Below are 56,281 nucleotides of genomic sequence, written 5' to 3'. Positions count from 1 at the left end.
TCTCCCGAGCAAGAACGTCAGGGAGGCGATCACCGTTCCTTCACGGTTCGTTGGGTGGCGGCCTCAGCGGGGAACGGCGACCAGCTTGCCATCACGCCAGACGCCCTGGGCCGACTTTCCAGCGGGCAGGCTGCCTGAAAGGTTTCGAACGGCGGTCGGCCGCGACGCCGTCTGACTGGTCTGCGCCTTCTTCGTGGGCGTCGTGATGATGCTGGAGCTCGTGGTGTTGGCCTGATCCTTGACCCCTTGCGCAACGGCAGGCGAAGCCAGGAACGTCAACACCGAGAGGACTGCTAGAAGGCCGCGCATGGTCGAACACCAGAAAGAGGAGCTCCGCGAAATGTCACAGGTTTTCCCCTAAAAGCAAGCATCTTCGAAAGATCGAGAGGGGCTTTGGCAGATCCGGCAATCAGCGGGACAGCGGCCTCGGGCGCGACGTCCAAGGCGGAAAAACCTAGCGAAATGGCGTCATCCGGGCTACTTGATCGGCCTTGATGACCGACTCCGGTGAAACTGCGGCAAACGCCCCCTCGACGCAACAGATTAAAGCCGGCTTTATCCGTCTCCTGTCGAGCCGAATCCGCGCCGTATCCGACGATCCCCCGCAGATGCGGGAGATCGTCTATGAGCTGGCGCGCGTCAAGCTTCTGGAGCAATTCACGCACGCCGAGGCGCGGGAATCCCGCGAGCTTCAGCAAGTCCTCGAAAGCGCCATCAAGGAGGTCGAGCGTTCCTTCGCGCGGAGCGCCGCGTCGGAACCGCAAGATGCTGCGGCGGCAACCGCCGTTCCGGTGCCCCCACCGGTCCCTGCCCCCGCTCCCGCACTCGTTCCGTCGCCGCACGCTGCGACGCCGACGGTGAAGGACACGGGAGCATCGCGCCGTCCCGTGACATCGCCGCAATCCCCCGATCAACCCAAACGCGGCAACGCCTTCACCCTTCTGGTTCGATTGGCGGTCATTCTCCTGCTCATTGGCGGAGGCGCGAGCGTGGCTGTCTATTGGCCTCGGCTGAGGTCGCAACTGACCGCATTGTCGCAGATGGCGCCGCCGCCCGAGCGAGCACCGAACAGTCCGGCATCTCAGCCGAGCGCCAGCCCGCCTCCAGCGGTCGGCGAGGCTGTTGAACGGCCGCCGGATAGCCAGAAAGAGCCGGCGCAAGCCGCACAACCCTCGATGCCTCTACCGACGACGTTCGGAGTCTACGCCTTGAGCGAGGGCCAGCTTTATGAGCTGAAGTCGGTGCCGGGCAAGATTCCGGACCGCCGCGTCGCGATCTCGGCGGCCATCACCACGCCGAGCGCGACCACGTTGATGGACGGCGACGTCAAGTTCATCGTGTTCAGGCCCGACGGAGGCGTCGATGCAAGCGGGACCGAAGTTCGGGTCGTCGCGAAAGTCTCGCGAGCCATGGGCGTCGATGCCAGCGGGAAGGCCTCCATGGTCAGCGCCGGCGATTCCTGGGTGATCCGCAGCATGTCCTACCCCTACAAGGTAGGTCCGGTCGACGACCAGCCGAGGATGCTGTTGCTGCAACCGGAGCAGGACGGCTTTACGCTCGCTCCCGGCCGCTACGTCGTGGTGATCAAGGGCATGGGCTACGACTTCACGGTGGCCGGAACGGTCACCGATCCCAATCAATGCGTCGAACGCATCAATGCGGCGAACGGCGCGTTCTACTCGCCCTGTCCGCCGCCGCGACGCTAGCCAAGCTCCGATTCCTCATTTTGACGGCTTGCTGTCCTTGGGCGCCTCTGCCGGCGCATCATCAACCTTGCCGTTGTTGGCGACGCATTTCTCGAAGTATTCGCGCCGATCCTTGGCCGTTCCCTTGGCGCTCCCGGCCGCGGGATTGCCAATCTGCTTCGGCGGAAAGGCCTTAGCGACCGCCGCATCGCATGCGCGCGCCACTTCGGCGGTAATGGCCGACGCCGTCGCCGGCGCAGCCAGTGTCAACACGCATGCCAATCCAACCAATCTTCGCATATTTCTGACCGGCACCCTTGTTGCTCCTTCAAACCGTGAACGCTTGCCGGAACCATAGCAAAAAGGATCGAGGCGCCAAACCGCAAAGCGGCGCCGAATTGTCACGCCGTCCGCCCTGTGAGCGGCTGGGGTATGGCATATGACTTTTGACTGCGGCCTGAGCACACGCCTCGTCCTTCGAGACGGCGCTTACGCGCCTCCTCAGGATGAGGCTAAGCGGCATCCGTGCTTGTCGGACCGGCGCAACGCACTCGGTCCTCATCCTGAGGGGCCGCCGTAGGGCGGGCGTCTCGAAGGATGGCCGCAGCGCGCGCCGCTCGCAATACTAGCTGTTGAGCTGCGGTGGCTTGAAATCGGGAAAGCGCGTGAGCATTGCGGTCTTGACGAACTTCAAGTGCGCGATGCTAATCGCCAATTCCTTGAGCCGGCGCTGGCCATTGGAGATGTCGGCCGCAAAGAGATCCTGATGATGATTGTCGAGCGGCTCACGCTCGAGATACTCGTCGGTGCCGTTTCCGAAGGTGACGGATGCACGCGCAAGCGCGTCATCGACACGCCGGTTGAGGCCGGCCTGCTCCCTCTCCGCCTCCTGCAATGCCGTTTCGATCGCCGCCAGGACGGCACCGATCCGCACGCGGTCGGTCTCCGCGTCACGCTCGACGGAGCGGGCCTTGAAACCTTTGTCCTCGCGGCGCGAGCCGAGAAGATTGTGTGCGCGCGCTCTCAGGAACAGCTGAAACATTTGGGCCATCCCCACTTTCGAGATCTAGGCGGCTACCATCGGTCAGACATAGTTAACAAAGCCTAAATCCTGCGTCCGCTCCGCCTGGCTTCGTGCGATCCACGCCCGCCAGGCTCCTTCGTGCTTGGAATAGAGCTCGAACCACCGAACGTCGTCACCCGCACCCGCTCGCTTGCCCATGCCGGTTTCGGCCACAACCTGCATCGTCTCCGTCGGCGCAAGATCCAGCGCTTCGAACTCCGCCGTCTCCTCCAGCGAAAGGCCGATCAGAACGCGATGCCCTTGCGCGTCAACGAAATACCTGCTGGGTGCGTTGTGCCGTTGATCAATCATTTGAACGACCCTCGTTCATGATCCAGGGACCTGGAAGATCTTTCAGATGCCGGCCATAGCTACAAACAAACGCAATCAAAATGAGGGCGCAGATCGTCACGCCCAGCAACGCAATGAGAAACGCCATCTATACCAACCTGCGCGCCCGGAAATGAAAATAAAGGCGGCCAAACGTTCGCCATCAATTGTTTCGTCTTAGGCTGCCTTTCCGAAGCGCTCAAGGACGGTGCCCCGTTAACCTAACCGCACATGGTTATTTCGATTTCGCCACTGTCGAGTTGGGCGCGTCGTCTACGATAGTGGCGACTGGGTTCGACTGGTCTCCATCGAGGCCGGGGTATAGGGCGCGTAAAGACGATATCGCTCCGATCGCCTCCGCGAGCGCCATGCCCTTACACCATAGCCGCAGCCAAAGCCCGCTGCGAAAATCGAAATCAAGACCAAAACAGCCAACATTTGGAATGTCCCACGTTTGCCGGAACGTTCCTCCCGCGCTCATTTCATCTTTTCGTTGCGCCGACTTCAAGATCGGCAGCGCCGAAACTTTTGTCAGACGAAGATGAAGTTTGTGCAACGTGGTGCTTGACGATTGGTCGGCACGTGAGGGCCCGAGGCGCGGTGAAGAGGCTCCAGTTCTCTTTACCAGAACTCGACACGCCGACACCATGAACCCTCGTTCACCGTGGTTACACGGTACCTCGCGCGCCGATTTTATCGCGGTAAGGTTGAGCGGTTAGCTTAATCCGCGTTGTTTGTTGCGAAGTCTCACCGATCGCATATCCATCTTCGCACCGGGCTCCCCCAAGCCTGGCCCCACCCAAGCAAAGCCGTCGAGCGAACATGGGTCGCTTGGCGGCTTTGTCATTGTGTCGACAGAGGATCATTTCGGTTATGGCGCGCAAGCCCTGGTCGTTCAAGGAAGACCGCCGGCTCATGGAGTTGGCCAAGTCTTCGGCTTCGCTGGAAGAGGCGGCAAAACTTCTCGGCCGCTCGCAGGATGCGATCAAGCGCATGGCTTTGCGGCTTGGTCTTTCGTTGAAGTCGAAGACGGGAAAGAAGACGTAAGGTTCGGCAATGCGCCGGTGCTCGCTTTGAGCCTCGCAGGACGGCTTCCCGCGTTGCGGTGAATGACGAACGCCTCACTGATGAGACCAGCAGGTCACCCCGAGAGGCTGCCGCAACACTCTTTCCAAGAGCCTCGAACGGCCGCATTGCAGCGGACCGTCCGGCCCTTCAACCTAGTTGTGCGTCTTCTTCTGGGAACCCATCCCGGGACTGGTTCCGTAGTTCGGCGTCCCCGTTCCCTTGAACGCTCCCCCCATGGTGTCCGACCCGGAATTCGTAGCCGTGCCGCTGCGGGTCGCAGAGGTGGGCTGAGTGCCTGATGGCCTGTCCTTGGTCCCCTGGGCGGAAGCCGCGGAGCTACCGAGGGCGAACGCGAGGACAACGAGGGTTACCGTTCTGGTCATATCGCTCAACTTTCCATGCTCGAGGCCGCAAGACCAATCGTCAGGCAACCGCTGGGATCAGGGCCTTCGGGGCCGGTCCGGCCGTTAAACCCTATCTTAGCCCTCGCTGGCTAGGATCAATTCCCAAGGTAATCCAAAGATAATTCCCAAAGATCAGTCCCTAGCCTCTCCTGAATTCCGCCCGGACCGGATGAGACAGCAGCGACCGAACCTTCCGTTTGTGGCGCTCGTGCTTGCGAGCATGATGGCATTTGGGCTGGCGGGCCATTTTGCGGCAGAGGCCGTCATTCGCCACCAGCAGGTGCACCAACTGAACGAGCTGACCGAGGTCGTTCTGCGCCGCTCCGAATTGGCTGTCGATTTCGCCGCGGCCAGCCTCGACGAACTCGCCAAGCGCGATCTCGCCAGCTGCGCGCCGGCAGCACTGCAAGCCATCCGGCTCCATGTTTACCAGCGCTCGGCGATCAAGGACGTGCGTCTCGTCAATCCGGACGGATCGGTGATCTGCTCGGCCTATTCCGAGACGCTCGAGTTCGACAAGGGATGGGCGGATCGCCGCGACATGCTGCCCTCGCATGACAAGAAGCTCTCACTGTTCCGCGTCGAACAGTTCGGCGGCGACGCCTTGGGCGTGCTGAGGGACGTCAATCGGAGCTCGGCGCTGGTCGCCATTGTCGGCATCAACGCCGGCCTGTTCGATCTCATGCCCGCCGAGCTGCGCGCGCACAGCGAGGTGATCCTCGCCTTGAGCAATGGCGCGAAGCTCGGCGAATTCCGGCTCGATGCCGACAAGCCGCTGCCGGGGCCGATCAGCTTCGACAGGTCTTCCACGCGCTTGCCGCTTCACGCCACGGTCCGGCTCGAGCAGGCAGTCCTCTCGAGCTGGAACAGCGAGGCCTATTGGCCGGCGCTCGCGGTGGCCCTTGGACTGGGTGCACTCTTCGGCATCCTACTGGCGCGCAGCCGCCGGATGGAAGGGCCGGTCGCCGATCTCGATCGCGCGCTCGCGGCCGGCGAGTTCACGCCATATTACCAGCCGATCTTCGACCTCAGGACGGGCCAGATCACGGGCTGCGAGGTTCTGGCGCGCTGGGTTCGCCGGGACGGCGTCGTGGTGCCACCCATGAACTTCATTCCGCTGGCCGAATCCAGCGGGCGCATCGAGGCGATGACATGGCAAATCCTGCGATCGGCGCTCTCCGATCTGGAGGTCGTCTTGAGGGCGGACAAGAGCTTCAAGATGTCCGTGAATGTCGTGCCCAAGCACCTGCTGAGCGCCGGCTTCGTTGAAACGCTGCGCCGCACGGTCCTGGCGGCCAGGATCTCCGCACGCCAGATCGTGGTCGAGGTGACCGAGCGCGACGAGCTCGACGATCTCGATCGCGCCGCGACCATTGTGGCCGAGCTGCGTGACCATGGCTTCCGCGTCGCCATCGACGACGTCGGCGTTGGCCATAGCGGGCTGTCGCGGCTGAAGGGCCTCGGCGCCAACACGATCAAGATCGATAAGTTCTTCGTCGACACCATCACCGTGGATGCATTGACCACGACGATCGTCGAGATGCTGGTCGCGCTCGCCAAGGATTTTCGGATGACGGTCGTTGCGGAAGGAATCGAGACGGAGGAGCAGCGGCGTGCGCTGATCGCGTCCGGCGTCGAAGAAGGACAGGGCTATCTCGTCGCCGCTCCGCTGCCATTCGCCAAATTCAGCGAGCTCGTCGAGTCGCACCGCCATTCCGCATCCGCGGCGCCGGCCGGCGATGTCCTGGTGGCCTGACCGGCATATGGATTACACAGGGACTGTCTGCAGGCTTGCTCCGCCTCTCCCGCCTGCGGGAGAGGCCGACGCGCTCGCAGAGCGCGGCGGGTGAGGGCTCTCGCCGCGCCGGGACGTCCTCAGCCAATTCTCAACAATCCCAGCGCGGAGACACCCTCTCCCCAACCCTCCCCCGCAGGCGGGGGAGGGAGCCCCAGTGTCGATGCCGCTGCATCCTGCACATCATATGCGATCGCCTTGGGACCTACGGGGATCCGGATCGCGGCCAGATCTTGAGCCGTCCGCAGCCCGGAAGAGCGAAGCCGCGCTTTAACGATGTTCTCGTCTTTCAAAGCGGGATGGCATCCGAGCGGCTATGGTAGGCCATGCGTCGAAACCATCTCATCGCAGCCGCAGGAATCTGCCTCGCTCTCATCGCCTATGCCACCTTGGCAAGGCTGGCGGGACGGCCCGCGCTGATGGGGCATAGCGAGGCCTATTGGATCGTCGTCATCGAGCGCTTCAGCGCCTATGGCCTGTTGGGCTTCCTGCTGTCCTTCCTGTTGCCCGGCCGGCTCGCTTTGGCCTGCTCGCTCGTCGTGGCTGTTGCGATGGGGCTGGAAGTCCTGCAAGCGCTGACCCCCGATCGTGATCCGGGCTTGCTCGACGTGCTGCAGAAGGCGGCGGGCGGGACCATCGGCGTCGTCCTCGCGCAGACGATCCTGGCCTTCCTGCCCCGGCCGCCAGCCTGAAGATCACGGCGCCGACAACCTCTTCAGCGCCGCCGGGACATCATCCCTACTTCATCATCTGCCCGCGCAGTTCGCCGCCCGGGTTGGCGGCCGTATGGATGTTCGCGTACCATTTCCCGGCCAACAGATCGGCCGCCTGAGAGTCCGTCAGCGTGGCGCTGCCCTGGATCGGGCTTTGCACCGTCTTGAACGGCAAAGCGATGCCGGCGTTCTTGCCCGCTTCACTCGGGCCGTGAAAATGAGCCCCCATCGCCGGACCCGTCAGATCGGCATAGGTGACCGTATAGGTCAGGACTTTCGTCTGGGTATCGAATGCGGCATCGGCCTTGCCTGAACCTGTGGAGTTGTTCGGAGGGACTTCATTGCCGCCCTTGAGGTCGGCCTGCAGCTTGACGACCTCCGCACGTGACGGCGCGGCTGTGACGATCAGCAGCCCACCGAGCATCGCCGTTCCCAACAAAGTCATGCCGATCCGATACTTGGCTTTCCTCATGGCATTCTCCTGCGGGCTCTCGGACCCGCTGTGGTTGAAACCCCGACCCCGTCTCGAAATTCCGGAAGGCGAGTCTATGCCTGATTCGCGAAAAGCTATCGGAGATCCCGCAGGCGGCGCCTGGAGCGAGCAGCCCGAGGGCGTGACGCGAGGCGCTTAAGCTGCCCCGCGCTCGCGGAACCCGGTCGGTGCCAGGAGTTCGGCCATTTGCCTGTGCGTGGTCTGGAGCGCCTCAATGGCACCGTCGAGATCGAAATCCGCTTCGCGGATCGATGCGAAGAACTTGGCGGTCAGCGCCAGGTCAAGCTTGACGCGCGTTGCTCCGTCGCGACTCTTGCGGCGGTCGAGCGACAAATGGAGGGCCCGCATCCTGGCCTCTGCCGGCGTGCAGCCGCTGAGCGTCGCCAGCTCGTCGTAGGTCATCCAAATCTGAGGCATGTTCCGTCCGTCCTTTACAGCGGCCGCATCCTAGCCTTCCGCGCCTGAATGCACATTTGCCGTGCCGCGGTCGCAGCCCGTTTCACGCGACAGCGTCAACGCAAGACTAATTGTTCGAGCATGATCTCTTCGGAAAACCGCCGCGCACTTTTCCGGATCATGCTTCAAGATACGGGAGGTCTCGGAGGTACAGGGAACTGGCGCGGCCGCGACCGGCTGTCGAGGCCCTTGGGCAATTTGTCATTGAGCTTCACGACGGCGCCTCGAACCTCCGCGGCTGGCACGTCTTCCTGGCTGTAGATCAGCGTCACCTCGAACCTCACGTCGGGTGCTTCCCTGGCCGTTCCGGAGCAGGTCGCCATCGCACCGCTGCACACGCCCGCGAGGCTGACCTCGACCTCATCCAGACCGAACACGGTCGGCGGACCATCGGCATGGCGCCGCGTGGTCAGAACGGCCGTGAAGCGCTGGTCGTCTTGGAACCGATAGGAGCCGCCATAGGTGAAGAAGCTGTCGCTGCCGGAGATGCGTCCTTCCGCCAGATGCACGATGCCCGTGCCCTGGGCGCGCGGGGTCCTGAACCAGGCCGCGTATTTGCCGTCTCTCATCATGGAAGCATCCACCGTAAGATTCACCGGTATTTGCAACCAACTCTCGGGCGCGGCAATGACCGACGCGGCGAGCATTCCGCCACGGTTAACGCCCTGCAAAATCAACTGGTCAAATTGCCCCCGCCGCACGAGGCGATGCCGGCTGCGGCGTCAGAACAATTCGATGCCGTCGTCCGCGGCCTCGACCGACTCGACCCGGCGCGTGGCAGTGGTCGACTTAAGTCCGAGCGCTTGCAGGAACTCGCGATGAACGTCCCGCTCGCGCTCCATCGTGTAGCGCGCGAAGAGATCGTCGAGGATCGCCTGATCCTGCAGCTCCGGCTGTAGCCGCTGCGCAGCCGCGCTCGCAGTCTCGAGCCGCGTGGCGACCGCAGGCAAGGCCGCCGAGCTTTCGCCGAGCGTGGTCATCAGGCCTTGCGCCGAATTCATCAACCGCTCGAATTCCGCGCCTTCGTTCACGAGCCGGCTCATCAGCTTGCCGAGCCGTTCATTGCCGGCCTCGACCTCCCGCAGCGCCAGAAGGATCTGCGGCTCGAGCTTGGCAAGCTGCGTCGGATCACCCTGCACGCGCAGCTCCTTCAGCTCGTTGGCCGAGCGCTCGATACCGTCGAGCACGGGCCGCAGGCGCCCGGCCCCCGCCGAAACCTGGTCAGCGGTCGCCTTGAGCTCGTTGGCGATGACGACGAAGGCGCTGCCGCGGCTGCCGAGATGACTCGCCTTGAGGCCGGCATTCATTCCGATCAGCGTGATGTCGACGGTCGCCTCGGCAAGGCCGGCGATCGCCTGACGAAATTTTGCCAGCGTGTCCTCGACGATCGCGAGCGCCTCGTCGACCGAGCGGCCCGCACTTTCGCAGGTGGCGACCAGGTTCGATGCATGTGCCAGCGTCTGCTTGATGCGCGTCAGGAACGACGACGAGCCGTCCTCCTCGCCGCCAAACAGCGTACGGCCGTGACCGGCGACGCTGCCCGCATCGCGCAGGATGGCGGTCAGCGCGCCGACGATCTGGCCGATGTCGCCGCCGAACTCGCGCTGCGCATCCCTCAGCTGGGCCGCCTGCAATTGGCAAATCGCACGCACGCCATGATCGCTCGTAACAGGCTCGGGAACGAGGCTCGGCGCGGTGACCGACGCGAGACCGAGACCGTGGGACACATGTTCGAGACGCTGACGCGTGCTGTCGCCTGCCTGCAGCGAGACGATCGCGCTGCCGACCGCTTCGGCGATCTTCCTGGTGCTGGAACTTGCGCGCTCGGCCAGATGGCTGCTCTTGCTGCGCTGCTCGCGCAAGCCGGAATAGGCCGCGCCGAGTTCGGCGCTCTCCGACATCAGTTGGGCCCGGTAGCGGCTCTCGAACTCCTTCTGCCGGCCGGAGGCGGTGGCGACCGCTTCGGACAGGCGCTGCTGGTCCCGTGCGCAGCCTTCGATCGAGTGCTGCACGGCCTTGCCGAGATCATAGGCTTCCTGCGTGAAGGCGAGAAAGCCCTCGCGGTCGCCGTCGAGCGAGGCCGCCTCGATCCGCGCGCTACGCGCGATGATGGTGATCATCTGGATGTGCTTGAACAGCGGCTTGAGCAGCGAAGATGCCTCTGTCGTGCTCTTGCCGATCGTCTCCAGCAGGGCGCTCTCCGCCGGCAGCGCCTGCGCCAGCTCGCTCAGCCGTGCGGCGATCTCCTGCAGCGCCGTTGCGGCGCCTTCGATCTCGGCGCCGGAGAGTTCTCCCGACAGCGTCGCGAGACCCTGGTTCAGCTCCTGGAAGATGAGGTGACCGCGCCCGAGGTCATGACCGACGCGCGCGAAGACGTCCTCGATGCGCGAGGAGACGTCCTCGATCGCCGCGGTCGCCTCGGCGAGCGTGTTGGCCGGAACGAGGGACATGGCCATCAGCCCGCCACCGCGGTGTGGCCGGCCTGATACCACAGCATGATCTCGCGCGGGATCTGATGCAGCGGAACGACTTTCTCGACGCCGCCATGGACGATGGCTTCCTTGGGCATGCCGAACACCACGCAGCTCTCTTCGTCCTGCGCCCGCGTCGCGGCGCCGAGCTTGCGCATCTCCAGCATTCCGCGCGCGCCGTCATCGCCCATGCCGGTCATGATGACGCCGAGCGCGTTGGCGCCGGCATGCTGGGCCGCGGAGCGGAACAACACATCGACCGAGGGGCGATGCCGCGACACCGGCGGACCGTCCTTGATCGCGATCTGGTAGCGCAGGCCGATGCGCTGGAGCAGCATGTGCCGGGCGCCGGGCGCGATATAGGCGCAGCCCGGCAGCACCGGCTCACCATCCTCGGCCTCCTTGACCCTGATCTGGCAAACACCGTCGAGCCGTTTGGCGAAGGCGGCGGTGAAGCCAGCCGGCATGTGCTGGACGATGACGATCGGCGGGGAGTGCGGCGGCAGCATCTCCAGAACGTCGTTGAGCGCTTCAGTCCCCCCCGTCGACGCACCGATGCACACGATGCGCTCCGTCGTCGGCCGCACCCTGCCCTGCACCGGCGGCGGGATAATGGCGTCAGCGGTCAGCTTCTTCTCGATGGCCCGGCGTTCCGAGCGTGGGCGCACCCGCGCGCGCGCAGCCGACTTCACGGCCTCGCGCAGCCGCGTCGAGCATTCGAGCAGCGCCTGCCGGGTGTCGATCTTCGGCTTCGGCACGATGTCGACCGCACCGGCCTCGAACGCCTCGAACATCACGTTCGAGCCCTCCTCGGTCAGCGAGGAGCAGATGATCACCGGGATCGGGCGCTGCGCCATGATCTTGCGCAGGAACGTCATGCCGTCCATGCGCGGCATCTCGAGGTCGAGGATGATGACGTCGGGAATCTCGTCCTGGAGACGGCGCGCCGCCACGAACGGATCCGAGGCTGTTGCCATCACCTCGATGTCGGGATCATCGTTGAGGATCGTTTGCAGGATTTGGCGCACCGACGCCGAATCGTCCACGATCAGTACGCGAACTTTCTCCTTCGGCATTTTTTGTCGGCGCTCCGATCAAACCTGGAAGATGGTGGGCTGGACCTGCTTCAGACCCTGCACGGCGCTGTGAATCATCGATTCGGAATGGCCGACCAGGAGATAGCCTCCCGGCCGCAAATGGCTGCACAGCCGCTCGATCACCTTGCGCTGCGTTTCCCGCTCGAAATAGATCAGGACGTTGCGGCAGAAGACGATGTCGACGTCGCGATCGACGGGATAGGACGCGTCCATGAGATTCATCCTCATGAAATGAGTCACGCGCCGCAATTCCGGCACCACCCTCACTTCGCCGCGCGACTTGTCCCGCGACGACAGGAAATATCGCTTCACGAAGTGCTCCGGCACCGGGGCGAGCACGTCCCTTGTGTAGATGGCGGTTTTGGCGAGGCGCAGCACGGCGGTCGAGATGTCGGTCCCGAGGACGCGGTATTGAAAGCGCGAGCCGTTCCGCGTCATGTCGTCCAGCACCATCGCGGTCGTATAGGCTTCCATGCCGGTGGAGCTTGCCGAACTCCAGATCTTCAGGTTCGCGTTCTTGCGTCCATGGGATTTGAGCAAAGCGGGGATCGCGACATCGCGCAAGAAGGTGAAGTGCTGCGGCTCGCGGAAGAAGTCGGTCTTGTTGGTCGTCACCACGTCGATGAGATGCGTGAGCTCGGCGTCGAAATGATCCGGCTCGAACAGGTTCTCGACATATTCGTTGAGGTCGGAGAAGTTCAGCGCGCGCACGCGCTTGTGCAGCCGCCCCTCCAGCATCAGCCGCTTGCCCTGCGGCAGCTTGATGCCGACCTGGCCCTCGATGAGTTCGGCGATGGTCCGGAAGTGCCGGTCCGACAGATGGACGGCCGTATCCTGCATGGCGGGCATCATGGCCGCCTGCCCCGGTCCGGAATGGCCACCTTTGCTGAATGTCGGGCCATCCTGGCCATCTGCAATCCTACGCTTCTACAGGAAGAACTGGGGAGGATCGGCGCGCACGCGACGGCGCGCCGATCCGCCGCGGCACATTAGCGCTGGAAGTCGGCGTCCCGGTCGTCCTCGTCGTCGTTCATGTCGAAAGCGAAGCCACCGCCGCCGGCCGCCTTCAGGGCGCGCGCCGGCTTGGCCGGCACGACCTTTTTCGCCGGACGCTCGACAGCCGCCATGGTGGCCGCCTTGGCGCGCAACTGGCTCACCGCCCGGTCGATCGGCGCCGACGCCTGGCTCTTGGCGCCCTGCTCGATGCGGAAATAGGCGATCGTGGACTGGAGCTGCTCGGCCTGCGAGGCGAGCTCCTCCGAGGTCGAGGACACCTGCTCGGAGGCGCTGGCATTCTGCTGGCCGACCTTGTCGAGCTGCTGGATCGCCTGGTTGATCTGGGCCGATCCGACGTCCTGCTCGCGGCAGGCCGCGGTGATCTCCTCGACCAGCTCAGCGGTCTTCTTGATGTCCGGAACGAGCTTGGCAAGCATGGCGCCGGCTTCCTGCGCGACCTTAACGGTCTCTGACGACAGCGATCCGATCTCTGCCGCGGCGGCCTGGCTGCGCTCGGCGAGCTTGCGCACCTCGGAGGCGACCACCGCAAAGCCCTTGCCATGCTCGCCGGCGCGGGCGGCTTCGACGGCCGCGTTGAGCGCCAGCAGATCGGTCTGGCGCGCGATCTCCTGCACGATCGTGATCTTCTCGGCGATGGTCTGCATCGCGTCGACCGCCCGACCGACGGCTGCGCCGGAGGCTTCCGCATCCTTCGCCGACTGCGCCGCGATCTTCTCGGTCTGGTTGGCGTTGTCGGCATTCTGCTTCACGTTCGAGGCCATCTCCTCCATCGAGGAGGAGGCTTCCTCGGCTGACGAAGCCTGCTCGGTCGCGCCTTGCGAGAGTTGCTCGGCGCTGGCGGAGAGTTCCTGGCTGCCGGCCGAGACGTTCTGCGCCGCGGTCAAGGCTTCCGAGACGATCTGGCGGAGCTTCATGACCATGCGCTCGAGCGCCAGGCCCAGCGTATCCTTGTCCGACAGCGGCTTGGCTTCCACGGTCAGATTGCCCTGTGCGATCTCGTTAGCGAGGGCGGCAGTCTGATTCAAATTCGCGGTCATCGTATTGAGCGACTTGATCAGATCGCCAAGCTCGTCGTTGCTGACGACGTCGATCTTCCGGCTGAGGTTCCCGATGGCGACGGCATCCGCAAGGTCGACGGCGCGCGACAGGGCGCGACTGATGTTCAGCGCGATCCAGGTGGCGGCAGCGACTGCAATGAGCAGCGAAGCCAGCACGAGGCTCATCAGCACGATTTCCGCCCGGCTTCCCTCGATCCTGGCGGCCTCGCTCTCTTCAGTCATCTGCTTTTTGACAAAGTTAATATACGCGCTTGCCGCTTCGAGTGCCGGCGTCGAGGCCTTCACGCCGTCAGTCATCGAGCGCTCGGCGGCTTTCGCCTTGTCCTGCTTGATCAGCTTGAGCGTTTGATCCTGCACCACGCTCCAACTGGCGTAAGCGGCAGAAAACGCATCGATCATTTTCTTGCCGGTTTCACTTGCTCCCTGATAGGCCTCATCCTTGATCCTCATCGCGCGTTCCCGCAATTGAGCGATCTGGCTGATGAACTTGTCCTGGTCGGCATCGGAGGCGAGAATGGCGTTCTTCTCGGCGCGAACCTGGAGCAGGACACTTTCCTGAAGCTCCGCCACCTTCGCCAACCGGCCGGCCCGTGCGGAGAGGTGTTCGGCGGTGCCTACCATGTCGCTCAGTTTGAGATAAGCGACGGCGCCGGCGACCATGGAGAGCAGGATGACGACGCCGAACGCGCTCGCAAGCTTGGCTTTGACTGTGAATCTCATATCAAATCTCATTTGGTTCGAATGGGGAGCGTACGCTTGACCACGCTTTACTGTTGCAAACTCAGGCGGCGCGGGGCGCGTCGGCGCCGCGATCTTCCGGAATCTCGTCATGCGCCATCAGCTTGGCGAGATCGAAGATCACGACGAACTTCTCGCCCTTGCGGCCGATGCCGGCGGCATAATCCGACTGCCATTTCCCGCCGACCTCGGGCACCGGTTCGATCGCCTGCTCGTCGATATCGGTGACCTCGAACACGCAGTCGGCGACGAAGCCGACGCCGACCAGACGATCCTTCATCGGCACGTCGAGGATGATGATGCGGGTCGCTTCCGTGGCGGCCACGGCCGGCAGGCCAAGCTTGGTCCTGAGATCGACGATCGGATAGCCGCTGCCGCGCACGTCGATCATGCCCAGCAGGAAGTTCGGCGCGTGCGGAAGCCGCGAGATCGGCCGCATGTCCAGGATTTCGCGGACGTTGCGGATGCTGATGCCGAAGGTCTCGCCGGCGAGCCCGAGCGTCAGATATTGCGAGGTTGCGGCCATGATGCAGTCCGGGGTTTCCGAAGGTTTGGAAATGAGCGCGGTCCGGCACGAGGCCGGACCGGTTGATCAGCGTTGGAACTCGGCGTCGCGGTCGTCTTCGCCGTCGTGCATGTCGAAGGCGAAGCCACCGCCACCGGCGGCCTTCATCGCACGCGCCGGCTTGCGAACAGGCGCCGGCTTCTTCGCGCCGCGGTCGACGGCCGCCATATGCGCAGCCTTGGCCCGAAGCTGACCGACGGCGCGGTCGATCGGTTCGGCCGCCGTTTTCTCCTTGCGGACAGCGTCGTCGATCCGGAAGAACGAGATGGTCGACTGCAGCTGCTCGGCCTGCGAGGCAAGCTCCTCCGAGGTCGATGACACCTGCTCGGACGCGCTGGCGTTCTGCTGACCGACCTTGTCGAGCTGCTGGATCGCCTGGTTGATCTGGGCCGAGCCGACGTCCTGCTCGCGGCAGGCCGCGGTGATCTCCTGGACCAGCTCGGCGGTCTTCTTGATGTCGGGCACGAGCTTGGACAGCATGTCCCCGGCCTCCTGCGCGACCTTCACCGTTTCCGTCGACAGCGTGCCGATGTCGGCGGCTGCGGCCTGGCTGCGTTCGGCGAGCTTGCGCACTTCAGAAGCCACGACGGCAAAGCCCTTGCCATGCTCGCCGGCGCGCGCGGCTTCGACCGCCGCGTTGAGCGCCAGCAGGTCGGTCTGGCGCGCGATCTCCTGCACGATCGTGATTTTCTCGGCGATCGTCTGCATTGCCTGGACGGCGCGGCCCACTGCGACGCCGCTGGCCTCGGCATCCTGAGCAGATCGCGCCGCGATCTTCTCGGTCTGATTGGCGTTGTCGGCGTTCTGTTTCACGTTCGAAGCCATCTCCTCCATCGAGGAGGAGGCTTCCTCGGCCGATGAGGCCTGCTCGGTCGCGCCCTGTGAGAGCTGCTCGGCGCTCGCGGACAGCTCCTGGCTTCCGGCGGAGACGTTGCTCGCCGCGGTGATTGCCTCGGCGACGATCTGCCGGAGCTTCTCGACCATGGCGTTCAACGACCTGACGAGATCGCCGATCTCGTCGTTGCTGGCGGAGGGAATGGTCTGGCTGAGATCGCCCTCGGCGACCGCGCCGGCAAGTCCGACCGCACGGCCGAGCGAACGGCTGATCGAGATGGAGATCCAGAGCGCCGCCCCGATCGCAACCGCCAGCGAGACGCCGATCAGCGTTATCAGCAGGAGCTGAGCCTGGTGTCCTTCCGCCTTGGATTGAACGGCCTGCTCAGCCATCTGCTTCTTGGTGTTGACGACATAGGCACCCATGGATTCCATGGCATCCGCGACCACCTTGCGGCCGTCACCCATCGAGCGCTCGGTGGCTTTCGCCTTGTCCGTCTTCGCCACCCGGATCGTCTCTTCCTGGTAAGTATTCATCTTCGCGTACGCGGCGGCAAAGCCGTCGAGCAGCTTCCTGCCCGCTTCGCTCGCCAGCGCGTAGACCTCATCCTTGGTCTTCGTCGCGTCGTCGCGAAGCCTGGCCGCGTCGGCGGCAAATTGTTCGACCTGGGCCTCGGTACCGAGAATCGAGTTCTTCTCGGCACGCAGCTGGAGCAGGATGTCCTTTTCGATCTGCGTCGCCTTTTCCATCCGCGTTGCGCGCAGAACCATGCTGTCGGCGGTCGCCATCATGTCGCCGAGCTTCATGTAGGCCACGCCGCCCGCGAGTGCGGACAACACGATGATCAAGCCGAATGCAGTGGCAAGCTTTGCCTTGACCGTAAATCTCATTTCCAGCCCCTACCCCCGGTCTCGCCCGAGACCTCGTTTCAATTCAGAATGCGTTCCATGTTCGGAACGATGACGAACTCTTCACGCCACTTCGCAATGAAGCGGATGAACTCCGGCTTCCAGTGCATGCCGACGCGCGGCGTCTGCTGCACGTCGGTCTGCGATATCTCGGTGACCTCGTAGACCTTGTCGGCAGTGAGACCGACCAGAACCGGCTCGCCGTCGAGCTCGAGCTCGATGACAACGATGCGCGTGTCGGCCGAATCGTCGAGCTGCGGCATGCCGAAGCGGATGCGCAGGTCCGCGAGCGGAATGACGTTGCCGCGCACGTTGATCACGCTCGGAACGAAGGCCCGCGCGCCGGCGACCTTGGTCACAGGAACCGGGTCGATGATCTCGCGTACGAGGCCGGCATCGAGAGCGAATTTCTCCTCGCCGAGGCCGATCATCACAACCTGCATCGCGTCGGCCTGACGCTCGCCAGTCAACCCATCGTTCATCACGCCGCCTCGCTGATGTGCTGCTTTTCGACCTTCGACTGCGCCAACGCGACGAGTTGCGCGACGTCGAGGATCAGCGCCGCCGTACCGTCACCCAAGATGGTCGCGCCGGAGAAGATGGTGACGTCCGAGTGCAGCTTGGAAAGCGACTTGATCACGGTCTGGTGGTTGCCGATGATCTGGTCGGCGACGAGACCGACGTGGGTCTCGCCGGTCGAGATGATGATCGTCTTCTGGTGCTGGTCGGGCGCACCGGATGCGGTCATGATCTCGCGCAACCGGAGAAAGGGCACGAGATTGCCGCGCACGTTGAGGAAATTGCGGCCGCGCGAGCGCTCGTCCTCGGCGGTCAGCTCGATGCATTCCTCCACCGCAGACAGCGGAATGATGTAGCGGCCCTCGCCGACACGGATCAGGAGACCTTCGATGATCGCGAGCGTCAGCGGCAGGCGCAGCGTCACCGTGGTGCCCTGGCCGGGCCGCGTCGACAGGTCGATCGAGCCGCGCATGTTCTCGATGGTGCGCTTGACGACGTCCATGCCGACGCCGCGGCCGGACAGCGCCGAGATGGTCTGCGCGGTCGAGAAGCCGGGGTGGAACAGGAACTGGTGGATCTCGTGATCGGTCAGCACCGCGCCTACGGCGATCAGCCCCTGCTCTTCCGCTTTCGCACGTATGCGCGCGGTGTTGAGGCCGCCGCCATTGTCCTTCACGGTGACGAGCACCTGTGCGCCGGAGTGAACGGCGGCGAGCTCGATGCGGCCCTGCTCGGTCTTGCCGTTGGCGGCACGGGTCGCGGTATCCTCGATGCCGTGGTCGATGGCGTTGCGGATCAAATGCACCAGAGGATCGGCGAGACATTCGATCATGGTCTTGTCGAGCTCGGTGTCCTCGCCCGTGGTGACGAATTCGACCGGTTTCGACAGATCGCGCGACAGGTCATGCACCAGGCGGCGGAAGCGACCGAACAGCGATCCGATCGGCACCATGCGCGCGCCCATCGTGGTATCGCGCAAGGACGAGGCGAGACGTTCGATTTCCTCGGCGATCATCTTGATCGAGAGGTCCGAGCCGGACGAGGCGAGCTGGGTCAGACGTGCCTGCGCGATGACGAGCTCGCCCACGCGGTCCATCAACTCGTCAAGGCGCTCGGCCTGAACGCGAACCGTGGCAATGCCGCGGTCCTGCTTGGCCTCCTCGCGGCGCGCGGGCGTCGCTTCACGCTTGATCTCGGGCTTCGATTCGGGCGCGGCTTCAGATTCCGCCTTTGCGACGGCTTGTTTGACCACAGGCGCAGACTCGACCACCGGCGCGGCCATCTCGGCGACGACCAGCTCCTCGTCGAGCAACTGGAACAGCGGCACAGGCGCGGGCGCCTCGACCTGCTCGAGCGGCGAGAGCGTCAGCTTCATCTCGTCCTGGACGAACATGAAGACGTCGTCGATGGCATCCTTGTCGCAGGCCGCGTGCAGCTTGACGTCCCACTTCAGATAGCAGTCTTCCGGATCCATCTCGTCGAGGAACGGGACGCCGTCGGTGACAGGCACGACGAAACAGGGGCCGAGCTTGCAGAGATCTTCCAGCAGGTCGAGCGGGTTCGAGCCGTTCCGCAGGATGTGGGATCCGAATTCCAGATAGAGGTGCCAACCGGCCTGCTTGCTCTCGCAGGGAGCCAGCGGGGGCGTCTCGGCGATCTCCACGACTGGAGCGCCAGGCTGGTCGGCCGTGACGAAGCGCTTGAGGTCGTCGAGAATGGCCTCGCCGATGATGTCGTCGGTCGACTGCGGATCTTCGATCAGCGCGCGGATATAGTCCTTGGCGGCGAGCGCGACCGAGATCAGCTCCTGCGTCGGCTTGATCTCACCCTTGCGGACGCGGTCGAAAGCGGTCTCGAACTCGTGGGTGAAAGAGGCGACCTTGTCGAAGCCGAACATGGCTCCCGAACCCTTGATCGTATGCAGGGCGCGGAAGGCCGAATCGACCAGTTCGCGGTCGTCGGGACGCTGACCGAGATCGAGCAGGGTCCCTTCAAGAACTTCGAAGAGTTCGCTGGCTTCCTGGCGGAAGATCTCGGTCGGGTCCATTGCGCTCATGCGCGCACCAACTTGCCGACCACGGCGAGCAACTGCTCCGGCTTGAAGGGTTTGGTGATCCAGCCGGTGGCGCCGGCGCTCTTGGCTTCCTGCTTCACCGTGTCGTTGGATTCGGTCGTCAGGAACACGATGGGCATGCCGACCGCGCTCGGCAGCTTGCGCAGTGCCCGGATCAGCTCCAGCCCGTTCATGACGGGCATGTTGAGATCGGTGATCACGAGGTCGAGCTTGCCGGCTTGCGCCTTGGCGAGCCCTTGCGCGCCGTCGCCCGCCTCGATCACGCTGTGACCGGCCGGCTCGAGCACGACCTTGATCATTTGCCGGATGCTGGGGGAGTCGTCGACCGTGAGAATCGTGGCCATCAGGTGCCATCTTTCTTTTGCGGGAAATGCTGATCGAGCATCGCCTCGCTGGCGAAGCCGGCGCGACGAAGGGTGTTACGCAGAGACTGTGAGAAGGAGGTCAGCACCACCGGGCGGCCTTGGGCCTCGCCCGTCTTGGCGGTCGACAGCAGAAGCTGGATCGACGTCACGTCGGCCTTGTCGACGCTCGAGCAGTCGATCTCGAGACGCTGCTCGCGCCCGAAGGCCTCGCGAATGAGATCATAAACGCTGCGAACAGCAGCGATGCTGCAATCGGCGGGTAACCGCAACGACCATTTCGGCTCCGTCGGATCGAGCGCCATCAATGCCCCGCCTCTGCTAGAATCCCGCTACACGTTTGACGTGAATAAAATGAGCAAACTACTAACGCGGCGGTCCGTACAACTACGGGTCACATTCCACCGGAATTCGCGCAGGTGCATGCAGGCGTGCACAGCCTGCTGAAATCGCATCCGGGGCGCACGGTCCCGCAGCGCATTTGCTTCGCGTTAAATTCGCTCGGGTTATGGGTGGGGTCCGTGCCTTTGCCAGCGAAGAGAGCCCGGCCGCCGATGCTGACCCAAGCGCTTCTGGTTGACGACAGCCGCTCCATCCTCAACTTCCTGAAACGTCACATCGAGGCCGAAGGTCTGGTCGAAGCCACCACCTTCCTCGATCCCGTCGAAGCGCTGACCTGTGCGCGCGAGCGCGTTTTCGACCTCGTGCTGGTCGACTACGAGATGCCGCATATGGACGGCATCAGCTTCATCCGGGTCTTCCGTACCCTGCCCGGCTGTGCCGACATCCCGATCGCGATGATCACCTCGCGACAGACCGACGACGTCAAGATGGAAGCGCTGCAGGCCGGTGCAACCGATTTCCTGCCCAAGCAGCCGCAAAGCGTCGAGATGACGGTACGTCTGCGGAATTTGATTCAGCTTGGTGCAGCCGTGCGCAAGCTCAACGATCGCGCCGCGCATCTGGCCAGTGAAGTCGCAGCCGCGACGCGGAAGCTCGGCGAGCGCGAGGAGGAGATCATCCTGCGCCTCGCGCTCGCGGTCGAATATCGCGACAACGACACCGGAGAGCACACGCTGCGGGTCGCCCGGTACAGCCGCATCATCGCCGAGCAGCTCGGCCTGCCGGCCCGGCTCTGCCGCGACATCTATCTGGCCGCGCCGCTGCACGACGTCGGCAAGGTCGCCATTCCCGACAATATCCTGCTCAAGCCGGGCAAGCTGACCGCCGAGGAGATAGCGGTGATCCGCACCCATGCGACGATCGGCGAGCGGATCCTGGCGGATTCCGGCTGCGAGCTGATCCAGCTCGGTGCGCAAATTGCCGCAGGTCATCATGAGCGCTGGGACGGCGCGGGCTATCCGAACGGTCTCAAGTCAGACGAGATCCCGGTTGCCGCACGCGTCGTCGCGGTCGCCGACGTGTTCGACGCCCTGACGACGCGGCGCCCCTACAAGGAGCCGATGCCGATCGAGGCGGCGCGCAATTACCTGATCGAGCATCAGGGGCGGCAATTCGACCCGGCCTGCGTCGAGGCATTCCTGTCGCGCTGGAAGGAGGTCGTGGAGATCGCTGCGGGGCAGCAGGCCACGCCGTTTCAGAAGACGGACGCCGCGCTCGTTTCCGAGAGTGCAGCGGAGAGCCGTCCGGTCGAGCCCGTCCCGGCCGCCTGAGAATTCGCCCAAGAGCTTGCCGCGGCTCCGTTTTCTCCGGTCGCCGGGTTGAACCTGTTCCTGCTAGAGTGGCACCAATAACAAAGAGTGATTCTGCTCACACTTGCCTGGATGCCCTGCTGCTAAGCATCGGACCAGGACGGGGACTGGTCATACGTCGGTCAAACTGGATGAGAATTCCCATGAAAAGCCTGCTCGGCGCCGCTGTCGGCGCGTTCTGTATTGCGGCCCCCGCCTTGGCGGAGACCCCTGCCGCCATCGTCGAGGACGTGCAAGGTAAGGTCGACGGCGTCGAATTCATGGACTACGTCGCGGCGGGCAAGATCATCAAGCTCGGACCGAAGGCCAGCATCACGCTCAGCTATCTCAAATCCTGCCTGCGCGAGACGATCAGCGAAGGCGTCGTGCTGGTCGGCGCCGAGCAAAGCACCGTGCAGCTTGGCGAGGTGCAGCGCGCCAAGGTGCCCTGTGACACCAAGGCAGCGCAGCTCTCCGAGCGCGAAGCGAATCAGAGTGCCGCCACCACGTTCCGGACCATGCGGCCCGACACCAAGGCCGCTCCGTCCAGACTGCCGACGCTCTACGGCGTCGCGCCGATCGTCCAGGCCAAGAGCGGCAGCACGCTGGTGATCGAGCGCACCGACGGCAAGGAGCCCACGATCAGCGTAGCGCTCAAGAGCGACGTCATGACCCGTGGCAAGTTCTATGATTTTGCCAAGGCCGGAAAGTCGCTGACGCCGGGCGGCAGCTATCTCGCAAGCCTCGGCACCAAGCGTTACACCTTCCAGGTCGACGCCAGCGCCACCGCCGCGCCGACCCCGATCATCGGCCGCCTGCTGCGGCTCGAATAAGCGGACCTAGCGACGGGGCGATGCGGCGGATCGGGGGACGGGACATCGTTGCAGCGATCGTGATTGCGCTCGTGACGGGCGCAATTTTCACGTCTCCGCCGCTTCAAGTCCTGCAAGGCCTCTCGCTCGACATCCTCACGGCACTGCGCGGCAAGCTGATTGGCGACCGCCGCGATCCCGCGACATCGCCGGTCGTCGTCGTGGCGATCGACAGTGAAACCTACGAGACGGCGCCGTTCCAGGGATCGCCGACGCAAACCTGGACACGCGAGATCGGCCGGGTGCTCGACAGCATCAGCGAAGGCGGCGCCAAGGTGATCGGCTTCGACGTCATCTTCAAGAACTCGATCGAGCAGTCGGAGATTCCCTTTGGCGACACGTCGTTCGGCAGCCGTGTGAGAGGATTTGACCGTGACTATCTGATTGCGCTCAGGCGACTCTCGGACAGCGGCAAGCTCGTGCTCGGCGAAATCCTGAGCAACGACCATCCGGAAGTGCCCTATCGCGCCCAGCAAGTGGCCGTGCGCAACACCGTCCGGGCGCTCAATGTCCACACCGACCACGACGACGTCATCCGGCGAATGCCGTTGAGCTTCGCCATCGAGAGCCGGCCGGTCCCCGCGATGGCGGCCGAGCTCGCGGCGCGCGCGACCGGCGCAAAGCCCGAGATCGCGCCTTCCGGCGCGACCGAATTGTCCGGCTACGCGATCCCGAGCGCGGTGCCGAATACAATGACGCTCAACTTCCGAGGGCTGGGACGCGACATCCCGACCTTTTCCTTCGTCGATCTGCACGCCTGCGCCGAAAAGGGTGACCGCGATTTCTTCCGCCGCGCTTTCGGCGGCAAGGTCGTGCTGGTTGGCACGGTCCTGAATTTCGAGGACCGCAAGCTCACCTCGATGCGCCTGTCCGGCGGCTATGATGGAACGCCGGCCGCCCGATGCGCCCTGCCCGCGCCGGCAAGCTCGCCGCAAAAAGCGCGCAGCGACGTCGCGGGTGTCTTCGTGCACGCCACGGCCGTACGAAACCTGATCGAGCACGACGCCACGACCGAGCTCGGCTTTCCGATGCGGACCATTCTCACGATCGTGGTCGCCGCAATCATCGCCTGCGCGGCCTCCATATTCGCGCCGACCGGCGCGCTGGCCGCATGGCTCGTCCTCACTGCCGTCTACACCGCAATAGCCGTCGGCGCCTTCGTTCATGCGAAGGCGCTGCCGCTGGCGGAGCCTGCGCTCGCGAGCCTTGCGGCACTCGCATCGATGATCGGCTATCGCTTCGTGCTGGCCGATCGCGACGAGCGCTTCCTGCGCAAGAGCTTTGCGCTCTATCTCGCGCCCGAAGTGATCGACACCATGGTCGCTTCCGGCAAGATGCCGGCGCTCGGCGGTGAGATGCGCAACGTCACCATGTTCTTCTCCGATCTCAGCGGTTTCTCGTCGATTGCCGAGACCATGACACCGGGCGAGCTGGTGACGCTGATGAACGAATATCTTTCCGCCATGACCGACATCATCGAAGGCCACGGCGGTTACGTCGACAAATATATCGGCGATTCCATCGTCGCCATGTTCGGCGCGCCGGCCGACGATCCCGCACATGCAACGAACGCGGTTCGCGCCGCGCTGAGGTGCCACGAAAAGCTGGCCGAGCTCAACGCCAATCACCCCGCCTTTGCCGGCCATGGCCTGTCGCACCGCATCGGCCTCAACAGCGGTGAAGCCGTCGTCGGCAACATCGGCTCGCGCCGCCGCTTCAATTACACCGTGATGAGTGACACCGTGAACGTCGCCTCGCGGCTCGAGGGCGCCAACAAATACTACGGCACCGCGATCATGGCCTCCGAAACGACGATGGCGCAGACCGGCGATACGTTTGCCTGGCGCGAGCTCGACGCGATCCGCGTACTGGGCCGCGGCGAGGCGATCAAGGTGTTCGAGCCACTGGCGGAGACAGGCGCAGAGAGCGCCGAACAGACGAAGGTGGCGACGACGTATGCGGAAGGGCTCGCCAGCTGGCGCGCGCGGGAGTTTGCGAAGGCGGCGGATGCGTTCGGGCAGATGGCAAAGACCGATTCGGCATCAGCGCTGTTCGCCAAGCGCGCGCTAGCATTCACCGCGAATCCACCGCCGCCGGATTGGACCCCGGTCAATACGCTGGAAGGGAAGTGACGGCAGGAAGTCTGCCGCTTCTCACCCTCTCCCCATGTGGGAGAGCGTGGCTCGCCGACAACATCACCCTAAAACGGCAGTCCCACATAATTCTCCGCGAGCAGACGCTGCGCGGTCTCCGACGAGAGCAGATAGTCGAGCTCGGTCTGCTGCAGCCGGTCCTCGTAGTCGAGCCGGTCGGGGAAACGATGCAGCAGCATCGTCATCCACCAGGAAAAGCGCTGCGCCTTCCAGATCCGCGCCAGCGCCTTGGCGGAATAGCCTTCAAGGCCGGAATCATCGCCGCTCTGAAAATGCGCGAGCAGGGCGTGGTAGAGATAGTAGATGTCGGACGCAGCGCTGTTCAGCCCGCGCGCGCCCGTCGGCGGCACGATGTGAGCGGCGTCGCCGGCAAGGAACAGCCGGCCATAGCTCATCGGCTCGGCAACGAAGCTGCGCAGCGGCGCGATGCTCTTCTCGATCGACGGCCCCGTGATCAGGTTGCCGGCGACCTGATCCGGCAGGCGGCGCATTAGCTCGGCCCAGAACGCATCGTCCGACCAATCCTCCACCTTGTCGGTCAAGGGCACTTGGATGTAGTAGCGGCTGAGCACCTGCGAGCGCAGCGAACAGAGCGCAAAGCCGCGCTCGTGCTTCACATAGATCAGCTCGGGCGACACGGGTTTCGTGCGCGACAGCACGCCCAGCCAGCCGAACGGATAGACCTTCTCATATTCGCGTAGCACGTCCTTCGGGATCGATTTGCGGCTGACGCCGTGAAAGCCGTCGGCGCCGACGATATAGTCGCAATCGACACGGACGGTCTCGCCGTTCGATCGATAGGTCACGTAGGGCCGGTCCGACGTCAGATCATGCGGCGTCACGTCTTCGGCGTTGTGCACGACCTTGCCGCCGAGGCGGTCACGTGCCTCATAGAGGTCGCGCGTCAGCTCGGTCTGGCCGTAGACCAGTACCGAATTGCCGCCGGAATGCTTGTGCAGATCGATCTTGGACAGCACGCCGTCATGGGCGATCTCGAAGCCGGTGTGAATCTCGCCCTCGCGGTCCATCCGCTCGCCGCACTGCGCCTCGCGCATCAGCTTGGCGAAGCCATGCTCGAGCACGCCGGCGCGGATGCGGGCGAGCACATGGTCGCGGCTGTATTTCTCCAGCACGATCGTGTCGATGCCCTTGAGGTGCAGGAGCTGGGACAACAGCAGCCCGGACGGCCCGCCGCCGATGATACAGACCTGAACTTTCATTTTTGCGTCCTCCCGTCGGCACTTTTTTGCAGATTTAATGCCGCGGACCGATGGAGGGTTTCGCCATTGTCTTGTACTATTCGAACATGAGAGCCACAGCCCCCGCGATCCGGATCTACAATCTGTTCGGCGAGTCCGGCGACTTGCCCGACGTCGTGCATTGCGAGACCATCGCGTCCCGCTCGGTGCTGCACGACTGGACCCTGGCCGTGCACCGGCATGCCCGGCTGCACCAGGTGCTGCTGATCGAGCGCGGCGGCGGCGAAGCGACGCTGGATGGACGCGTGGTGACGTTGAGGCCGATGCAGATCGTCAACGTGCCGGTCGGTCACGTCCACGGCTTCCGCTTCGTGCCCGATACCCAAGGATGGGTGCTGACGATCGCCGCGGAGATCCTGGATGAGGCGCTGCTCGCAGCCGAGGGCCTGCGCGGCGCGCTATCGCGCTCGGCCGTGGTCCGCAGCACGCCGCAGATCCGCGCCATCATGAAGCAGATCTTCGCCGAACATGCCGCGCGCGATTTCGGCCGCGCGCATGTGCTGCGCGCGTTGTCGGCCGCCATGATCGGGCTGGTGGCCCGCGCGCTCACCAGCGAGAGCGGCGGCAACGGCACAATCGAATCCAGCCTGTTTCGCCGCTTCGAGGCGCTGCTGGAGCAGCACCATCTGGAGCGCTGGAGCGTCGCGGATTATGCCGAGGCGCTGGCCGTCACCCCGACCCACCTCAACCGGATCACACGGGCGGCGACCGGTGATACCGCCTCGCACCTCATCCTCAACCGGCTGATCCGCGAGGCCCGCCGCAACCTCGTCTACACCAATCTGCCGGTCTCGACGATCGCCTACACGCTCGGCTTCGAGGATCCCGCCTATTTCAGCCGCGTCTATGCCGCAGCCACGGGCGTGTCACCGCGCGCCTTCCGCGCGCAGCTCCATGGCGACGAGAGCTGACACATCGGACGAACGATCCGGGCGGCGCTTATGGTCGGAGGCCGGCCGCGAACTGTAATTCCGCTGGCTGTCGGTGCGGCCACTTACCTTCGTATAGGGGAAGCTACCCTTTGTACAATTGAGGAAGGGTTGCACGCGCCTTAGCGTGGCTGCATTCGGCGCCCTGGCGCTGGTGGCATCGAACCTCCCTAACCTCGGCGCAAGACGGCCCTCCTGTCCGGTCGTCTGCGTCGCTTTTTCAACAGGGCCGCCGACGCTGTCAGTGCTTTCCGGCCCACACAGCGTGCCCTGACGCCGGACCGGCTGCTTTCATTCGGAACGGGGGATTTGTGCAGAATGTCTTCGATCGAGAAGATCGCACTCTTTATCGACGGTTCCAATTTCCATGCCACCTCCAAGGCGCTCGGCTTCGACATCGATTACAGGCGTCTGCTCGACGAATTTCAAAGCCGGGGCACGCTGTTGCGCGCCTTCTACTTCACGACCGTCATCGAGGATCAGGAGTTTTCGTCGATCCGCCCGTTGATCGATTGGCTCGACTATAACGGGTACACCGTCGTCACCAAACCCACCAAGGAGTTCGTCGACGCCACTACGGGCCGCCGCAAGGTGAAGGGCAGCATGGATGTCGAGCTTGCCGTGAGCGCGATGGAGCTTGCCGAACATGTCGACCAGATCGTGTTGTTCTCGGGCGATGGAGATTTTCGTTCGCTGGTGGAGGCCCTGCGACGCCGCGGCGTCCGCGTGACGGTCGTCTCCACGCTCGCCACTCAGCCCCCCATGGTCGCCGACGACCTGCGCCGGCAGGCGGATGTCTTCATTGATCTGGTCGAACTGAGACCAAAGGTCGGCCGCGATCCGGTCGACCGGCCGGCATCGCGCGAGGTGCGGCAGCCACCGCAATTCCTCGCGCGCGGAACGATCAAGCGCGACGACCGGGTAGAGTGACCCTGCGGGACGCCGCCCGATCGTCACACGTCGAAGAACACCGTCTCCTCCGGCCCCTGCAGATTGATTGTGAAGGAATACACGACCTTGCCGGCACGCTCACCGCGCTTGGCGATCAGGGTCGAGCGCCGGGACGGCTGTTCGATCAGGTTGAGCACGGGGTCGGCGGCGTTGGCGGCCTCTTCATCCGAGAAATAGAGCCGCGTGTTGAGGCCGATATTGATGCCGCGCGCAACGATCCAGACATTGACATGCGGCGCGCATGTCCGGCCAGTCTTGTCGACGATCGCGCCCGGCTTGATGGTCTCGAACGTCACGAGACCGCTCTCGAAATCGGAGCCGGCGCGGCCCCAGCCGCGAAACTCCTCACTCGGCGCGCCGGCCGAACGATCGGCCGGATGGTTGTAGCGGCCATTCGCATTGGCCTGCCAGATCTCCAGCAGCACGTCGCGCAGCGGCGTCCCGGTGCCGTCGAGCACCTTGCCTTCCAGCGTGATGCGCTCGCCCTGCGTATTCGGCGTTGTCAGGACATTCGAGAAATTCTTCTCGAAAATGTCGAAGCCGGCCATCGCCGGGATCAGTCCGATATGGACATAGGGACCCGCGGTCTGCGAGGCGGTTTCCTTGAGATAGTTGAGCGGCTGCGCCATGGATTTCAGTTCCCCGCGGTTCGATTTTCAAAATAGGTGGAGCGCTGGCCGCGCAGCACGATGTCGAAGCGGTAGGCGAGCGAGTCGAACGGCGTCGAGGCGTTGAGGTCGAGCGGCGCCACCAAGCGGTCGAGCGCATCCTTGTCCGGTATGGTCGTCAGGATCGGACAGATCGGGATCAGGGGATCGCCCTCGAAATACATCTGCGTGATCAGACGCTGCGCGAAGCCGGAACCGAACACGGAGAAATGGATGTGGGCGGGACGCCAGCTGTTGACGTAGTTGCGCCAGGGATAGGGCCCCGGCTTTACGGTACGGAAATAGTAGTAGCCGGTGTCGTCCGTCAGCGCGCGGCCGCAGCCGCCGAAATTCGGGTCGATCGGCGCCAGATACGTGTCCTTCTTGTGCCGGTAGCGGCCGCCGGCATTGGCCTGCCAGAACTCGACCAGCGTGTTCGGCACGCCGCGGCCGGTCTCGTCGACCACGCGGCCGTGGACGACGATGCGCTCGCCGATCGGATCGCCGTCCTTGGCGTAGTTGCGGATCAAATCGTTGTCGAGCGGGCCGAGATCGTTGTGGCCGAACACCGGCCCCGTGATCTCGGAGATCGAATTCTCCAGCGACAGTAGCGCCTGCCGCGGCGAGCGCAGCACCGAGGATTTGTAGCCGGGCGCATGCGCCGGCGGATGGATGGAGCGGTCGCGCTGGAAAAAGCCGCCGTCTCCGAGCGGCGGCGTCAGGGGCTCGGGACGGTTGAGGCGGGGATCCCGCAAGGCTGGCGCCTGGGCATTCATCGTGTCTCTCCCTGGGGCGCCCGGTCCGGACGCGGCTTATCGGGAGATCATGGTCCGGTCTATTCCCCGGATAAATAGATCGATTATAATATATTGCATGAAAGAAATCGATCATTTGGCGCTCGACGGCCACGCGCTCGAACTGTTCCTCGCCGTGCTGGAGGAGGGCTCGGTCACCGCGGCGGCAACCCGGCTCGGCCTGACGCAATCGGCGGTCAGTCACGGGCTGAACAAGCTGCGGCGGATCGCAGGCGATCCGCTATTCGCGAAATCCGGCCGCGGCATCGTCGCCACCGCGCATGCGCAGGCCCTCGCCGCAAAGGCACGGGCACTGATCGACGAGATGCGGAGCTTTGCCGGGGGCGTCACGTTCGAGCCGGCGCGCGCGCAGCTTTCGCTGACGGTTGCCGCCAATGACTTCCAGCGCGATCTGCTGCTGCCGCGGTTCTTCGCTCATGTCGCGGCACAAGTGAAAGGCCTGAACCTGCGCGTGATCCCTTCGCAGTCCCCCTCGCCTGCGATGCTGCGGGAAAACCGCTGCGACGTCCTGATCACGCCGTTACCACCGTCCGGTATCGATATCGTGCAGAAGCGCCTCTTGAGCGATCATTACGTCTGTTACTTCGATCCCAGGATGCGCACGGCTCCGACCGGCCGCGGGGCCTATCTCGCGGCGCGTCACATCACCGTCGTCTATACCGACAACGAGCGGCTCGACTTCGACCGGCGGTTGGCGGCCAACGGTCTTCACCGCGACATCGCCATCTCGGTGCCGAGCTTTTCCGGCGTGCCGTCCTTCCTGCGCGGCACGCAAATGCTGGCGAGCATGCCGAGCCTGCTGGCGTCCGGGATCATGCGCGATTTCGCGCAAACGCGGATTCCGCTGGCGTCCCGCACGCGGACGCTGGCCGAGCTACCGATGTTCATGGTCTGGCACCAGCGCTATCAGAAGGACCCGGCCCATCGCTGGGTCAGGAGCCAGCTCGAGACGGTCGCAGCGACGGCCGCCAAGGCATGATAGCGATACCGTCTTTCGGAAGACCAGCCCTCGCCAAACCCACTGGTTGCGCGCGGGCCGCCACGCTAGAATTCCCCCATGACAGTGACCGACATTGCGAGCCGGACCTACAATCACAGCTGGCGGCTGGATCCCATCATCCGCAGCCTGCTTGATACCGACTTCTACAAGCTATTGATGTTGCAAATGATTCGGGAAGACTACCCGGATCAGCAGGTGACCTTCTCGGTCATCAACCGCTCGCGCCATGTGCGGCTCGCCGAGATCATCGACGAGGGCGAGCTGCGCGCCCAGCTCGACCATGCCCGCACCATCCGCTTCACCAAGAAGGAGCTGATCTGGCTCGCCGGTAACACCTTCTACGGCAAGACCCACATGTTCTCGGCGGACTTCATCCGCTGGCTGGCTGAATTCCGCCTTCCCGAATACGAGCTGCGCAAGGTCGAGGGCCAGTACGAGCTGCATTTCCACGGGCCGTGGTCGCACACCACGATGTGGGAGATTCCGGCGCTCGCAATCCTCAACGAACTGCGCTCCCGTGCGGCGATCAAGGGCCGCGGCCGCTTCGAGCTCGACGTGCTCTATGCCCGCGCCAAGGCCAAGCTCTGGACCAAGGTGGAGCGTCTTCGCAAGCTCGAGAATCTGCGCCTGTCCGACTTCGGCACCCGCCGCCGTCACGGCTTCCTCTGGCAGCGCTGGTGCGTGGAGGCGGTGAAGGAAGGCCTGGGCTCGTCCTTCATCGGCACGTCCAACGTGCTGCTGGCCATGGACAATGATCTCGAGGCCATCGGCACCAATGCACACGAGCTGCCGATGGTCGCGGCCGCGCTCGCCAAGGACGATGAGGAATTGCGCTGGGCGCCCTATCGCATTCTCGACCAGTGGCGCCAGACCTATGGCGGCAACCTCCTGATCGCATTGCCCGACGCCTTCGGCACCAAGGCCTTCCTGCGCGATGCACCGGAATGGGTCGCCGACTGGACCGGCTTCCGGCCCGACAGCGCGCCGCCGATCCAGGCCGGCGAGGAGATCGTCGCCTGGTGGGAGAAGAAGGGTCGTAATCCCAAAGACAAGCTGCTGGTCTTTTCCGACGCAATGGACGTCGGCTCGATCGAGGAGACCTATCATCACTTCGCCGGCCGGGTGCGGCTCTCCTTCGGCTGGGGCACCAACCTCACCAATGATTTCGTCGGCTGCACGCCGGACGGCTCGTTCAATCTCGATCCGATCTCGCTGGTCTGCAAGGTGTCGTCGGTCGACGGCCGTCCCGCCGTCAAGCTCTCCGACAATCCGGAGAAGGCGACCGGCATGCCCTCGGAGATCGAGCGTTACTTGCGCGTGTTCGGCGACGCCGGCCGCGTGCGCAAGCCGGTGCTGGTCTAGTCGCGGACCCCAACTCCCTTCGTCGAGCAAAGCGCGCACGCCGAATGTAATGGGTCAGTTCGCCCGATTGCCCGGCATTTGAAGCAATCTGCAGGCATTCAGTTCGCGACGCTTTCACCCTGCAATGTAGTCCTCCACCCATTTCAGGTCGAGTTAAGCAACCATCGCATCTAGTTCAAGTTGCAGGCGCAGCGCTCCGCTGGGGGCATTGCGCGATTTGGGGAACGGTAGCGTGTTTCGCAGAACAGCGACGTCGAGGAAGGGACGCAGCTTTCTTCACGTCATCAAGCTCGTCTCGCCTTTCGTGATGGTCGTCGTGCTTCAGGCGGCGGTCGCGGGATTCAGTCTCGAGGTGATGTCTTCGGTTCGCGCCTATGTCGCGGGCGAAGCGTTGTGGTCGCGTTCGCAAAAGAACGCCGTCTATTTCCTCAACCTCTATCTGCATTCCGGCGATCCCGGCCAGTTCGCGCAGTACCAGGCCTCGCTCGCCGTTCCCATCGGCGACGAGTTCGCGCGCTGGGCACTCGAGCGCGATCCGGTCGACGTCGAGGCGGCCCGCATCGGTTTCCTGCAAGGCGGCAATCATCCCGATGACGTTCCGGGATTGATCTGGCTGTTTCGCTATTTCAACCGCGTCAGCTTCCTGCAGGAAGCGATCCGCGAGTGGGCCGCTACCGACCCCATGCTGCTGGAGCTGAGCGTCTTCGGCGAGGTCATCCGGTCCGAGTGGGAGAACGGTCCTGTTCAGGATGCAAACCGCCTGCAGCTCCTGTCGTCACGGCTCTCCGAGCTCAACGCCCAGTTCACGGTGCACGCCAACCGGTTCTCGACCGTCCTCGGCGAAGGCTCCCGCGCCATCAAGCTGACGCTGACCGGCATCAACATCGTCACCGCCGTGACGCTGATCCTGCTCCTGATCTGGCACACCAGGCGATTGGTGCTGCAACGACAGGCGTTCGAACATGCTCTGCATGAAGAGAAGGAGCGTCTGGCCTTCCAGGCTTCGCACGACTGGCTGACCGGCTTGTCCAATCGCCGCGCCTTCGAGGCGCGCCTGCAAGGCGAGCTCGACATTGCCGCGGCGGATTCGCTCAGCCTGATCCTGCTCGACCTCGACCAGTTCAAGAACGTCAACGACAGCTGCGGACACCTTGCGGGCGATCGCCTGCTCTGCCAGGTCTCGCGCCTCCTGCAACAGGACCGGCGCCCGCACGATCTGGTGGCGCGCCTGGGCGGCGACGAATTCGGCCTGATCCTGCCGCAGTGCTCGCCTTACGATGCGGTCGATATCGCCGAACGACTGCGGCGAGCGCTGGAGCTGTTCACCTTCGCCTGGGACGGTCGCTGCTTTGCGGTGACCGCGAGCATCGGTGTCGCCTGCATTGCCGACAGCACCACCACGCTCGAGGACGCGATGCGACGCGCGGACGCCGCCTGCTATCGGGCCAAGGAAAAGGGACGCAACCGAGTCCAAGTCGACGGCGGAAGGCCGGACGTCGTCCTCGTTGCAGCACGGCCGCGCGAAGCTGCACGGGCCTGAGGCCCAAGCCTCGTTTGCTGGCCTCGTTCACCGCAAAGGCAGAATTCCGAGACCGGCGAGATGCACGTCGATAAACTGGTCGACCTGCTGGCGCAGCATCTGGGGCGGCACGGCCACCATGCGCTCCTCGAGACCCAGCGAGATGATCCCGTGCACGGCGGAAAACAGGGTGCGCGACAACAGCGCGATCTTCACGTCGTCCGCATCAGGTAGCAGCCGTACCAGCGGTGGGTGCATGAGGGCGAAAGCATCCATCACCATCTGCAGGATGTCGTCGGGATAAGGACGGTCGTCCTCCATCCGATGCTCGAACAGCGAGCGCAGCAGATTGGCGTGCTCGGCGAAGAATTCGAGATAGGTCTCGGCAAGTCCGTAGAGCTGGCGCACGGGGTCTTGGCCCGGCACCCCGCGAAGCCGGGCCGTAAGGGCCTGAACGGTCTCCCGATTGACGGTGAGGATCACGCCATCGAAGTCGCCGAACTCGTTATAGACGCTGCCAACGGAACAGCCGGCGGCCTCCGCAACGTCACGAACCTTCAATGATTTCAATCCTTTAGTCGCGATAATGCCGCGGGCGATCTCCAGGATCTGGAGCCGCCGCCGATTCTTTTTTCGATCTCGCAGCGATTCTTCTTGAACGTTGTTCATTTTCGAGCTACTCACGTGAACATTGTTCAAACTAGAACGGAGACCTGCAAAATGCAAACCCTCGCTGTTGATATCGCCGCCACCTTCGTCGATGACGCCGCCGCTCTCGTGACCGGCTTTGGCCGGACCGTTCTTGGGTTCGCGATGAGGCCGATCAATCGCATCGCCAACGCCTGTGATGTCGCCGGCGTGCTTGCGGAACGTCGGGCGGCCTTCCGGATGTGGCGGGCCAGCCGCGATCGTGCACGTCTCGAAGGGCGCAAGTTTAGCATTCTTGGCCGCTTCTCGCCCTTTCGCCACCTCTCCCATCTGACCTGAGACGAGTGTGGCGGGCCCCTCCCCAGTTTGGCCCGAATTCCCAAACTGCTTGCAAGGAAGGACTCACCATGTCCGGACAATCGCGGTTGATCCCGCTGGCCTCCATGAGGCGGTTCAGGTTTTCATCATCGCCCGGGCCATATCCCGGTCAGCGCGGCCGGCACGGCCGCGACCAGATATTTGCGAACCTAACGAGACCAGTTGGAGACCAACAGGATCGGAGGAACCGAGGGGACAGAGCAGGTCGGCGACATCCTCGCCGTGCGATCGTTCACCCCACGCGCTTCCGGTCGTGACGCTTCACAGACAACGTAACAACCTCAGGCTGCCTTTCCAAAACAGGACTAGTCATGATCAGGGAATTGATGTCGTCACGCCGCTTTGCGCCGCTGTTCTGGGCGCAGTTCTTCTCGGCGCTGAATGACAACGTGCTCAAGAACGCACTCGTCATCATTCTGCTTTACAGTGCCGCAACCGGCCACGGCGATGCGCTGGTCACGGTGGCCGGCGCCGTCTTCATCTTCCCCTATTTCATCCTCTCCGGGCTCGGCGGCCAGCTCGCCGACAAATACGTCAAATCCGTCGTCGCACGGCGGCTCAAATTCGCCGAGATCTTCGCAGCCTGCTTTGCCGCCGCCGGCTTCTTCCTGCACTCGGTGCCGCTCTTGTTCGCGGCGCTCGCACTGTTCGGCATCATCGCCGCCCTGTTTGGGCCCGTGAAATATTCCATGCTGCCGGATCAGCTCGAGCTCGGCGAGCTCGCGACCGGCAACGCCCTGGTCGAGGGCGCGACCTTCATGGCCATCCTGCTCGGCACCGTCGCAGGCGGCCAGTTCGTCGCCGGCTCCGCGCATATGGGCTGGGTCGCCTCGGCCGTGGTCGTGCTGGCCCTGCTGTCATGGGCGTTCGCGTCCCGCATTCCGCAGACAACGCCTTCCGCGCCCGACCTGCCCGTCGATGCCAATCCCTGGACCTCGACGGTGAGCCTGCTCAGGACCTTGCACGCCGACCACCGCCTGTGGGACGGCACCGTGATCGTCTCCTGGTTCTGGCTGGTCGGCGCCATCGTGCTGTCGCTGCTGCCGGCGCTGGTCAAGGATGTCGTCGGCGGCACCGAGGGCGTGGTGACGCTGTGCCTTGCGATCTTCGCGATCGGCATCGCGATCGGCTCGCTGTTCGCAGCCAGCCTCAGCCACGTTCGTCCGAACCTCGCGCTGGTGCCGATCGGCGCCATCATCATGGGATTCGCCGGGCTCGATCTCGCCTGGGCCATCGCCGTGACCGCCAAGGGCCAGAACATCGCCGCGCTCGACTTCGCAACCTCCTTCGCCGGCTTGCGCATGATGGTGGATTTCGTCGCCTTCGCGTTCGGCGGCGGCCTGTTCGTCGTTCCGTCGTTTGCCGCGGTCCAGGCCTGGTCGGCAGCGTCCGAGCGCGCCCGCATCATTGCCGCCGGCAACGTGCTGCAAGCCGCCTTCATGGTGGTGGGCTCGCTGTTCGTCGCGCTGCTGCAGGCGGGCGGATTGCATGTCGGCTGGATCTTCTTCGGCCTCGGCGTCGCCAGCTTTGGCGCGGTCTGGTTCGTGCTGACCAAGTGGGGCAAGGAAGGCGTGCGCGATTTCGGTGGACTGCTATTCCGTGCGCTGTTCCGCACCGAGGTGCGCGGGCTGGAAAACCTGCCGCCTCCAGGCACGCGGATGCTAATCGCGCCGAACCATGTCAGCCTGATCGACGGCCCGTTGCTGCACGCCGTGCTGCCGATCGACGCCAGCTTCGCGGTCGATACCGGCATTGCCAAGGCCTGGTGGGCCAAGCCGTTCCTGCGCGTCGTCAAGCACTACACCATGGATCCGACCAAGCCGCTGGCCGCGCGCGACCTGATCAAGCTCGTCGCCGCCGGCGAGCCCGTGGTGATCTTCCCGGAGGGGCGCATCACCGTCTCGGGCTCGCTGATGAAGGTCTATGACGGCACCGCGATGATCGCGGACAAGGCCGACGCCGTAGTCGTGCCGGTCCGCATCGAAGGCGCGCAACGCTCGCATCTCAGCTACCTCAATTCCAGCCAGATCAAGCGCTCGTGGTTTCCGCGGGTGACGGTCACGATCCTGCCGCCCGTCAAGCTTCCGGTCGATGAAGCGCTGAAGGGCAAGGCGCGCCGCAACGCCGCCGGTGCCGCGCTCCAGGACGTGATGATCGACGCTCTGGTGAAGAACGCCATGCTCGATCACTCGCTGTTCGAGGCACTTGGCCACGCCTATCGCGATCGCGACACCGGCAAGGTCATCATCGAGGATGCGCTCGGCACCAAGCTGACCTATCGCAAGCTGATCCTCGGCGCGCAGGTCTTGAGCCGCAAGCTCGAGACCAGCACCGCAATCGGCGAGAATGTCGGCGTGCTGTTGCCGAATTCCGCCGGCGTCGCCGTCGTCTTCATGGCGCTGCAGAACATCGGCCGGGTGCCGGCGATGCTCAACTTCTCCGCCGGCCCGGTCAACGTCCTCGCCGCCATGAAGGCCGCGCAGGTCAAGACCATGCTGACGTCGAAGGCGTTCATCGAGAAGGGCAAGCTCGACAAGCTGATGGCCGCGATCTCCACTGAGGCGCGCGTGGTCTATCTCGAAGACATCCGCGCCTCGATCGGCGTGGCCGACAAGATCAAGGGCCTGCTCGCCGGCACGACGCCCCGCGTCGTCCGTCAGGCCAACGATCCGGCTGTCGTGCTGTTCACGTCAGGTTCGGAAGGCACGCCCAAGGGTGTGGTGCTGTCCCACCGCAACATCCTCGCCAACGCCGCCCAGGCGCTGGCGCGGGTCGATGCCAACGCCAATGACAAGGTGTTCAACGTGCTGCCGGTGTTCCACTCGTTCGGCCTCACCGGCGGAATGATGATGCCGATGCTGGCGGGCATTCCGATCTACATGTACCCCTCGCCGCTGCACTACCGGATCGTGCCCGAGTTGATCTACCAGACCGGCGCCACCATCCTGTTCGGCACCGATACGTTCCTCACCGGCTATGCCCGGTCGGCGCACGCCTACGACTTCCGCACCCTGCGCCTCGTGATCGCCGGCGCCGAGGCGGTCAAGGACCGCACCCGGCAGGTGTTCATGGAGCGCTACGGCATCCGCATCCTCGAAGGCTACGGCGTCACCGAGACCGCGCCGGTGCTGGCGATGAACACGCCGATGGCGAACCGCCCCGGCACCGTCGGCCGTCTGTCGCCGCTGATGGAGAGCCGCCTCGATCCGGTCCCCGGCATCGAGGAAGGCGGACGCCTCTCGGTGCGCGGGCCGAACGTGATGCTCGGTTACCTCAGGGCCGAGAATCCCGGCGTACTCGAAAAGCTTCCCGAGGGCTGGCACGACACCGGCGACATCGTGGCGATCGACGCCGCCGGCTTCATCACCATCAAGGGCCGCGCCAAGCGCTTTGCCAAGATCGCGGGCGAAATGGTTTCGCTGTCGGCTGTCGAGAGCATCGCCACGACATTGTGGCCGCAGGCCGCATCGGTCGCCGTCTCGATCCCCGACCAGCGCAAGGGCGAGCGCATCGTGCTGCTGACAACGGAGAAGAGCGCCGAGCGCAGCGCGATGCAGGGCCAGGCCAAGGCGATCGGCGCGTCCGAGCTGACCGTGCCCGCGGCGATTATGGTCGTCGACAAGGTGCCGCTGCTCGGCACCGGCAAGACCGACTACGTCACGGCAACGACGATGGCCCGCGAGCAGGCGTCCGCGCCGGAGCGCGAAGTGGCGTAACCCGACCCATAGCCGTCGCACTGGCAGAGATGCCCGGTGCGACGGCTTTTTTCTGGGGCGGCTCCCAGACGCGCTTCAAGCAACGGCTTCGCTGCGCCGCTCCTGCGCATAGCGCACCAAGGCGGCGAAGCGATAGATGCCGTGCACGAACTTGCCGTAGGGCAAGGTGATGAACAGCGCGAACACGGCACCGAGATGCAGCGCGAGCAGCGGCCCCATGGCAGCGGTCTCGCGCAGGATCAGTAGCAGCATGCCGGTGAGGCCGGTCAGGAACAGCATGGCGATGAAGCCGACATCCATGCCGTAGCGAGTCTCGTCGAGCAGCGCCGGATCGCGCCGCATCTTGGCCGCGAAGAGACCGATCGGGCCTATGATCAGGCCGATGCCGCCGAGCGTGCCCAGCACCACAGGCAGGTCCCACCACGGATACGGTGCCTCGCGGCCGAGCAGATAATGATAGAGCGTCGCGACCGAAGTGGCCGCAAAGCACAGGATGAAGCCGTAGAAGGTCAGGTGATGATACAGCTTGCGCCGGTCGGTCGGCTTGTCGTCTTCGTTGTAGCAGCCGACACCGCCGCCATGGAGATAGCGCAGCTCGCCGGCATCGCGGATCGCCTGGAAGATCGAACCGCCGTCGGCCCGGCCGCCGATCGGGGTGCCGATGTCGCGCCAGAAAGCGCGCACGCTCATGACCAGCGCGAGAACGGCATAGAGGAATGCGGCGCTGAACAATACGGCCATCGCGTTATGCGGCATCAGTCTGTAGAAGGCGCCGGGACCGGTGTGCACGCCGAACAGCACGCTGCGGTCATTCAGGGCGGCGAAGCCGAGGATGAAGGCCGCCATGCTGAACGCGGCGATGATGCTGATGACGAGACCATTGCGGACGAAGGCGCCGGACAGCGCGCCCGGCCAGGCATAGGCCGCATAGGACTCGGCGCGCGCGACCGCCAGCGTCTTCGGGACGTTGACGTTGAACTCGTGCGGCGGCGAGAACTGGCAGTCGACATAGCAGGCGCCGCAGGCGTGGCAGAGATTGGCGAGATAATTGAGGTCGCCGTCCGAGAAGGCGCGGCGCATCTCCATGGCAGGAAACACCGCGCAAAGACCCTCGCAATAGCGGCAGGAATTGCAGACCGTCATCAGGCGGTCGGCTTCGTCCAGGATTCTGGTTCCGTGCATGGCTCTACTTCGTCAGGCCTTTGCCCTCGAGCCATTTCTGGATCAGGGCGGCGACCTCGAGGTTGTTCTTGTCCATCATCACCATATGCGAATTGCCCTTGATGCCGGCCTGCGGGAGGTCGACGATGTCGACGCTGCCGCCGGCTGCCTTGATGGCGTCGGCAAAGGCGACGCCGTTGGCGCGGATCTTGGGCCAGCGCGAGTCGCGCTCGATATAGTCGCCGTAGATGACGAGGGTCGGAATGGTCTTCAGCACGTCCGCCTTGGCGGGATCGCCGATGCCGGCCGGCTCGATCGCGATCAGCGCCTTGACCTTGTCGGGCCGGGCTTGGGCGACCTTGAAGCCGAAGCTGCCGGCCTGGCTATGGAACAGAATCACCGACGGGCCGACGCGATCGATCTCGGCGATATAGGCGGCAATGATCGCATCGTCCGTCGTGGTCCAGCGCGGCACGTTCTGCTTGACGAAGTTCTCGTAGCCCTCGACCGGAAACTGGCTGCCCGGCAACAGCTTTCGCTTGGCAGGATCGGGATCGTAGGAGCCCGGCCCCTCGCCGATGCGGAAACGCTCGAACGGATTGGCCGTGGTGAGGAAGACCGGCTCGCCCTTGAAGATGTCAGGATATTGCGCCCAGCCCGCGCGCCCGCGCTCCACCGCGTCGGAATTGTAGACCGCCCAGCCCTTGCGCAGGAAATAGTTCAGCCAGCCCTCGCGTCCGTCCGGCGTGGTCTCGTAGGTGACGCCGGTCAGTCCGCCGCCGTGCCACATCAGCAGCGGATAGGCCCCCTTCTCGTTGGCCGGCAGGAAATATTGCACGTACATCTGCTCGACCTGATACGTGCCGTTGGGATCGACCTTGGCCGGCACGCCACCGGGCGTGAACACGACCTCCTTCACCGGCTTGCCGGAGATTTCGACGAGCCGTCCGCCGACATGGAACGAGCCCATATCGCGCAGGGTGATCGGCTCGGCGGCGTGGGCGTGACCTGCGATCAGCAGCGCCGTGAGCGAAGCAATGGCAATGCGCGACATGGTTCCTCCCTGCCTTTTTTCCATTCTAGTTCTTCGCATGGCGGGCCGCTTCCCGCCCTGCGATCCGTCCGAACACGCTGCCGATGGTCATGCCCATGCCGGCCGCGTAACCCTTGCCGAGCACGTTGCCGGCCATGATCTCGCCGGCCGCGAACATGTTGGCCGAGGGCTTGCCATTAGCCATCAGCATCCGCGCTTCCTTGTTCACGCGCGTGCCGAGATAGGTGAAGGTGATGCCAGGCCGCACCGGATAGGCAAGGTAGGGCGGCGTCTCGATCTTGCGCGCCCAGTGCGTCTTCGGCGGCGTGATGTCTTCGGTCACGCAATCATCCAGGATCGTGTGGTCAAAGGTGCCCGGCCGCACCGCGGCGTTGAATTCGGTAATGGTCTTTTCCAGAGCGGCAGGATCGAGCTCGAGCTTGCCGGCGAGCTCCGCCACCGTCTGGCCGGCAATCGGCGGGAACAGCGTCGGCATGAAGCTGGTGACGACGGTGGAATCGAAAATGATGTAGGCGATCTGGTCGGGCTGCGCCGCGACCAGCCGGCCCCAGATGGCGTAGCGCTTCGGCCAGATGTCCTCGCCCTCGTCGTAGAAGCGCTGGGCGTGCTTGTTGACGACGATGCCGAACACGACCGAGTCGTGCCGCGTGATGATGCCGCCGTCGAATTTCGGCGCGCGGGCGTCGATCGCGACGGCATGGCACTGGGTGGGATCGCCGACCTCCTGCACACCCTTGTCGAGCAGCATCTTCAGGATCGAGCCGCGATTATAGGGCGTGCCACGGATCAGGAAATTATCGGCGGCCTCGCCCCAATATTGTTTCAGCCACTCGATGTTGGCCTCGAACCCGCCGGCCGCGGCGACCAGCGAGGTTGCGCGGATCTCGGTCTCGCCCCTGATCGGCCGTTTCAGGCGTGCAGCGAGGAACATGCCGTCCTCGATCACGAGGTCGGTGACCTCTGCGTCGTATTCGACGTCGACGCCGAGCCGCTCCGCGGTCAGATAGAGCGCGTTCAGCATCGCGCGGCCGCCGCCAAGGAAGAAGGAATTGGTGCGGCCAAGGCTGAGCGTACCGCCGAGCGAGGGCTGCCAGCGCACGCCCTGCTCCACGATCCAGTTCAGGATGTCCTTGGACTCGCGGATCATGTGGCGGGCGAGCACCTCGTCGGTCTTTCCGCCGGTGACGCGCAGCAGATCCTCCCAAAACTCCTCCTCGGTGTAGGGACCGGTCAGGATTTCGGTGGCAGCGTCATGAGCGCAGCGCATGTTGCGGGTGTGGCGAGTGTTGCCGCCCCGGTAGAATTTTGGCGCGCCTTCGAGCACCAGCACCGAGGCTCCGCCGCGCCGCGCCGCGATCGCCGCGCACAGCGCAGCATTGCCGCCTCCGATCACCAGCACGTCGTACTTGCTGCTCATGCCGTCTGTCCGATGCGACGAAATTGGAGACATTCTGCCCGCCGGCGGCTTCGACCGATCGGGGCGCCATTGCGTACTTTTGTATACAAAGATATACATCAGGGGCGCAAGCGGCGTCTCTGCATGGGCAGGATGCGTTGCGCGGTTCGAGGCAATATGGCCAGACGCCCGGCGAAGGCAGGCGGAACGATCGTGCGCAGCGGCGGTGTTGCGCTTGGCGAAGCCGTGTTCCGCTCGCTCTGCGAGGCGCTCCAGGCCGGCAGCTATCGCGCCGGCGACCGCTTGCGCGAGGAGGAGGTCGCGCAGCGGCTCAAGGTCAGCCGCACGCCGGTTCGGGAAGCCCTCGGCCGGCTTGCCGCACGCGGTTTCGTCGAACCGGCCGCGGGCCGCGGGGTGATCGTCCGCAACCTCGACATCTCCGAGGTGCTCGAACTCTACGCCATGCGCGAGATCATGGAAGGTGCCGCCGCGCGCCTCGCCGCCGAGCACGCCTCAGCGCCGGAGATCGACGCGCTCAGGGACATCGAGCAGGCCTTCGTCGGGGCTTCCGCGACCGACGCCGCCGAGCTGGCGAGGCTGAACCGCGCCTTCCACGAGGCGATCTGCCGCGCCGCGCGCAACCGCTATCTCGACAACGCTTCGCGCGAATTGCAGGATTGGATCGCCCTGCTCGGCCCGACCACCTTCACCATATCGGGCCGCCCCTCGACCAGTCACGACGAACACCAGGCCATCATCGACGCCATCGGCGCGCGCGATGGTGACAAGGCCGAGCAGCTTGCGCGCGCACACATCCGCGAGGCGCTGCGCTGCCGGCTGAGACTGCTGCAGAAGCAGTAGGCGCGAGCCGCCTCAGGCAATCACGTCCGCAGCGATCGCCTTCGACGCGTCCCTCACATCGGTGGGTTTGAGCCGCACCTGCAGGCCGCGCTGACCACCATTGAGATAGACGAGATCATGCCCGAGCGCGCTCTGCTCGATTACGGTCGGTACCTGCTTGCGCTGGCCGAACGGGCTGATGCCGCCGACCTTGTAACCGGTGACGCGCTCGGCCTCGGGCGGCTTCATCATCTGTGCCGACTTGCCGCCGACAGCAGCGGCGAGCTTCTTCATCGAGACTTCTTGGTCGGAGGGGACGACCACGCAGACCGGCTTGCCGTCGACCAGCGCCATCAGCGTCTTGAGGACGCGTGCCGGCTCCTCGCCGAGCGCGGCGGCGGCCTGCAGCCCGATGCTCTCGGCGTCAGGATCGTAGTCGTAGGCATGGACGGTGAAGGCAACACCAGCGGCCGTGAGCGCCCAGGTGGCAGGGGTGACTTTTGACATGCGGCATATCTACCACCGTCATTGCGAGGAGCGAAGCGGTGTCGGTGGAGGTACAACTACTCGCTACAAATTCAGGTGTCGTCCCCGCGCACGCGGGGACCCATAACCCCAGGGAGGAGTTTGGCGAAGACTCGACGATTGGTACTTAGTCCGTCTGCAATCGCGAGATCACGCGGTATGGGTCCCCGCGTGCGCGGGGACGACGGCGGAGTTTGGAAGCGCTATGCCGCCAAACTCCAAGGGGAGAAGGTCTTCCCTACTCCGCCGCGTCCCGCATTTCCACGCGCTCGGCCCTGGCCGCGCAGAACTTGAATTCCGGGATCTTGCCGAACGGATCGAGCGCCGGGTTGGTCAACAGGTTGGCCGCGGCTTCCGCGTAGCAGAACGGCATGAACACCATGTTCTCGGGCACGTCGCGGTCGGAGCGCACCTTGACCTCGACCGCACCGCGGCGGGTCTCCAGGCGAATGAAATCGCCGGGCATGAGGTTCTTCTTGCGCATGTCCTTCGGCGACATGAAGGCGACCGCCTCGGGCTCGATCTGGTCGAGGACCTGGGCGCGGCGCGTCATCGAGCCGGTGTGCCAGTGCTCCAGCACGCGCCCGGTCGAAAGCACCATGGGATATTCGTCGTCGGGAATCTCGTCCGGCGGGATCACCTTGGCCGGCACGATCTTGCCGCGGCCGCTCGCGGTCGGGAAGCCCGTGGTGAAGATGATCTCGTTGCCGGGCTTGTCGGGCGCGTCGACCGGATAGGTCACCGCGCCTTCGCGCACCAGCCGCGCCCAGGTGATGTTCTTCAGCGACGGCATCAGCTCCGCCATCTCGGTGAAGACGTCGCCGGGACCGGAATAACTCCACGGCAAGCCCATGCGCTTGCCGATCTCCTGAATGATCCAGAGATCCTGCCGCGCATCGCCCGGCGGCTTGATCACCTGACGCGCGAGCTGGACGCGGCGATCGGTGTTGGTGAAAGAGCCGTCCTTCTCCGCGAAGGCCGAGGCCGGCAGGATCACGTCGGCGTGGAACGCGGTCTCGGTGACGAAGAGATCCTGCACCACGAGATGATCGAGCATGGCGAGCGCGTGGCGTGCGTGCTGGAGATCGGGATCGGACATCGCGGGGTTCTCACCCTCGATATACATGCCCTTGATCTCGCCGGCATGGATCGCGTTCATGATCTCGACGACGGTCAGGCCGCGGACGGGATCAAGATCCTGCTGCCAGAGCTTTTCGAAGCTGCCGCGCAGATCGTCGCGCCCCACCGGCTGATAGTCCGGCAGGAACATCGGGATCAGGCCGGCATCAGAGGCTCCTTGCACGTTGTTCTGGCCGCGCAGCGGATGCAGGCCGGTGCCGGGACGGCCGACCTGGCCGGTGATCAGCGCGAGCGCGATCAGGCAGCGCGCATTGTCGGTGCCGTGGACATGCTGGCTGATGCCCATACCCCAGAAGATGATCGACGACTTTGCCCGCGCATAGGTTCGCGCCACCTCGCGCAGGGTCTGCGCCGGGATGCCGCAGATCGGCTCCATCTTCTCCGGCGTGAATTCCTTGATCTTCTCCTTGAGCTCCTCGAAGCCTTCGGTATAGCCGGCGATGTATTGGTCGTCGGTCAGGCCTTCGGTGATGATCGTGTTGATCATCGCATTCAGCATGGCAACGTCGGAGCCGGGCTTGAACTGCAGATGCTTGGTCGCGTGGCGCGACAGCGTCTGCCTACGAGGATCCATCACGAACAGCTTGGCGCCGTTCTGCTTGACGGCGTTCTTGATGAAGGTGGCGGCGACCGGATGGTTCACGGTCGGGTTTGCGCCGATCACGATGATGACTTCGGCGTCCATCGCCGCCGAAAACGGCGCCGACACCGCACCCGAGCTCAGGCCTTCGAACAGCGCGGCGACCGAGGAGGCGTGGCACAGCCGGGTGCAATGGTCGACATTGTTCGAGCCGAAACCGGTGCGCACCAGCTTCTGGAACAGATAGGCCTCTTCGTTCGAGCCCTTGGCCGAGCCGAAGCCGGCCAGCGCCTTCACGCCCTTTTCGTCGCGGATCTTGACCAGCCCCTTGGCGGCGATGTCGAGCGCTTCCTCCCAGCTCGCTTCGCGGAAATGGGTGAAGGGGTTGGCCGGATCGACCTGGTCGTTGGCATCCTTCTTCGCATTCGGCAGCCGCACCAGCGGTTTGGTCAGGCGATGCGGATGGTGAATGTAGTCGAAGCCGAAGCGGCCCTTGACGCAAAGACGGTTGTGATTGGCGGGGCCGTCGCGGCCTTCTGCATAGATCACCTTCTCGTCCTTGACCTCATAGGTGACCTGACAGCCGACGCCGCAGAACGGGCAGAGCGAATCCACCTTCTTGTCGGCATAAGTCACGCGAGTCTGCTTGTCGTCGAGCATCACGGCCGGCATCAGCGCGCCGGTCGGACAGGCCTGCACGCATTCGCCGCAGGCGACGCAAGTGGACTCGCCCATGGGATCGTCGAAGTCGAACACGATTTTCGAGTCGTGATTACGATAGGCCATGCCGATGACGTCGTTGACCTGAACCTCGCGACAGGCACGCACGCACAGGCCGCACTGGATGCAGGCATCGAGATTGACGCGCATCGCGGGATGGCTGGCGTCGGTCGCCCAGCGCTCGGCGGCGGGGAAGCGGCTCTCGGTGACGCCCGTGGTCTCCGCCCAGTGCCAGAATTTCGAATCCGGATCGTGGCTGGTCTCGCGCGCCGGCTGGTCGGCGACGAGCAGCTCCATCACCATCTTCTGCGCCGACACCGCCCGCGCGCTCTCGGTCTTGACCTTCATGCCGACCGACGGCGTGCGCTTGCAGGACGCGGCGAGCACACGTTCGCCCTCGATCTCGACCATGCAGGCGCGGCAATTGCCATCGGGGCGATAGTCGGGCGCCGGCGAATAGCACAGATGCGGGATGTCACGGCCCTGCCGTTTTGCGACTTGCCAGATCGTCTCGCCGGGTTTGGCCTCGACCTGCTTGCCGTCGAGCTCGAACGTAATCTTGGTCATTCGGCCGCTTCCTTGAACTCGTCAGGGAAATATTTGATCACGGAGCTGAGCGGATTCGATGCCGCCTGTCCAAGCCCGCAGATCGAGGCATCGCGCATCGCCTGGCTCAATTCTTCCAGCAGAGCCCGATTCCAGACCGGCTTTTGCATCAGCAGCGCCGCCTTCTGGGTTCCGACACGACATGGCGTGCACTGGCCGCAGCTCTCGTCCTCGAAGAACTTCATCAGGTTGAGCGCGGCCGCGCGCACGCTGTCCTTTTGCGACAGGATCACGATCGCCGCCGAACCGATGAAGCAGCCGTATTTCTCCAGCGTGCCGAAATCGAGCGGGATGTCGTCCATCGACGCGGGCAGAATGCCGCCGGACGCGCCGCCCGGCAGGTACGCGTAGAATTGATGGCCGTCGGCCATGCCGCCGCAATATTCGTCGATCAGCTCGCGCACGGTGATGCCCGCAGGCGCCAGCTTCATGCCGGGATTCTTGACGCGGCCCGAGACCGAGAAGCTGCGCAGACCCTGTCGCTCGTGGCGGCCGTGGCCCTTCCACCAGTCGGCGCCCTTCTCGACGATGTCGCGCACCCACCACAGCGTCTCGATGTTGTTGATCAGCGTCGGCAGACCGAACAGGCCGACCTGGAACGGATAAGGCGGCTTGTGCCTGGGCAGGCCGCGCTTTCCTTCGATGCTCTCGAGCAGCGAAGATTCCTCGCCGCAGATATAGGCGCCAGCACCGCGACGCATGTGCAGCGTCGGGCCGCCGGGCGGCAGCTTTGCGATCTCGCGCTCCAGGATCTCGCGCGAAGCCGGATATTCGTCGCGCAGATAGATGTAGACGTCGGAGGCCTGCACCACATGCGCGCCGATCAGCATGCCCTCGATGAAGCGGTGCGGATCGCTTTCGAGATAGAAGCGATCCTTGAACGTGCCGGGCTCGCCCTCGTCGCCGTTGATCGCCATCAGCCGCGGGCCGGGTTCGCCGAGCACGGCGCGCCATTTGCGCCCCGTGGGGAAGCCGGCGCCGCCAAGGCCGCGGAGCGAAGCGTCGTCGAGCGCCTTCAAGAGATCGTCCGTCGACAATTCGCCCGAGCGCAGGCGGGCCAGCAGCTTGTAGCCTCCGCCGGCAACATAGGCGTCGTAGCCGACATAGTTCGGCAGATGGGCGTGAGTGTCGCCGGCCTTCGCGGCCGCCATCACATTGGCGACGGTCGCATGATCGACGAAATTGTGCCCGACCTCGGCTGCCGGCGCAGTGTCGCAGCGGCCGACGCAGGGCGCCCGGACGACGCGGATGCCGGGGCCGCCAGCACTTTGCAGGTCCTCGAGCAGCTTCTCGCCACCGAGCATCGCACAGGTCAGGGAGTCGCAGACGCGGATCGTCAGCGGCGCGATGTTAGGCTCGCCCTCCTTCACCACGTCGAAATGCGCATAGAAGGTCGCCGTCTCGAACACTTCGGCGAAAGCGAGCTTCATCTCGTCGGCGAGCGCGGCCAGATGCGCGGCCGAGATCTGAAGATACTTGTCCTGAACGAGGTGCAGATATTCGATCAAGAGATCGCGCCGCCGCGGCCGGTCGCCGAGCAGCTGCTCGATCTCGTGCGCGGCGGTGGGATCGACCTGGCGTCCCTTGGGCGTCGCCTTGGCGCGCCGGCGTCCCTCACCGGGATGCTCGAACGGGCGGACCTCATGCACGTCGTGGCTCATCGATTCGTCTCGATCTCGTCTTTTAGAACGGGTCCAGTTCTAGCTCCTGGCATGCCAGATGCCAAGCAAATTATCATGCTCGCGGAAGCAGTTAAGCGCAGCCCGGCGGCAGCCCTGGATCGCTGCCCGGACACGGCCTTGCGCTCGTCCAACGCGCCGATCGATCAACCGAAGCCCGAATTGGTCCGGAGATCAATAAAGGCTTCCCATGCTGCGATAGCGAAGTCGTATCGAGTTCCACTCCGAGGCTACGGGCGACCCGCCAAGACCCTAATGCTGACGAGTCAGCTCTTGCCCATGCACTCCTCGATATAGAACCAGCGCTCGTCGCCCGCGAGGCCCTTGGCCTTCACGTCCTTGCGGCACTCCTTGAGCTTCGGCTTGTTGGCGCTCCATTTAGCCTTCATGTCCTTGAGCTTCTGCGCGGTCAGCTTGAGCTTGCCGGGCTTGGCCTCGGTCGCGGCCGGCGGCGTTCCGGCCGGTGCCGCGGCGGTCTGCGCGGAAGCGGATTGCAGGGCGCCGGCGACGAGCAGCACGGCGGCGGCACAAACGAGTTGGCGAACCATCGAATTCCCCCAGGGATAATTTAAACAATCGAAATGAGCGGCGGGAGCGCGCAGGCCGCGCTCCCGCTCTTGTTGAATGTGCGCGATCAGAAGATCTTCACCGCGCTCTCCAGCGTCTTCCAGACGCCCCAAGCGAGCGGCACGCCGACGAAGGCCCAGAACATCGCGGCATTGGCGTCCAAACCGCCCTTGCCGATGCCGAACGAGCCGTGCTGGATCGATGCCTCGCTCTTCGCACTGGCCGCCTGCAATCTGGCGACCTCCTCCTGGCTCATGTTCCACTTCGGATCGACCGGCTTGATCATGTAGTTGCAGATCAGACCGGCGATCAGCATGGCGCACAGGATGTACATCGTCGTGTTGTAGAGCTGATCGCGTGGCACGCCCGCCGCGAGCTGGAACTCGCGGATGTAGTTGACCACCACGGGGCCGATGATGCCGGCGGTCGACCAGGCCGTCAGCAGCCGGCCATGGATGGCGCCGACGAACTGGGTTCCGAACATGTCGGCCAGATAGGCCGGCACCGTCGCGAAGCCGCCGCCGTACATCGACAGGATGATGCCGAAGCCCAGCACGAACAGCAATTTCGAGCCCATCGCCGCGAAGGTGGGTGCCAGCGCGTAGAGTGCGATGCCGAGGATGAAGAACGTGTAGTAGGTGTTCTTGCGGCCCATGAGATCCGACATCGAGGCCCAGAAGAAGCGGCCGCCGATATTGAACAGCGACAGCAGGCCGGCAAAGCCCGCGGCGATCGCTGCGATCGCGGCCTTCTGTTCACCCGAAAGCTGGCCGAAGGTCAGCTCCGGATGCCCGATCAGCTTGCCGGCGAAGATCTCCTGGAGCATGGGCGAGGCCATGCCGATCACACCGATGCCCGCCGAGACGTTCAAGCAGAGCACCCACCAGATCAGCCAGAATTGCGGCGTCTTGTGCGCGTTGTTGAGGTGCACATGGTGCTCGGTGATCATCGACTTCTTCTCGCTCGGCGGCGTCCAGCCCTCGGGCTGCCAGCCGGGCGGCGTCACGCGATACGAAAAGGCGCCGATCGTCATGAAGACGAAATAGATCACCCCCATCACGACGAAGGTCTGCCAGACGCCGACGTCCGACGCGCTCTTGAAGTAGTTGATCAAGAGATTGGCGAGCGGCGCACCGATCATCGCGCCACCGCCGAAGCCCATGATGGCCATGCCCGTCGCCATGCCGCGGCGATCGGGGAACCATTTGATCAGCGTCGACACCGGCGAAATGTAGCCGAGGCCAAGCCCGACGCCACCGATGACGCCGGCCCCGAGCCACATGATCCAGAGTTGATGGACGTAGATGCCGAACGCGCCGATCAGGAGGCCTCCCCCCCAGCACAGCGCCGCAACGAAGCCTGCCTTGCGCGGGCCGGCCCGCTCGAGCCAGCCGCCCCAGATCGCGGCGGAGACGCCGAGCAGGACGAAGAACAGCGTGTACATCCAGCCGAGGCTGGCGACCTTCCAGTCGCAAGTCGTGGTGAAGAGCTCCTGCCACAGCGAGATGTCGGCGCAGGCCTTGCTCTGCGAGATGCCGATCGCCCGCGACAGCGGCAGCCAGAACACCGAGAAGCCGTAGGCCATGCCGATGCACAGATGGATGCACAGCGCGGCCGGCGGCACCAGCCAGCGATTGAACCCGGCCTTCGCGATCGTGCGTTCACGATCGAGGAAGCCGGAAGCACCAACCGGTGCATAAACGGTATCGGCAGTCGTCATAAGCATTTCCTCCCAGCGCGGCCTTGCCGGCACATCGGTTTGAGACCGGCCGTGCGCATGCTTGGCAGCCGCGCATGACCGGTCGGACTTCATGCCGAAGTGGAATCGTCTGGCGCGCATCGCCTCGCGTGCGCCGAGCAAGCAACTGATCGCGAGCGATGTCCCTTCGGCTCGCAAGCAGCGTTGCAGTGACGGCTATCGCGCCCTCATCCCCCTCAACACCCTGTCTCAAGGTGAGCAATGGGCGTGCCAGAAGCCGCATCGTGACGATTCAACGACTTCCCGCAGCGCAATGCGCCGCGCCGGACAGAATGTCCCAAATCCCAGGACAAAATGTCCAATCAGGTCGCTTCCGGCAGCCACATGGTGAATGTACTTCCGGAACCGAGGTGGCTTTCGGCCGTGATCTGTCCGCCCTGGCGCTTGATCAGCGTCTGGCTGATGGAGAGGCCGAGCCCGGTGCCCTGCCGCCGTTTGGTCGTGTAGAAGGGGTCGAAGATCTTCTCGATCACCTCAGCGCTCATGCCGATGCCGGTATCGGCGACCTCGATGGCGACGCCTTGATGGCCGTCGCGCTCGGCATCGAAGGAGCGGAGCGTCAGGGTTCCGCCGTCCGGCATGGCGTGGATCGCGTTGACGATGAGATTGACCAGCACCTGCTGCAGCTCGTTCCGGTTCATCAGCACCAGCCGATTGGCGCGGTCGTCCCTGACCACGGCGATCTCGGTCTTGTTCAGAAGATGCTGCACCAGCGGCAGACAGTCGGAGATGACGCTTGCCGGCGCATGGCGCTCGACATAGCCGGCATATTCCTCCGGCCGTGCAAACTGCAGCAGCTTGGTCACGATCTGGCTGATGCGGTGAATCTGCTCGTCGAGCAGGCGAAACTCGACCTTGGCCTTGTCGGCATCGGCTCCGAACACGCTGCGGATGACGTCGAGGTTGCCCTGCATCACCGCGATCGGATTGTTGATCTCGTGGGCGACGCCCGCGGTGATCTCGCCGATCGCAGCCAGCTTCTCGGACATGATGAGCTGCTTGGTGGTCGCCTCGAGCTTGAGATTGGCGTGCTCGAGGTCCCGGGTGCGCTCCAGCACGCGGACGTTAAGCTCCTCGTTCCACTCCCGCAGCTGTCGGTCGCGTTCCTGGATCTGGTCGAGCAGGCCGTCGAGATGAACAGCGACGCGGCCGATCTCGTCGCCCGACACCGGCATCTTGGTGCGAGCGGACAGGTTTCCGCGCTCCACCTCAGCGATCGTCGCGGTGACGCGCTCCAGCGGCATGAAGATGGAGGTCGCCCAGCGCAGGAAGATCGGGACGGTCGCGGCGGTGATCGCGATGAATGCCGCGATGATGATCAACAATGTCTGGTATTTGGCTTCGCTGAACGGCTTCTCCAGAAAGCCGACATAGAGCATGCCGACCCGCTTGCCATAGCTGTCGACCAGCGGCTCGTAAGCGGAGATGTACCAGTCATTGACCACGAAGGCGCTATCGAGCCAGGTGCGCCCCTCGCCCAGCACGGCCGAGCGCACCGCCGCCGACACCCGGGTGCCGAGCGCGCGCCGTCCCTCGAACAGGCGGACGTTGGTCGAGATCCGGACGTCGTCCAGGAACAGCGTCGCGGTACCCTGGCTGCCCTCCGGCAGGCTCGCCGCGCGATAGACCAGATCGTTGATCGTGTCGATGAATTCGAGATTCTGGTTGAGCAGCGTGCCGCCGACCAGCGCCGCGGCGCGACCGTCGGGCAGCATCGCCCGACTTGCCGCATGCACAACCATGCCGCGCGTCTCCGTGCTGCGGTCGGTCGGCACCGCGTTGGGGGTCGGCACGAGGTCCAATCGCGCGCGCTCGGCCAGGGCCGGTGAAATTGCGGCGAGCTCGTCATTGCCGAAAATGTCGACGCCCGTCGCAGCGACCTCGCCCGACAGCGCCGCCATGATGATCGGCCAGTCAAGTCTCGGTTGATGCTGTAGCGGCGGCGATGAGGCCAGCACCTCGCCGCGATCGTTGGTCAGATACAGGAAGTCGAGACCGATTTCCTTGCGGGTCTCGTCGAGCAGATCCCGTAAGGAGCCGCGCGCATCCGGCGCCAGCACCTCGTGGAAGCGGGCCGACAGGCCGAGCGCCCGGATCTGGACGCCGGTCTTTTCCAGGATGCGGGCGAGATATTGGTGGGCGATGGTGAGATCGCCGTTCACCTTGGAGATCAGGGTCGCGTCGAATTTCGCGTTCCAGCGATAGATCGCGACGCCGAGCAGGAGCGGCAGGATGACCAGCATCGGCAGCAAAGCGATCGCGAGCAGCCGGAAGCGGACGGAGCGTCCCCGCACGAACTCGCCGCTGCGGCCGGCACCATCAGACATCCCACAACGCGCATTTGCGGTCGATGGTCTTGCGCGAGATACCGAGGCGCCGAGCCGCCTCCTCGCGATTGCCGTTGACCTCCTTCAGCACGCCGAGGATGTGACGGCGCTCGAGCTCGGCAAGACTGTCGGCGGGCGCCGACTGACCGTCGTTGCGGGAACCGGCGAAATCGTCGGGGAAAGCGCCGAGGATCAGCGTGCGCTCGATCAGATTGCGCAACTCCCGCACGTTGCCTGGCCAGTCATAGCTTGCGAGCGCCGCCCGCACCGAGGCGTCGATCGGCACCGGCGGCATGCCGAGCTGAGCCGACAGCTTGCTCATGAAGATGCTGGCAAGCTCCTGCACGTCATCGCCGCGATCCTTCAGGAGCGGCAAATGGATCTGCATCACGTTGAGCCGGTAGAACAGATCGGCTCGGAAACGCCCCCTCTCGACCTCCTTCTGAAGCTCGGCATTGGTCGCGAAGATGAAGCGCAGGTCGACCGGAACTTCGCGCTCGGAGCCGACCGGACGGACGCGGCGGTCTTCGAGCACGCGGAGCAGCTTGCTCTGCATCGGCAGCGGCAGCTCCCCGATCTCGTCGAGGAACAGCGTGCCGCCATGGGCATACAGGAACAGGCCCTCGCGCCCCGAATCGGCGCCGGTGAAGGCGCCCTTGATGTGTCCGAACAGCTCGGCCTCGATCATGTCGGGCGGGATCGCCGCGCAATTCACGGGCACGAACGGCTTGTCCGCGCGGTCGGACAGCGAGTGGATCGAGCGCGCCGCCACTTCCTTGCCGGTGCCGGATGCGCCGGTGAGGAGGACCGAGGTCGGCAGGCGCGCGACGCGTGCGATGGTCTCACGCACACGCAGTGTCGCCGCCGACTGTCCGATCAGATTGTCGCGCAGAAAGGCGCGGTCGGACGAGGCACGCAAAGCATAGCGCAGGACATAATTCTCGCGCTGGAGGCGGACACGGTCGAGGCATCGCGCCACGGCATTGAGGATCTGGTTGGAGCGGAACGGCTTGAGCACGAAATCGGCCGCACCCGCGCGCAGGGCCTGGATCGCGGTGTCGAGGTCGGCATAGGCGGTAATCAGGATGGCGTCGGCGAAAAAGCCGACGGCGCGCTGCTCGGCGAGCCAATCGACGCCATTCTTGCCTGGCATGATGTTGTCGAGAATGACGACGTCGTAGCGGTTGGAATCGAGCTTGCGCGAGGCTTGGTCGGTATCGGCCGCCTCGTCCACCAGCTTGCAGCGCGGTCCAAGCGTGCGCACCAGGAAATTGCGCATGCCCGGCTCGTCGTCGACGATCAGGATGGAGGCCTGCGCCAACGCGCCGAACTCCGGCCCTGCAGCCGTCTTGCCGGGCTTGACGGCAGGCTCGCGGCCCGCCGCGGGAGTTGCGGCTGCGCTTGCCCTCGATGTTGAGAAAGTCATGCCCGACGTCTTAGGTTTGAGATCATCCACCGCAACGATCGGCGCCTTTCGCATTGCAGCGAAGCTCCGGCCGTTTCCCCCGCGGGGGTATCATAGTCAAACGTCGCCGCCGTGAATATTCGCCTTTCTACGGGGCGTCGCCCTTTTCGACCAGGAACACGATGCGCGCGTCGTTGCGCTCGGTGATCTCGACCTTGTCGCCGGTCTCGCGGATCAGATTCGGAATGTCAATCACCGACAGCGGATCGGTGCAGTGAACCTCGAGCTGATCGCCGGGTTGCAATGGCTTGAGCGCCTTGCGCGTCTTCAGGGCGGGCAGCGGGCATTTCAGTCCGGTGAGATCGAGCGTCGTTCTGGTCATGGGCGCAACATGGCGGGACGAAACGATGGCGTCAACGCAAGGCCCCTAGAGCAGATCGGCGTAGGGCAAAAAGCCTACATCCTGCCCGGGCTCGACGGCCGTGATGCTCTCACCGAGTTCGACGAGGCCGTCGGTCTCGACCAGCGAGGACAAAAGCCCCGCTCCCTCGCGCGGAAACTTGATGGCTTCGAGCCGGCCGTCCTGCGCGCGTCGCAGCGAGGCGCGCACATATTCACGCCGGCCCGCCTTCTTCTTGTAGGTAAACGCGGCGCGCAACGGGATCGGCGTCAACGGCTCCGGCAGGCCGCCCGCCAGCGCCAGCACTGTCGGCCGCACCACATGGACGAATGTCACGAAACTCGCGACGGGATTGCCGGGCAATCCGATCAGCGGCGTGCCGTCGATGATCCCCATCGCCACGGGCCGGCCGGGCTTGATCGCCATCCGCCACAGCACCAGCGAGCCGATGCTCTCGACCGCGGCCTTGACGTGGTCCTCCTCGCCGGTCGCGACACCGCCGGTGGTGAGGATCAGGTCGTGGCGCCCTGCCACCTGCTTCAGGCCGCTCGCGAGCGAGGTACGCTCGTCGCGCAGAATGCCGAGGTCGCTGACCTCGCAGCCGAGCCGGCGCAGCATCGCCATCAGCATGAAGCGATTGGAATCGAACAGCTGCGAGGGCGCGCGCGGCTCACCGGGCGAGGCCAGCTCGTCACCGGTCGAGAACACCGCAACGCGAATGCGCCTGACCATGTCGAGGCTGGTCAGACCGAACGCTGCCGCGAGCGCGACGTGTTGCGGCCGCAAGCGCTGGCCCGCGGGCAGCGCAACTCGTCCCTGGGGGATGTCCTCGCCCGCGGGCCGGACATTGGCTCCAGGCTTCAGTCCCGGCGGCAGCACGATCCTGCCGGCCTCATCGATGCGGACATCTTCCTGCATGAAGACGGTCTTCGCATCCGGCGGCATCGGCGCGCCCGTGAAGATGCGCGCGGTGTGGCCGGGCTTGATCGGTGCTTGCGCAAGGCCGCCCGCCGGAATGCGGCCATCGAGTGGGAACGCCCGCTCCACGCCTTGCGGAAGATCGGCATCGCGCACGGCGTAGCCGTCGACGGCGGAGTTGGTGAAGGGCGGCAACGGCAGCGGCGCCACGACGTCGCGCGCCAGCACGCGCCCGTCTGCATCGGTGAGCCTCACCGTCTCCAGATCGGCGATCGCGTTGACGCGCGTCGTGATCAGGCCCACGGCCTCGTCGACCGACATCATCGGGCCGCCGAAGGCAAAGCAATCGTCCGACAGTTGCGCCATGGTGCCTCGTCAGCGTATTGCGGCGCTCTTCGCCACCACCTCCTCGACCGGCATCGCCGCGCGCAGCAGCAATGCCGCAGCAGCGTCGATATCGTCGAGATGGACAGTCGGCAGCCGCGTGTCAATGGCGGCATCGGTCGCGATGCCGGCAATGCCGGGATCGTCGGGAAACAGCAGCGGTTTGCCGTTCGCCGCGCGATGGACCTCGATCTTGCGATGCGGCTCGCGCTTGAAACCCTCGACCACGACGAGATCAACGGCGGAAAGCTTGCCCAATAGTTCCGGCAGCCGCGGCTCAGCCGCGCCGCGCAATTCGTGCATCAGGGCCCAGCGGTTTGACGACGCAACCAGCACCTCGGCCGCACCGGCCTCGCGATGCCGCCAGGAATCCTTGCCGGGCACGTCGACGTCGAACTGGTGATGCGCATGCTTGATCACCGAGACGCGCAGGCCTTGCGCGTTGAAATGCGGAATCAGGCGGGCCAACAGCGTGGTCTTGCCAGCACCGCTCCAGCCTGCAAGGCCGATGACTTTCATTCCAGCTCTCTCTTCGCAACCGGCGACCGCCGATGGAACCTTCGGTCCATCCCCGTCATTGCGAGGAGCCCTTGCGACGAAGCAATCCAGACTGCCACCGCGGAGATAGTCTGGATTGCTTCGCTGCGCTCGCAATGACCAGGAGGCATTTTACCCATTCCCGATCATGCTTATATCGGCTTGAGCGGAATGTCATGCTAACCTCGCGGCCATGATGAAGATCGACAAAGCTCCGGTGCCCCTGATCGTCCCCAATCCGGACGACCCACGCCTGACCCAGAGCGTGACCGGGACTGACCAGACCGGTGCCAGGGTCGAGATCAAGGTGCCAATGGAGCGGCCTCTGACGCTCTACCTGAATGCCCAGGAGATCGTCACCATGATGACGATCGGCGACTATCCGGAATATCTGGCGCTCGGCTATCTCTTGAACCAGAACATGCTGAAATATAATGACGCGGTCACCGAGGTCGAATACGACGACGACCTCCAGGTGGTCGTGGTGCGCACCGAACATCACACCAATTTCGAAGCCAAGCTGAAGAAGCGAACGCAGACCTCGGGGTGCGCGCAAGGTACCGCTTTCGGCGATCTGTTAGAGGCCGTCGAAAGCGTCGCGCTGCCGAAGGCGGAGCTGCGCACATCCTGGCTGTACCAGATGACGCAGACCATCAACACGATGCCCTCGCTCTATCTCGAAGCCGGTGCGA

General features: G+C 64.4%; 49 protein-coding genes (1 of these 49 only partly in view). 15 read left to right on the top strand and 34 right to left on the bottom strand.

Translation table 11 applies throughout. From position 1 onward, the window contains the following. Positions 1-63: 63 nt before the first annotated feature. Positions 64-309: a hypothetical protein gene (locus UNPA324_RS31625; protein ID WP_128918037.1), complete on the bottom strand. Its 246-nt coding sequence runs from the start codon at positions 307-309 to the stop codon at positions 64-66. Between the two features lie 299 nt (positions 310-608). Between UNPA324_RS31625 and UNPA324_RS31620 the strand changes: the two genes are divergently transcribed. Then, a complete protein-coding gene (locus tag UNPA324_RS31620; RefSeq protein WP_246667259.1) occupies positions 609-1,706 on the top strand; it encodes a hypothetical protein in 1,098 nt (365 codons plus the stop codon). Between the two features lie 15 nt (positions 1,707-1,721). Here the strand turns inward: UNPA324_RS31620 and UNPA324_RS31615 are convergent, their stop codons facing one another. The 3 genes from UNPA324_RS31615 to UNPA324_RS31605 all read right to left on the bottom strand — a co-directional run bounded on the left by UNPA324_RS31615 (position 1,722) and on the right by UNPA324_RS31605 (position 3,060). Beyond that, positions 1,722-1,958 carry a hypothetical protein gene (locus UNPA324_RS31615; protein WP_246667310.1) on the bottom strand — a complete coding sequence of 79 codons (237 nt, stop codon included), beginning with the start codon at positions 1,956-1,958 and terminating at the stop codon, positions 1,722-1,724. 352 nt (positions 1,959-2,310) lie between these two features. Beyond that, positions 2,311-2,727: a hypothetical protein gene (locus tag UNPA324_RS31610; protein WP_128918035.1), complete on the bottom strand. Its 417-nt coding sequence runs from the start codon at positions 2,725-2,727 to the stop codon at positions 2,311-2,313. Positions 2,728-2,769: 42 nt separating this feature from the next. Beyond that, complete coding sequence (locus tag UNPA324_RS31605; protein WP_141937879.1) at positions 2,770-3,060, bottom strand: hypothetical protein; 291 nt, start codon at positions 3,058-3,060, stop codon at positions 2,770-2,772. Positions 3,061-3,951: 891 nt separating this feature from the next. Here UNPA324_RS31605 and UNPA324_RS35445 point away from each other — a divergent pair. From UNPA324_RS35445 to UNPA324_RS31595, 3 genes are all read left to right on the top strand, one after another. Then, positions 3,952-4,125, top strand: a complete 174-nt coding sequence (locus UNPA324_RS35445; protein WP_164936069.1) for a hypothetical protein — start codon at positions 3,952-3,954, stop codon at positions 4,123-4,125. 645 nt (positions 4,126-4,770) lie between these two features. Then, on the top strand, positions 4,771-6,306 hold the full coding sequence (locus UNPA324_RS31600) for an EAL domain-containing protein (protein WP_246667258.1): 1,536 nt from the start codon (positions 4,771-4,773) through the stop codon (positions 6,304-6,306). Between the two features lie 365 nt (positions 6,307-6,671). Continuing rightward, positions 6,672-7,037 (top strand): VanZ family protein, encoded by a 366-nt coding sequence (locus tag UNPA324_RS31595; protein WP_141937876.1) that lies wholly within the window; start codon positions 6,672-6,674, stop codon positions 7,035-7,037. Positions 7,038-7,083: 46 nt separating this feature from the next. Here UNPA324_RS31595 and UNPA324_RS31590 read toward each other — a convergent pair whose 3' ends face one another. The 13 genes from UNPA324_RS31590 to UNPA324_RS31530 form a co-directional block, all read right to left on the bottom strand. Next, positions 7,084-7,530 (bottom strand): CHRD domain-containing protein, encoded by a 447-nt coding sequence (locus tag UNPA324_RS31590; RefSeq protein ID WP_141937873.1) that lies wholly within the window; start codon positions 7,528-7,530, stop codon positions 7,084-7,086. 156 nt (positions 7,531-7,686) lie between these two features. Continuing rightward, entirely contained in the window at positions 7,687-7,968 is a 282-nt protein-coding gene (locus UNPA324_RS31585; RefSeq protein WP_141937872.1) for a hypothetical protein, read from the bottom strand. A 164-nt stretch (positions 7,969-8,132) separates the two neighbouring features. After that, complete coding sequence (locus tag UNPA324_RS31580; RefSeq protein ID WP_128916067.1) at positions 8,133-8,579, bottom strand: hypothetical protein; 447 nt, start codon at positions 8,577-8,579, stop codon at positions 8,133-8,135. A gap of 150 nt (positions 8,580-8,729) precedes the next feature. Further along, a complete protein-coding gene (locus tag UNPA324_RS31575) occupies positions 8,730-10,457 on the bottom strand; it encodes a chemotaxis protein (protein ID WP_141939128.1) in 1,728 nt (575 codons plus the stop codon). Positions 10,458-10,462: 5 nt separating this feature from the next. Further along, positions 10,463-11,554, bottom strand: a complete 1,092-nt coding sequence (locus UNPA324_RS31570; RefSeq protein ID WP_141937870.1) for a protein-glutamate methylesterase/protein-glutamine glutaminase — start codon at positions 11,552-11,554, stop codon at positions 10,463-10,465. 18 nt (positions 11,555-11,572) lie between these two features. Beyond that, positions 11,573-12,427: a CheR family methyltransferase gene (locus UNPA324_RS31565; protein ID WP_141937868.1), complete on the bottom strand. Its 855-nt coding sequence runs from the start codon at positions 12,425-12,427 to the stop codon at positions 11,573-11,575. 137 nt (positions 12,428-12,564) lie between these two features. Next, positions 12,565-14,370, bottom strand: coding sequence for a methyl-accepting chemotaxis protein (locus UNPA324_RS31560; protein ID WP_128916064.1), 1,806 nt, complete (start codon positions 14,368-14,370; stop codon positions 12,565-12,567). A 61-nt stretch (positions 14,371-14,431) separates the two neighbouring features. Continuing rightward, the gene (locus tag UNPA324_RS31555; RefSeq protein ID WP_141937866.1) at positions 14,432-14,914 is read right to left on the bottom strand and encodes a chemotaxis protein CheW; all 483 of its coding nucleotides are present in this window, start codon (positions 14,912-14,914) and stop codon (positions 14,432-14,434) included. A 66-nt stretch (positions 14,915-14,980) separates the two neighbouring features. Then, positions 14,981-16,678: a methyl-accepting chemotaxis protein gene (locus tag UNPA324_RS31550; RefSeq protein WP_141937864.1), complete on the bottom strand. Its 1,698-nt coding sequence runs from the start codon at positions 16,676-16,678 to the stop codon at positions 14,981-14,983. Between the two features lie 38 nt (positions 16,679-16,716). Next, positions 16,717-17,178: a chemotaxis protein CheW gene (locus tag UNPA324_RS31545; RefSeq protein WP_181769588.1), complete on the bottom strand. Its 462-nt coding sequence runs from the start codon at positions 17,176-17,178 to the stop codon at positions 16,717-16,719. Then, entirely contained in the window at positions 17,178-19,271 is a 2,094-nt protein-coding gene (locus UNPA324_RS31540; RefSeq protein WP_141937860.1) for a chemotaxis protein CheA, read from the bottom strand. Before UNPA324_RS31540 ends, UNPA324_RS31545 begins: the two co-directional genes overlap by 1 nt. After that, positions 19,268-19,633, bottom strand: a complete 366-nt coding sequence (locus tag UNPA324_RS31535) for a response regulator (RefSeq protein WP_018317043.1) — start codon at positions 19,631-19,633, stop codon at positions 19,268-19,270. Before UNPA324_RS31535 ends, UNPA324_RS31540 begins: the two co-directional genes overlap by 4 nt. Further along, the gene (locus UNPA324_RS31530; RefSeq protein WP_128916062.1) at positions 19,633-19,956 is read right to left on the bottom strand and encodes an STAS domain-containing protein; all 324 of its coding nucleotides are present in this window, start codon (positions 19,954-19,956) and stop codon (positions 19,633-19,635) included. The genes UNPA324_RS31535 and UNPA324_RS31530 overlap by 1 nt, the downstream gene beginning before the upstream one ends. 249 nt (positions 19,957-20,205) lie before the next feature. Here UNPA324_RS31530 and UNPA324_RS31525 point away from each other — a divergent pair, with 249 nt between their 5' ends. The 3 genes from UNPA324_RS31525 (at position 20,206) to UNPA324_RS31515 (ending at position 24,346) form a co-directional block, all read left to right on the top strand. Continuing rightward, a complete protein-coding gene (locus UNPA324_RS31525) occupies positions 20,206-21,324 on the top strand; it encodes an HD domain-containing phosphohydrolase (protein ID WP_128916061.1) in 1,119 nt (372 codons plus the stop codon). Positions 21,325-21,506: 182 nt separating this feature from the next. Then, the gene (locus UNPA324_RS31520; protein WP_181769587.1) at positions 21,507-22,175 is read left to right on the top strand and encodes a hypothetical protein; all 669 of its coding nucleotides are present in this window, start codon (positions 21,507-21,509) and stop codon (positions 22,173-22,175) included. A 20-nt stretch (positions 22,176-22,195) separates the two neighbouring features. Further along, the gene (locus UNPA324_RS31515) at positions 22,196-24,346 is read left to right on the top strand and encodes an adenylate/guanylate cyclase domain-containing protein (RefSeq protein ID WP_141937856.1); all 2,151 of its coding nucleotides are present in this window, start codon (positions 22,196-22,198) and stop codon (positions 24,344-24,346) included. 68 nt (positions 24,347-24,414) lie between these two features. On the opposite strand, the gene pobA is transcribed toward UNPA324_RS31515, so the two are convergent. Then, positions 24,415-25,587 (bottom strand): 4-hydroxybenzoate 3-monooxygenase, encoded by a 1,173-nt coding sequence (gene pobA / locus UNPA324_RS31510; RefSeq protein WP_141937854.1) that lies wholly within the window; start codon positions 25,585-25,587, stop codon positions 24,415-24,417. A 50-nt stretch (positions 25,588-25,637) separates the two neighbouring features. On the opposite strand from pobA, the gene UNPA324_RS31505 reads away from it, so the two are divergent. Together UNPA324_RS31505 and UNPA324_RS31500 are read left to right on the top strand one after the other, a co-directional pair. Continuing rightward, positions 25,638-26,537 (top strand): helix-turn-helix domain-containing protein, encoded by a 900-nt coding sequence (locus UNPA324_RS31505; protein WP_128916057.1) that lies wholly within the window; start codon positions 25,638-25,640, stop codon positions 26,535-26,537. 336 nt (positions 26,538-26,873) lie between these two features. Then, positions 26,874-27,485, top strand: a complete 612-nt coding sequence (locus UNPA324_RS31500; protein ID WP_141937852.1) for a LabA-like NYN domain-containing protein — start codon at positions 26,874-26,876, stop codon at positions 27,483-27,485. A gap of 23 nt (positions 27,486-27,508) precedes the next feature. On the opposite strand, the gene pcaG is transcribed toward UNPA324_RS31500, so the two are convergent. Further along, positions 27,509-28,135 (bottom strand): protocatechuate 3,4-dioxygenase subunit alpha, encoded by a 627-nt coding sequence (gene pcaG / locus UNPA324_RS31495; protein WP_141937850.1) that lies wholly within the window; start codon positions 28,133-28,135, stop codon positions 27,509-27,511. Positions 28,136-28,140: 5 nt separating this feature from the next. Next, entirely contained in the window at positions 28,141-28,929 is a 789-nt protein-coding gene (gene pcaH / locus UNPA324_RS31490) for a protocatechuate 3,4-dioxygenase subunit beta (protein ID WP_128916055.1), read from the bottom strand. 97 nt (positions 28,930-29,026) lie between these two features. Between pcaH and UNPA324_RS31485 the strand changes: the two genes are divergently transcribed. The 3 genes from UNPA324_RS31485 to UNPA324_RS31475 all read left to right on the top strand — a co-directional run bounded on the left by UNPA324_RS31485 (position 29,027) and on the right by UNPA324_RS31475 (position 32,870). Further along, the gene (locus UNPA324_RS31485) at positions 29,027-29,947 is read left to right on the top strand and encodes a LysR family transcriptional regulator (RefSeq protein WP_181769586.1); all 921 of its coding nucleotides are present in this window, start codon (positions 29,027-29,029) and stop codon (positions 29,945-29,947) included. Positions 29,948-30,025: 78 nt separating this feature from the next. After that, positions 30,026-31,330, top strand: a complete 1,305-nt coding sequence (pncB, locus tag UNPA324_RS31480) for a nicotinate phosphoribosyltransferase (RefSeq protein WP_128916053.1) — start codon at positions 30,026-30,028, stop codon at positions 31,328-31,330. Positions 31,331-31,562: 232 nt separating this feature from the next. Further along, complete coding sequence (locus UNPA324_RS31475) at positions 31,563-32,870, top strand: GGDEF domain-containing protein (protein ID WP_141937846.1); 1,308 nt, start codon at positions 31,563-31,565, stop codon at positions 32,868-32,870. 27 nt (positions 32,871-32,897) lie between these two features. On the opposite strand, the gene UNPA324_RS31470 is transcribed toward UNPA324_RS31475, so the two are convergent. Continuing rightward, positions 32,898-33,518 (bottom strand): TetR/AcrR family transcriptional regulator, encoded by a 621-nt coding sequence (locus UNPA324_RS31470; RefSeq protein ID WP_181769695.1) that lies wholly within the window; start codon positions 33,516-33,518, stop codon positions 32,898-32,900. 668 nt (positions 33,519-34,186) lie between these two features. On the opposite strand from UNPA324_RS31470, the gene UNPA324_RS31465 reads away from it, so the two are divergent. Continuing rightward, a complete protein-coding gene (locus UNPA324_RS31465) occupies positions 34,187-37,591 on the top strand; it encodes an acyl-[ACP]--phospholipid O-acyltransferase (RefSeq protein WP_141937842.1) in 3,405 nt (1,134 codons plus the stop codon). A 75-nt stretch (positions 37,592-37,666) separates the two neighbouring features. Here UNPA324_RS31465 and tcuB read toward each other — a convergent pair whose 3' ends face one another. From tcuB to tcuA, 3 genes are read right to left on the bottom strand one after another with little or no spacing between them, the layout of a single operon-like run. Continuing rightward, positions 37,667-38,773, bottom strand: a complete 1,107-nt coding sequence (gene tcuB, locus UNPA324_RS31460; RefSeq protein WP_141937840.1) for a tricarballylate utilization 4Fe-4S protein TcuB — start codon at positions 38,771-38,773, stop codon at positions 37,667-37,669. A gap of 4 nt (positions 38,774-38,777) precedes the next feature. Then, positions 38,778-39,806, bottom strand: a complete 1,029-nt coding sequence (locus UNPA324_RS31455) for an alpha/beta hydrolase (protein WP_128916048.1) — start codon at positions 39,804-39,806, stop codon at positions 38,778-38,780. A gap of 25 nt (positions 39,807-39,831) precedes the next feature. Beyond that, positions 39,832-41,223 (bottom strand): FAD-dependent tricarballylate dehydrogenase TcuA, encoded by a 1,392-nt coding sequence (tcuA, locus tag UNPA324_RS31450; RefSeq protein WP_128916047.1) that lies wholly within the window; start codon positions 41,221-41,223, stop codon positions 39,832-39,834. A gap of 156 nt (positions 41,224-41,379) precedes the next feature. Here tcuA and UNPA324_RS31445 point away from each other — a divergent pair, with 156 nt between their 5' ends. Further along, positions 41,380-42,063, top strand: coding sequence for a GntR family transcriptional regulator (locus UNPA324_RS31445; protein WP_164935803.1), 684 nt, complete (start codon positions 41,380-41,382; stop codon positions 42,061-42,063). Between the two features lie 12 nt (positions 42,064-42,075). Here the strand turns inward: UNPA324_RS31445 and ybaK are convergent, their stop codons facing one another. The 10 genes from ybaK to mobB all read right to left on the bottom strand — a co-directional run bounded on the left by ybaK (position 42,076) and on the right by mobB (position 55,571). Next, complete coding sequence (gene ybaK / locus UNPA324_RS31440) at positions 42,076-42,549, bottom strand: Cys-tRNA(Pro) deacylase (RefSeq protein WP_141937838.1); 474 nt, start codon at positions 42,547-42,549, stop codon at positions 42,076-42,078. A 256-nt stretch (positions 42,550-42,805) separates the two neighbouring features. Continuing rightward, entirely contained in the window at positions 42,806-45,574 is a 2,769-nt protein-coding gene (fdhF, locus tag UNPA324_RS31435) for a formate dehydrogenase subunit alpha (protein WP_128916044.1), read from the bottom strand. Continuing rightward, the gene (locus UNPA324_RS31430; protein ID WP_128916043.1) at positions 45,571-47,274 is read right to left on the bottom strand and encodes an NADH-ubiquinone oxidoreductase-F iron-sulfur binding region domain-containing protein; all 1,704 of its coding nucleotides are present in this window, start codon (positions 47,272-47,274) and stop codon (positions 45,571-45,573) included. The genes fdhF and UNPA324_RS31430 overlap by 4 nt, the downstream gene beginning before the upstream one ends. Positions 47,275-47,558: 284 nt before the next feature. Continuing rightward, complete coding sequence (locus UNPA324_RS31425; protein ID WP_128916042.1) at positions 47,559-47,840, bottom strand: hypothetical protein; 282 nt, start codon at positions 47,838-47,840, stop codon at positions 47,559-47,561. 86 nt (positions 47,841-47,926) lie between these two features. Further along, on the bottom strand, positions 47,927-49,579 hold the full coding sequence (locus UNPA324_RS31420) for an OFA family MFS transporter (RefSeq protein WP_128916041.1): 1,653 nt from the start codon (positions 49,577-49,579) through the stop codon (positions 47,927-47,929). 341 nt (positions 49,580-49,920) lie between these two features. Then, a complete protein-coding gene (locus UNPA324_RS31415) occupies positions 49,921-51,945 on the bottom strand; it encodes a sensor histidine kinase (protein WP_128916040.1) in 2,025 nt (674 codons plus the stop codon). Next, entirely contained in the window at positions 51,938-53,371 is a 1,434-nt protein-coding gene (locus UNPA324_RS31410) for a sigma-54-dependent transcriptional regulator (protein WP_128916039.1), read from the bottom strand. Before UNPA324_RS31410 ends, UNPA324_RS31415 begins: the two co-directional genes overlap by 8 nt. A gap of 127 nt (positions 53,372-53,498) precedes the next feature. Continuing rightward, the gene (locus UNPA324_RS31405) at positions 53,499-53,732 is read right to left on the bottom strand and encodes a sulfurtransferase TusA family protein (RefSeq protein ID WP_128916038.1); all 234 of its coding nucleotides are present in this window, start codon (positions 53,730-53,732) and stop codon (positions 53,499-53,501) included. Between the two features lie 45 nt (positions 53,733-53,777). Further along, positions 53,778-55,034 carry a molybdopterin molybdotransferase MoeA gene (locus tag UNPA324_RS31400; RefSeq protein WP_141937836.1) on the bottom strand — a complete coding sequence of 419 codons (1,257 nt, stop codon included), beginning with the start codon at positions 55,032-55,034 and terminating at the stop codon, positions 53,778-53,780. Between the two features lie 9 nt (positions 55,035-55,043). Next, positions 55,044-55,571: a molybdopterin-guanine dinucleotide biosynthesis protein B gene (gene mobB, locus UNPA324_RS31395; protein WP_128916036.1), complete on the bottom strand. Its 528-nt coding sequence runs from the start codon at positions 55,569-55,571 to the stop codon at positions 55,044-55,046. A 211-nt stretch (positions 55,572-55,782) separates the two neighbouring features. On the opposite strand from mobB, the gene fdhD reads away from it, so the two are divergent. Next, positions 55,783-56,281: the 5' portion of a formate dehydrogenase accessory sulfurtransferase FdhD gene (gene fdhD / locus UNPA324_RS31385; protein ID WP_128916034.1), read on the top strand. 392 nt of this gene lie beyond the right edge of the window; only the first 499 of its 891 coding nucleotides appear in the window; it begins with the start codon at positions 55,783-55,785; its stop codon lies off the right edge, out of view.

The organism is Bradyrhizobium sp. UNPA324 (genome assembly GCF_006658635.1).
Classification (GTDB): Bacteria; Pseudomonadota; Alphaproteobacteria; order Rhizobiales; family Xanthobacteraceae; genus Bradyrhizobium; species Bradyrhizobium nanningense.
Note: the sequence above shows the minus strand (reverse complement) of the source record. Positions and strands in the feature narration are given on the sequence as shown.

Bases quoted from the DNA above. Each gene is read 5' to 3' on its own strand.
- UNPA324_RS31625 (WP_128918037.1), bottom strand. From the start codon at position 309: ATGCGCGGCCTTCTAGCAGTCCTCTCGGTGTTGACGTTCCTGGCTTCG.
- UNPA324_RS31620 (WP_246667259.1), top strand. From the start codon at position 609: ATGCGGGAGATCGTCTATGAGCTGGCGCGCGTCAAGCTTCTGGAGCAA.
- UNPA324_RS31610 (WP_128918035.1), bottom strand. From the start codon at position 2,727: ATGTTTCAGCTGTTCCTGAGAGCGCGCGCACACAATCTTCTCGGCTCG.
- UNPA324_RS31605 (WP_141937879.1), bottom strand. From the start codon at position 3,060: ATGATTGATCAACGGCACAACGCACCCAGCAGGTATTTCGTTGACGCG.
- UNPA324_RS35445 (WP_164936069.1), top strand. From the start codon at position 3,952: ATGGCGCGCAAGCCCTGGTCGTTCAAGGAAGACCGCCGGCTCATGGAG.
- UNPA324_RS31600 (WP_246667258.1), top strand. From the start codon at position 4,771: ATGATGGCATTTGGGCTGGCGGGCCATTTTGCGGCAGAGGCCGTCATT.
- UNPA324_RS31595 (WP_141937876.1), top strand. From the start codon at position 6,672: ATGCGTCGAAACCATCTCATCGCAGCCGCAGGAATCTGCCTCGCTCTC.
- UNPA324_RS31590 (WP_141937873.1), bottom strand. From the start codon at position 7,530: ATGAGGAAAGCCAAGTATCGGATCGGCATGACTTTGTTGGGAACGGCG.
- UNPA324_RS31585 (WP_141937872.1), bottom strand. From the start codon at position 7,968: ATGCCTCAGATTTGGATGACCTACGACGAGCTGGCGACGCTCAGCGGC.
- UNPA324_RS31580 (WP_128916067.1), bottom strand. From the start codon at position 8,579: ATGATGAGAGACGGCAAATACGCGGCCTGGTTCAGGACCCCGCGCGCC.
- UNPA324_RS31575 (WP_141939128.1), bottom strand. From the start codon at position 10,457: ATGTCCCTCGTTCCGGCCAACACGCTCGCCGAGGCGACCGCGGCGATC.
- UNPA324_RS31570 (WP_141937870.1), bottom strand. From the start codon at position 11,554: ATGCCGAAGGAGAAAGTTCGCGTACTGATCGTGGACGATTCGGCGTCG.
- UNPA324_RS31565 (WP_141937868.1), bottom strand. From the start codon at position 12,427: ATGATGCCCGCCATGCAGGATACGGCCGTCCATCTGTCGGACCGGCAC.
- UNPA324_RS31560 (WP_128916064.1), bottom strand. From the start codon at position 14,370: ATGAGATTCACAGTCAAAGCCAAGCTTGCGAGCGCGTTCGGCGTCGTC.
- UNPA324_RS31555 (WP_141937866.1), bottom strand. From the start codon at position 14,914: ATGGCCGCAACCTCGCAATATCTGACGCTCGGGCTCGCCGGCGAGACC.
- UNPA324_RS31550 (WP_141937864.1), bottom strand. From the start codon at position 16,678: ATGAGATTTACGGTCAAGGCAAAGCTTGCCACTGCATTCGGCTTGATC.
- UNPA324_RS31545 (WP_181769588.1), bottom strand. From the start codon at position 17,178: ATGAACGATGGGTTGACTGGCGAGCGTCAGGCCGACGCGATGCAGGTT.
- UNPA324_RS31540 (WP_141937860.1), bottom strand. From the start codon at position 19,271: ATGAGCGCAATGGACCCGACCGAGATCTTCCGCCAGGAAGCCAGCGAA.
- UNPA324_RS31535 (WP_018317043.1), bottom strand. From the start codon at position 19,633: ATGGCCACGATTCTCACGGTCGACGACTCCCCCAGCATCCGGCAAATG.
- UNPA324_RS31530 (WP_128916062.1), bottom strand. From the start codon at position 19,956: ATGGCGCTCGATCCGACGGAGCCGAAATGGTCGTTGCGGTTACCCGCC.
- UNPA324_RS31525 (WP_128916061.1), top strand. From the start codon at position 20,206: ATGCTGACCCAAGCGCTTCTGGTTGACGACAGCCGCTCCATCCTCAAC.
- UNPA324_RS31520 (WP_181769587.1), top strand. From the start codon at position 21,507: ATGAAAAGCCTGCTCGGCGCCGCTGTCGGCGCGTTCTGTATTGCGGCC.
- UNPA324_RS31515 (WP_141937856.1), top strand. From the start codon at position 22,196: ATGCGGCGGATCGGGGGACGGGACATCGTTGCAGCGATCGTGATTGCG.
- pobA (WP_141937854.1), bottom strand. From the start codon at position 25,587: ATGAAAGTTCAGGTCTGTATCATCGGCGGCGGGCCGTCCGGGCTGCTG.
- UNPA324_RS31505 (WP_128916057.1), top strand. From the start codon at position 25,638: ATGGAGGGTTTCGCCATTGTCTTGTACTATTCGAACATGAGAGCCACA.
- UNPA324_RS31500 (WP_141937852.1), top strand. From the start codon at position 26,874: ATGTCTTCGATCGAGAAGATCGCACTCTTTATCGACGGTTCCAATTTC.
- pcaG (WP_141937850.1), bottom strand. From the start codon at position 28,135: ATGGCGCAGCCGCTCAACTATCTCAAGGAAACCGCCTCGCAGACCGCG.
- pcaH (WP_128916055.1), bottom strand. From the start codon at position 28,929: ATGAATGCCCAGGCGCCAGCCTTGCGGGATCCCCGCCTCAACCGTCCC.
- UNPA324_RS31485 (WP_181769586.1), top strand. From the start codon at position 29,027: ATGAAAGAAATCGATCATTTGGCGCTCGACGGCCACGCGCTCGAACTG.
- pncB (WP_128916053.1), top strand. From the start codon at position 30,026: ATGACAGTGACCGACATTGCGAGCCGGACCTACAATCACAGCTGGCGG.
- UNPA324_RS31470 (WP_181769695.1), bottom strand. From the start codon at position 33,518: ATGAACAACGTTCAAGAAGAATCGCTGCGAGATCGAAAAAAGAATCGG.
- UNPA324_RS31465 (WP_141937842.1), top strand. From the start codon at position 34,187: ATGATCAGGGAATTGATGTCGTCACGCCGCTTTGCGCCGCTGTTCTGG.
- tcuB (WP_141937840.1), bottom strand. From the start codon at position 38,773: ATGCACGGAACCAGAATCCTGGACGAAGCCGACCGCCTGATGACGGTC.
- UNPA324_RS31455 (WP_128916048.1), bottom strand. From the start codon at position 39,806: ATGTCGCGCATTGCCATTGCTTCGCTCACGGCGCTGCTGATCGCAGGT.
- tcuA (WP_128916047.1), bottom strand. From the start codon at position 41,223: ATGAGCAGCAAGTACGACGTGCTGGTGATCGGAGGCGGCAATGCTGCG.
- UNPA324_RS31445 (WP_164935803.1), top strand. From the start codon at position 41,380: ATGGCCAGACGCCCGGCGAAGGCAGGCGGAACGATCGTGCGCAGCGGC.
- ybaK (WP_141937838.1), bottom strand. From the start codon at position 42,549: ATGTCAAAAGTCACCCCTGCCACCTGGGCGCTCACGGCCGCTGGTGTT.
- fdhF (WP_128916044.1), bottom strand. From the start codon at position 45,574: ATGACCAAGATTACGTTCGAGCTCGACGGCAAGCAGGTCGAGGCCAAA.
- UNPA324_RS31430 (WP_128916043.1), bottom strand. From the start codon at position 47,274: ATGAGCCACGACGTGCATGAGGTCCGCCCGTTCGAGCATCCCGGTGAG.
- UNPA324_RS31425 (WP_128916042.1), bottom strand. From the start codon at position 47,840: ATGGTTCGCCAACTCGTTTGTGCCGCCGCCGTGCTGCTCGTCGCCGGC.
- UNPA324_RS31420 (WP_128916041.1), bottom strand. From the start codon at position 49,579: ATGACGACTGCCGATACCGTTTATGCACCGGTTGGTGCTTCCGGCTTC.
- UNPA324_RS31415 (WP_128916040.1), bottom strand. From the start codon at position 51,945: ATGTCTGATGGTGCCGGCCGCAGCGGCGAGTTCGTGCGGGGACGCTCC.
- UNPA324_RS31410 (WP_128916039.1), bottom strand. From the start codon at position 53,371: ATGACTTTCTCAACATCGAGGGCAAGCGCAGCCGCAACTCCCGCGGCG.
- UNPA324_RS31405 (WP_128916038.1), bottom strand. From the start codon at position 53,732: ATGACCAGAACGACGCTCGATCTCACCGGACTGAAATGCCCGCTGCCC.
- UNPA324_RS31400 (WP_141937836.1), bottom strand. From the start codon at position 55,034: ATGGCGCAACTGTCGGACGATTGCTTTGCCTTCGGCGGCCCGATGATG.
- mobB (WP_128916036.1), bottom strand. From the start codon at position 55,571: ATGAAAGTCATCGGCCTTGCAGGCTGGAGCGGTGCTGGCAAGACCACG.